Source organism: Actinosynnema sp. ALI-1.44 (assembly GCF_001984155.1).
GTDB lineage: Bacteria > Actinomycetota > Actinomycetes > Mycobacteriales > Pseudonocardiaceae > Kibdelosporangium.
Genome location: NZ_MTQO01000046.1, coordinates 229,278 through 282,724, shown reverse-complemented (window position 1 = coordinate 282,724; position 53,447 = coordinate 229,278). Strand labels below are relative to the sequence as shown.

The window sequence follows — 53,447 nt, the reverse complement described above, 5'->3', positions numbered from 1 at the left end:
GCCGGGGCGACGCCGGACAGAGTCCTTGGTGTAAGAGACAAGGCAGGGCGCCGTGCCCGAACGCCTTGCACGTGGCTCGCCGAGACCGCAGTGGACGCTGACCTGTGGCGAGATCGCTAAGCGCCGTCTCCTGTCGCCCGTCCAGCCATGTTCAGGAGCTGTGTCAACTGGGTGCTGATCGTGTTGTCCTGGGGTAGTTGGTCAACCAGTTCGGCCAGACCGGTCGTGAGTGTGTCCAGGCGTCGTTGGATCTGCTCGGCGCGGGTGGTGTGCTCGGCCAGTCGCTGGGCGAGAGTCGCCTTCTCGGAGTGCAATGGGGCGAGGGTCTGGGCGTAGTCCTGCGCGGCCTGCGCGAGTTGACGGGTCAGGGCGTCGACGCGTGCCTCGGCAGTCCTGCGGATCTGGTCCTCAACGCTGGCATGGTTCTGGTTCTGTTCGGCGAGCTTCTGCTCGTAGTCGGCGAGCAAGGTGCTGCGCAACCGTGCTGCGTCCTCGGTGTGTTCGGCGCGCAGCCGGGCTAGGGAGTCGACAGTGGCGATGCGTTCGCTTTGCAACGTGGTCTGCAGCTCGGTGACCCGCTGCTGCATGTCCGATACCTGTTGCAGTGCCTGCTGCCGTTCTCGTTGCGCGTCGTCGCGCGCGGTCTCAGCGGTCTGTTGCGCCGTGGCCGCCTGGGTGGCGGCGGTTTCCGCGGTCGTGGCTCTGGCGTTGGCCTCGTCGCGTTCGGCACGGTCGGCCTCGGCGGCAGTCCGCGCGGTGCGCGCGTCGGCCTGGGCCTGGTCGCGTTCGGTGTTCGCTGCTGCCATGTGTTGCTCGGCCTGGTGTCGGGCGGTCTGGGCGTCGTCGCGTTCGGCCACGGCGGCGGCGACCTGGCTGGAGACGTAACCCTGGATGGCCGTGAGTTCGGCCAGTAGGGGAGTCACAGCACCTTTGATGTGGCTGAGCCGGTCGTCGAGCACACCGACGTCCATTTGTGTCATGGGCTGGTCGGGGCCGTAGATCTGGACCCAGATCTCGCGATGCTCGTCAAGCATCGCGCAGGTGATGACCTTCGCCCCCCACTGCCCATAGCGCTCCGGGTCGGCGGGGCAGTACGGCGTAGGCCGCCCGCCCCGCGCCGACATCGGCGGCAGTTGACGCCCGCAGTACGCGCAAGGGGCGTCACGCCCTGTCGTCAGCGCCTGCAGGGCTTCGTCTCGGCGTTGATCGCGACTGCCTCGGCGGATCGGAGGCCTCTGCCGTTCTGGGCCGGTCTCCACGGCGTCTCCGGACGTGTCTCGCTCAGTTTTGGCGCTTCCACCAGGCGCTTCAGTCACATCCAGACCCTATCAGTTTTGGTTTAAATACTAAAACCATGGGTTGCTATTAAGAAACTAAAACATCGGCAGACGTCTGACGCGGAGAGATTATATAGATAACTTGGATTATTGATATGAAATGGTCAGAGTTCGTTGCGCCCGGAGCAGCGTCCCTCGGCAGGGGGCGGCACGGCCACCAGGTCGCACCTCGTAGTACGCGGTGAACAAGATGGCGACCTGTCAGGTTCTGGCACCGCAGAGTGGCCGATGTTGTTTTCGTGCACGGGAATCGCACTCGATGGCGGATCGGTGCAGTGCGCCGGGTGGTGCTGCGCTGCCTTCTAGGGTCTGGGGATGAATGCCGACATCGACGTGCGATCGGCCGCCGCCCGGCTCGTCGGCGTCGCGCACCACACGCCCGTGCTCCGATCGAGCACCTTGAACGACCTGGTCGGCGCCGAGGTGTTCCTCAAGTGCGAGAACTTCCAGCGCGGTGGGGCGTTCAAGTTCCGGGGCGCTTTCAACGCGGCATCGCGGTTGCCGCCCGAGAGCGTGAAAAAGGGCCTGCTGACTCACTCCTCGGGCAACCATGGCCAGGCCGTCGCCCTGGCGGCCCGTGAGCTGGGTGTGCCCGCCGTCGTGCTCATGCCGCACGACGCACCCCGTTCCAAGGTGGCTGCGACGGTCGGCTACGGGGCCGAGGTGATCAGATTCGACCGCTACGGCGACGACCGCGAGCTCCTGGCTGCGACGGTGGCCGCGGACCGGGACATGACCCTCATCCCGCCCTACGACCACCCGGACGTGATCGCGGGGCAGGGCACCACCGCCCTCGAACTCTTCGAGGAGGTCGGCGAGCTCGACCTGCTGGTGGTGCCCGTCGGAGGAGGAGGCCTGATAGCGGGTTGTGCACTGGCTGCCGCGGACCGCCAAGTCGGCACGCGCATCGTGGGCGTCGAGCCGGCGGCCGGCGACGACACGAAGCGGTCGCTCGAAGCGGGACACCGCATCGCCATCGAGGTGCCGCGGACGATCGCGGACGGGCAAGCCGCGGCGACGCCCGGTGAGCTCACCTTCTCCATCAACCGGCGTCTCGTCGACGGCGTGGTCGTGGTCACGGAAGACCAGATCCGCGAAGCCATGCGATTCGCCTTCGAACGTCTCAAGCTCGTCCTCGAGCCCAGCGGTGCCAGTGCGCTGGCAGCGCTCATCTCGTCCGCCGTCCACCCGTTGCCCGCGCGCGTCGGACTCGTCATCTCAGGCGGGAACGTCGACGTGAGCCGGTTCACCGAACTCTGTGGATGAGCGGACGGGCCGTTCGCCGCATCTGGATGCGGTACCGTGCACGAATTCTTCCGGAAATGCGTTCTGGTCGCACGAAAGGATGCTTTGTCCGTGAAAGACGCGGAGTTCGACGAACTCGACATCGCGATCGTGGACGCGGTGCGGTCGGTGCCGCGCGTGAGCTGGCGTGACCTGGCGCCCGTCATGGGGGTCAACGCGGCGACGATCAGCAGGCGCTGGTCGCGCATGCAGGCCGCGGGCGTCGTCTGGGTGACCGCTCATCCCGCGGGCAACGCGACTCCGACCTGTGCTTTGGTGGAGATCAACTGCGCTCCCGGCGCGGCGGCCGCCGTCGCCGAAGCGCTCGCCGGTGACGTGGAGGCGGCCACCGTGAAACTGACCTCCGGTGCCCGTGACCTGCAGGTGCTGGTGCAGGTGCCGGGGCTCGCCGCGCTGTCCGGTTACCTGTCCGACCGCATCGGCCGCACACCGGGGGTCGAGAGGGTGCGCGGGTACATCGCGACCCGGTCGGCCTTCGAAGCCAGCAGGTGGCGAGAAGGTGCGCTCGACCCCGAACAGCAGCGCCGGCTCGGCGCATATGGCACTGCCCGCGGCGAGCACGACGGCGTGCTGGAACCGGCGGATCATCGGCTGTTGCGCGCGTTGACCCTCGATGGACGGATGTCACTCGAGCGGCTGAGCGAGCACGTGGGCCTCGGCGCTGTGACCGTCCGGCGCCGCTTGGCGAGGCTGGAAAGCGCCGGACTGGTCATCTTCCGGTGCGACACCTCGCAGCACCTCTCCGGTCGAGCGGTCGCCGTGACCTACTACGGCTCCATCGACGCGCACGAACTGGACGCTGCGGAAGGGCGGCTTCGCGGGCTTCCCGGTGTGCGGGCGTGCAGCATCGTCGCCGGGCCGCACAACGTCGTCATCGACGCGTGGCTCCACTCCACGGCGGAAGTCCACGAGCTGGAAAGCAAGATGAGCCACGCGTTGCCGGCCCTGCGGATCAGGGACCGGTCGATCGTCCTGCGGCTGGTCAAGCTGCTCGGCCGGATCCTCGACGCCGAGGGTCGCTCGGTGCGATCGGTTCCGCTGCTCCACGAAGACGCGGGGTGTTCCCTCGTGAGGTCCGGGCTCCCGGCACCGTCGAATCCGGGATCAGGGCCGTGAAGCCGCGCCGATCGCCGTGACCCACGCCAGGATCCGGTCGTCGTGGCCGGTGAAGTTGCCGCGCCGGACGACACCGTCGACGTCGATGTGCCGAGAGTCGATGAGACCGAACTGGCCGAGCAGTTCGACCAGGAGCGGCCGGACGAGCAACGGCAAGCTCGCGCCACCGCACTCGGCGAGGGAGAACCGCGCTCCGCAGGGGCGCACGGAGCGAACGCGGGTGCCCACCGGGTGAAATCCGTCGGACCCCCGATTCCAGATCTCGTGCGGATAGCTGTTCATCGCAGTGCCTTCTCCAAGGTTCACCTCGATCGACAGTTCTCCACGGCAACCCAGGTGTTCGGCATACGCGGATGCCAACCGCACCGCGGCGACCGAGATCCAGGCGACCGCGCCCTCGCCGACCGCCAGGACGGTTTCGCCGTCGGCTGGATTCCGCCGCAATCCACCCACCGGTAGTCGAAGAACGGACGAGCCGTCCGTGTGTGCCTCCAGCGCGTACCGGATATCGGGTCCGTCCGAGGAGAAAACGAACAGTGCGGGCTCTGTCCGAGGCTCCTCCGCGCCGATCGGAATGGGAGCGGGCCAGGTCGAGACATGATTTCGCACCCATGCTGCGAGTGCTTCACCGGACAGCCGGTGCGGGTCGGTCATCGGTGCCGATGGCGTTGCCTTGACCGTGATCCAGGCCTGGTCGGTGGTCATGGTTTCGATGAACTCCTTGTGGATGGCCGCGCCGTTATAGTGAGCTCGTGTCGAGAGTCATCGCCAGTACGCAGACGCCGGGGCGCAGGCGGCGGTCCGAAGGCAAGAGGGCCGCGATTCTCGACGCGGCGGAGATCCTGTTCGTCGAAGAGGGCTACGACGCCGTCAGCGTGGAGGAGATCGCGGCCCATGCCCAGGTGTCCAAGCGAACTGTGTACGACCACTTCGGGGACAAAGAAGAAATCTTCTCGAGGGTGCTGGAACGCGTGAGTGACGCGTTGACCGATGCCGTGCGTGCGGCAATCGACGAAGAGCTGGCCGGGAGGTCCGGTCTTCGGGATGAACTCGTCAATTTCGGCAGCCGCATCGCCGGTCAGACCCTGAAGTCCTCCCGGTATGCGACGTTCAGGATGCTGGATTCCCGTCGCGGGTCTCGCCCTGGGTTACCGGAGTCCAAGCGCGATCTCGCCGAACGGATGCTCGCGGAACGCTTCGCCGATTTTGTCGAAACAGGGCGGATTCACGCCGCCGATCCGGCAGTCGCCGCTCGCCACTTCACGGCTCTGACGATCGGTCTGGTCCTGGAGGATCTGGTCCGGGGAAGAACGGACTGCTCGTCGCAGCTCCAGAAGGTCGTCGCCGACGGAGTGGACGTCTTCCTGCGGGCCTACGGCTAGGTCGTGTCTCGAAGTCCCCGGTCGATGAGAGTCTGCCCCGGCCGGAGGCTTTGAGACACGGCCAACGGGTCAGAACATCTTCCTGGCCTCGGAGTCGGCGACCAGTTCGGGATTCGGTACGACGGACTTGCTGGCCACATTGGCGAGCATCTGGTGCGCCATGTGGAAGCCGAAGTCCTCGGCAACCGTCTTCTTCCAGTGCCGCGACAGGATGTTGTGGGTGGCCCACCTGGTGTACCGCGGTCGCTTCATGATGAACCGCGCCAGGTCCCAGGCACGACCGAGGAGTTCCGCACGCGGCAGGACGTCGTTGATGATGCCCCACTCGAGCGCCGTGTCGGCCGGAATCGACTTCGCCGCGTAGATGTAGTACGCGGCGCGCTTGGGGCCGATCAACGACTGCAGTGCCATTGCCTGGCCGTCTCCGGGAGGCGATCCCAGCCAGAAGTGGGGGTCCATGAAGTCGGCGTCCGGCGCGGCGAACGTGACGTCGCTCATCGTCGCGAACTCCGTGTGCACACCGGGTCCGTTCACGGCGGCGATCGTGGGGACGTCGATGCTGTTGACGAAACTCTCGATCAGCTTCCAGCCGTCGTACATCCGCTGCTGGATGTGGTCGGGTTCCAGGTCGGAGGCCGGCTTGGGGTTCATGCCGCGGGGATCTCCGGTCATCCACCTGTCGCCGGTGCCGGTGATGATCAGCACCTGGTTCTCGGGGTCGTTGCCGACCTCCTGCCAGAAACGCGGCCACGCGTTGTGGGCGGCGTGCGTGTGGACATACGGGCCGCCGTCGGTGTGCAGCCGGATTTCGAGGATGCCGTCCTCGCGCTTCAACTGGAAGAAATCCGCATAGGTGGCCGAGTACTCCTCAAGGCCGCGGGGTGCCAGGTAGCCGTTCCAGTGATCGGCCGGGTTGAACGTCATGGTCGTGCCTCCGGGTGATCTCGGGGGGAGGCCACCAAAAGTACACGACCCGGTGTGGTTTTCAACTTCGAAGTTCGCAGTGTTGATTTCGTGCACACAGGACCCTCCGCAGTGCCTGATTCATGCATTCCAGTGGTGGTTTCGTGCGGCCGTCTTACGGTCCCGCTGAAGACGAGAAAGCCAGAGAGGGCAAGGTGGGATGGAGTGGAACTCAGCGAGAAGGCGGCTCTTCGCGTGCACGACGTCCGGCTGATCGACGGGGTCAGCGCGGAGGTCGTGGATGACGCCGTGCTGGACGCGGGCGCCGACGGGAAGGTCGTCTACGCCGGACCGGCAGCCGGGGCACCGGCGCCGGGCAGAGATGTGCGGACCGTCGACGGCCGGGGCGGGACGTTGCTGCCCGGCCTCTTCGACTGCCACACGCACTTCGGGTTCGCGTCCACCAGGTCGCTCGTGGAGACCGCGTTCCTCCTCGACCCCGTGGTCGGCATGGTGCAGACGGCGGAACGACTGCGGCTGACGCTGGAGGCCGGCATCACGTCCGCGCGGGACCTCGGCGGACTGCCCGCGGGGTACCGCGACGCGGTGGGTGCGGGGCTCCTGCCCGGTCCGCGGCTGCAGACCTCGGTGGGCATCATCAGCCACACCGGTGGTCACGCCGACGCGACCATGCCCAGCGGCAAGGACCTGGACTTCGACTACTGCGTGCTGGCCGACGACGTCGCCGCGGTGCGCACGGCCGCGAGGCGGATGATGCGCTCGGGCGCGGACGTCATCAAGATCTGCACCAGCGGCGGCATCAGCAGCGCTCACGACGACCCCGACGACGAGGACCTGCTCGACGACGAGATCGCGGCGGTCGTCGACGAAGGCAGGCGCCGGGGTGGACGGCCGGTGGCCGCGCACGCTCAGGGGCGCGCCGGTGTGCTGGCCGCGATCCGCGGTGGCGTGCGGTCGGTCGAGCACGGCTTCGGCATCGACGACGAAGGCTGCGACCTGCTCGGCGAGCGAGGTGCCTTCCTGGTGCCGACGTTGGCGACGGTGTTCCAACCCCTGGACCCGGCGAAATCCGCCCCGTGGCGGTACGAGAAGAAGCTGCGCTGGAACGAACGGGCCAAGGAGAACATCGCCGAGGCGATCAGCCGGAAGGTGGACATCGCGGCGGGAACGGACGCCGGGATCACCCCGCACGCTCAGAACGCGTTCGAGCTCTGGTGCCTCGTCGAGCTCGGGATGTCACCGATGGACGCGATCAAGGCGGCCACGTCGACCAGCGCGCGGCTGCTCGGCGTCGGCGACACGCTCGGATCCCTGCGGCCCGGTTACCAGGCGGATCTCGTGCTCAGCGCTCAAGACCCGGTGCGGGACATCACCTGTCTCACGAACCCGGAGAACATCCTCCTGGTCGCCCAGCAGGGTGTGATCCGCAAGAACATCGTGTCCGCCGACCCTGGGGCTTCCTGATGTCACTACTGCGCGCGTTTCGTGACAAGAAGAACACCCTCTCGAAGGCCGTCAGGCGCAAGCCCGCGGCGGCAGCGGTCTCCGGGACCGGCTCCGCGGTGCAGGTCGAGACCGTTGAGGCCGAGGAGTACCTCCACCACGGGTGGACCCGCCGGGTCGTCGGTTACGTCGCGATCCTGATGATGGTCAACGTCATGGTCGACAGCGTGCTCGCGTCGCCGACCTTCGTCCTCCCGCAGCTCGGCGAAGCGTTCCACACCAACCAGTTCGCCTGGATCGGCTCCAGCGCGATGCTCGCGGGAGCGATGTGGGCGCCCCTGCTCGGCAAGAGCGCCGACATCAACGGCAAGCGCAAGATCCTGGTGATCACGCTGCTCGTCGCGGGCGCGGGTGGCCTGGTGTGCCTGATCGCACCGAACGTCGCGGTCTTCGTGCTCGGTCGTCTCCTGCAAGGCACCGCCGTCGCGGCGACGTTCCTCACGGTGGCGCTCATCCGCGACATCTGCGCACCGAAGTTCGCCATGGTGGTCACCGGGTTCGTGACCTCCGGCTCGGCTGTCTTCGGCATCATCACCCCGTTCATCCTCGAACCTGCCCTGCACGCGTTCGGCTGGCGGATCGTGTTCGTGATCTCGGCCGTCTTCGCCTGCCTGGCGGCGCTTCTGGTCCGGTTGGTCATCCCGGAGAGCCGCAAGACCGCGCCGGGAACGGTCGACGTCAAGGGCGCCATCGTGCTGGGCCTCGGCCTCGCCGGTGTCCTGGTCTACATCAGCCTCGGCCAGGTCTTCGGCTGGCTCAGCCCGATCTCCCTCGTCGTCCTCGTGGCGGGAGCCGTCGCGCTGGCCTACTGGTACCGCGTGCTGAGCCGCAAGCCTCAGCCGGTCGTCGACGTCCGCGGGATCTCGGCGGCCCTCGGCCTGGGGCTGCTGGTCGTCATCATGGGAACCGGTGCCTACCAGAGCATGCTCCAGCTCTTCAGCATCCTCGTCGAGGTCTCGCCCGGCGAAGGCCTGGGGTACGGCATCGCCGCCCCCGCCGCCCTCGGCCTGATGTTCGGCATCCCCTCGCTCGGGATCATGCTCGGCGGCGTGGCGGCCGGCACGATCTCGGCCAGGGTCGGACCGGTCTGGAGCCTGGCGGCCGGTGTGCTGTTCGGTCTGCTCGCGACGTTCGTCATGCTCGTGGCCGGGGCGGGGAGCCTGCCGCTGGCCGTGTTGTCGTCGTTCATGCTGAGCGTGACCGCCGGATCGATGGTCACGTCCGGGTTCAACCTCGCGTCCGTGCTCGCGCCGCCGGAGCGCCAGGGCACCGTCTCCAGCCTGGTCATGGTCATGGTTGCCGTCGGGTCGGTGACGATGAACTTCATCGGATCGGCCGTCCTCGGTGCCACCCGGATCACGCACAACGGCGAGTCGGTCAACTCCTCCCTCGGTGTGCACGGCTACATCGCCGTGGCAGGAGTGGTTTTCGCGCTGGCCACCATTCCCACGTTCTTCCTGGTCCGGCGGATGCGCGGTCATGTCACCGTCAGCGCGCCCGTCAGCCACATCTGACAGGAGTCCCTCATGAGTCAGGTAGCGCCGGCACACCCCGGTCAGGCCAGACACCCCTACAGCCCGGTGCGGGAAACCGAAACCGGTCTCGTCTTCGTCGCGGGACAGCTCGGAATCGCCGACGGCCGGATCGTCGAAGGAGGCATCGCCGCAGAGACCAAGCAGGCTTTCGCCAACCTGCGCGCCAGACTCGGGGCCGTCGGTCTCGATCCTCGGAGCCTCGTGAAGATCACCGTCTACCTCACGTCGATGGCGGACCGCAACGAGATGGACGCCATCTACGAGGACGCGCTCCCGCACCCGTTGCCCGCGCGCACCTGCATCGCGGTCGCCGAGCTTCCCTATGGCGCCCGCATCGAAATCGACGCCATCGGTGTCCGGGACGGCACGTGAAGGACCTGCGGATGACCTACGCGAAAGCCGTCGCCGACGGCATCTGGGCGGCGAACGCGGTGAAGGTCGGGTACATCCCGTCGGTCACCGTCGCCCCCGTCATCAAGGCCCTGGTCGCCACCGACGGCGGAGGAAACGGGGTCTCGTCCCGGGTGACCCCGCTGTCGCGAGAAGAAGAAGCCGTCGGCGTCATGGGCGCCTTCGCGCTCACCGGCGCACTGGGCGCCATAGTCATGCAGGACAACGGTTTCGGCAACGCACTGACCGCTCTGGCGACGTTCCCGACGTCCTACCACCTGCCTCTGTTGATCTTCGCCAACGCACGCGGGGGACTGGGGGAGTACAACTCCATGATCCACTCGATCAGCCAGCCCGTTCCCGCCATACTGCGCGCGGTCGGCGTGCCCGTGTTCGAGCTGGACCGCCGCCACAGCATCGACGCCTGGCGTGACACGGTGTGCGAGGCTGGCGTGCACGCGGTCATGACCCACCGGCCAGTGGTGGTCCTCGGCTCCTTCTGGAACACCGACGGGATGGTGGCGTGATGAAACGCATCGAGGCGCTCGCCGTGCTCGCGGAGCTCTCCCGCCGCCACCCGGTGGTCGTCACGTGCGCGGCCACGAGCCGGGAACTGGCGGCCGTGCGGGACAGCGACAACCACTTCTACCTGCTCGACGCGATGGGGCTGGTCGGCTCCGTCGCGACGGGCCTCGCCCTCGGCCTGAACCCGGACCGGCCGAAGGTCGTCGGCATCGAGGGCGACGGCTCGCTGCTGATGAACCCCAACGTCCTGCCGACCGGTGGCTACCTCGCCCCCGCCAACCTGCTTCTCGTGCTGCTCGACAACGGGATCTACGGCTCGACAGGAGAGCTGCCCACCTACTCCTCGCACATCGACCTCGAAGCCCTCGCGGCGGCGGCGGGCTGGACGACGCGCTCGACGGCCACCGCCGACGGTCTGCGGGCGACGTTCACGGAGCTGCTCGACGTCGAAAAGCCTGCCTTCCTCCACGTCCGGATCGAGCCGGGCAACGCGCCCGACGTGGCGAAGCTCCTGCTCGATCCCGTCTCCCTGCGCGACCGCTTCGCGCGGTGGCTCAGGGACGAGCACCTGGTCACGGCGGTGAAGGCGTGAACAGCGCAGATGGCGTCACCACGGTGAATCCGGCGACCGGGGACCGGCTCGCCTTCCACCCGTACGCATCGCCGGACCGCATCGATCTCGTCCTCGCCACCGCGGCGGCGTCGCGGTGGAGCTCCTCCGAGGTGGAGGAACGGGTCGCCGCCATCACCGAGCTGGGCATCGCCCTGGCACAGCGGCGGGAAGAACTCGCCGGGCTGATCACCCAGGAGATGGGCAAACCGATCCGGCAGGCGCGAGCGGAGATCGACAAGTGCGTCACCACCTGCCGCTACTACGCCGCGGAGCTGCCGGGCATCCTCGAGGTCGAGACCTTCGTCCTCGAGGACGACACCGCGATGGTGCGAGTGCTGCCGTTGGGGGTGGTGTTCGGGATCCTCCCGTGGAACTACCCGTGGTGGCAGGTGATCCGAGCGATGCTGCCGGCCATCGCGGCGGGCAACACCGTCGTGGTGAAACACGCGGACTCGGTCACCGGCAACGCGGTGGCGATCGAGCAAGTCTTCCGGCAGGCCTTCGGCGCGGGTGTTCTGCAGACATTGGTCCTCGACGGTGCGACCGCGTCGAACGTCATCGCGGACCCGCGCGTGGCCGCCGTGACCTTCACCGGCAGCGACCGGGTCGGCGCACTCGTCGCTGCTCGTGCCGGCGCCGCGGTGAAGAAGTGCGTGCTCGAACTGGGCGGGTCCGATCCGTTCATCGTGCTTCAGGACGCGGACATCGCCGATGCCGCCGATGCCGCGGTTCGGTCGCGGTTTCTCAACAACGGCCAGAGTTGTGTCGCCGCCAAGCGGATCCTGGTCCACCGCGCGGTGCGCGACGAGTTCGTCGACGCGCTGATCCCGCACGTCGCCGCGCTGGACGTCGGAGACCCGACCGATGAGCGGTTCTCGATCGGGCCGATCGCCAGGGCGGATCTGCGGGACACGTTGCGTGAGCAGCGTGACCAGGCCTTGGCGGCAGGCGGCAGAGTCCTGGCTGAAGCCCCGGCGCCCGACACTGACCGCGGCGTGTGGTTCGCGCCGTCCATCGTCGAGGTGGACAGCGGTGACTCGACCATCCTCGCCGACGAGACCTTCGGCCCGCTCGGCGCACTGACGGTGTGCGCAGGGGACGACGAACTGATCGCGCTCGCCAACTCGTCCCGGTACGGGTTGAGCAGCAGCGTTTGGAGCGCGGACGGCGAGCGCGCCGCTGCGGTCGCCCGGCGGTTGCAGACAGGCGCCGTGTTCGTGAACATGCTCTCCGCGACCGATCCCCGCCTCCCGACCGGCGGGGTCAAGGCCAGCGGTTACGGTCGCGAGCTCGGCAGGTGGGGCGTGCACGAGCTGGCCAACCTGCAGGCTGTGCGGATCCGGGCCGGCGAAGCCTGACGGCGGAGGTGCCTGCACGAGGAGGTCCTCTCGTCGAGTCCGAACCCGACCGCGAGGTGCAACTCCCGTAGGTGCGTGCCGCCCTGCGAGCCCCGCGCTTGGTGGTCACAGCGGCGCATGACTACATAATAAGGTGATCTAAGTACCCGAGAGTCGCGAGATGTCGGATGGCAACACCCGGATAGAACCACGTTTAAACCGGTATTATCGTGACAAAACGGGCGACAGGTATTGAGCCCCAAGAAATTTTACATAAACTCGTGATATAAATGGGTTATGGATGAGGTGGGGCGCGACCAGGGGCGGGATGACGTCACGGAGGCTTTCGACGACGTTGTTCGCCTGATGATCCGGCATTTGGCCGACCACGGAAGTTTGACGTTCACCGCGATCATGTGCCTTGGCAGGCTCTACCGGGACGGCCCGACGCGGCTGACGGAACTGGCGGCGGTGGAAGGTAGCAGCCAGCCCTCGACGAGCCAGTTGGTGCAGCGCCTGGAGCGGCAGGGGCTGGTAGTGCGAGTCAGGGACCCACAGGACGGGAGGGCGTCGCTCATCGCGCTCAGCGACGCCGGCCGCACCCTGGTGGCCAACCGTCTCCGCGATCGCCGTGACCGCCTGGCGGAGTTGCTGGCAACGCTCTCCCCCGAGGACGACGCCTCGCTTCGGTTGGCGATGAATGTGGCTCGACCGATCATCCAGCGGTTGATCGAGACCGCCCGCCGGTCAGACAAACAGGCCAGGTCCTGACGACTTGGTCACTCGATCCCCTTGGAGGTACACCATGACCACGCCATCCACTACCGCCGTCGCTTCCGCCTCCCCGCGATCTCGTGCGGCCGAGCGTCCGGTCGACTACGACGTGGTGGTCGCCGGGGCCGGCCCCGCGGGGTTGATGTTGGCCGGTGAGTTGCGGGCCGGCGGTGCCTCGGTGATCGTGCTGGAACGGTTGACCGAGGTCAATCCCATCCTCAAGGCAGGAACCCTCAATCGGCCCAACATCGAGGCGTTCTACCGGCGAGGCCTGCTTCCCGCGCTGCGGCAAGCCCAGCAGGAGACGGAGTGGACCGTCTCCTACATTTCCAACCGCCGCTTGGACGGCACGAGCGCGCTGCCCAGGTTCTCCGGACATTTCGCGGCAATCATGCTCAGCGACGAGATGCTGGACGAGTCCGACCCGGACCTGGCTGGGCTCTATCCCCCGGACCTGGTCGACCTGGTCCACCAGAAACAGGTCGAGGCGATCCTCGCCGACCGCGCTGCCGGGCTCGGTGTGGAAGTTCGTCGCGGGGTGGAGGTGACTGGATTCGAGCAGGACGCCGAAGGGGTGGCGGTCACGACCGACAAGGGGCCGATCCAGTGCGGATGGCTCGTCGGCTGCGACGGCGGCCGCAGTACGGTGCGCAAGCTCGCCGGGTTCGACTTTCCCGGCACCGACCCGGAAATCACCGGCTACCACGGGATCGCCGACATCGTCGGCGTGCAGGACCTTGGTGTCGGCTGGCACGCGACCGACACCGGCGTCTACCTCAACGACCCACCGCGCGGGCGAATCACCACGGTCACGTTCGACGGGGCACCGGCCGACCACAACATCCCAGCGACCGCCGAGGACCTACAGGCATCCATCCGCTACGTGACCGGCGCCGATGCCACGGTCACCGGGATCACGAGCCTGACCCGGTTCACCGACAACACCCGTCAGGCCACGACTTACCGGCAGGGGCGAGTGATACTCGCCGGCGACGCGGCCCACGTGCACCCTCCGTTCGGCGGACAGGGGCTCAGCCTGAGTGTGGGCGACGCGATGAACCTCGGTTGGAAGCTCGCCGCCACCGTGCGGGGGACGGCACCGGACGGGCTGCTGGACACCTACACCGCCGAGCGGCATCCCCTCGGCACCTGGGTACTGAACTGGACCCGCGCCCAGATCGCGGTGATGCGCCCGGAGCCCCATGCCCGTGCGCTGCGCGAGGTGGTGGCCAACCTGGCGCGAACTCTGGACGGTGCCACGTACTTCGCGAAGAAGATCTCGGGCATCTGTCAGCGATACGACCTTTCCGGTGACCATCCCCTGGTCGGCGCCAGCGCACCCGACTACGAGTTGGCTGACGGATCCCGGCTCGCCGACCACATGCACGACGGCAGGGCGCTCCTGCTGGACCCCTCCGGTGCGCGGCACGACCTTGTTGCCCCATACCGCGACCGCATGCGGACGATCACCACGGCCCCGCTGACCGACGACGCTCCGGCGGTCATGTTCGTACGACCCGACGGTTACGTCGCCTGGGCCGGCGAACCCGACCGGGACTCGCTGGACAAGGCACTGCAGACCTGGCTCGGCGCCCCACTGGCACATCCGAGCCAGACTCCGCAAGCTCCGGCTCAACGCTAACCGCCGTACCCCTGCTGCATCTGCCGCCAATGGCAACGGATGCGCATCGGCTCCATAGTGGACGGCCACGGCCGCCCTGTACAACGGACCGGGACGGGTCGGGCGGAGTGGCTCGAACACGTCGTGGTCGGTCCGCGGACTACGAGGCCACCCGGCGGCTGCCAGACTTCAGCACGAGATCTCCCAGGTCGACCGTGCTGGTCATTTTCTGGAAGCTCGCGAGGCTTCCAGGCCATTTGGTCACGACCTTGCCCGCCATGCCCAGGCGATACCAGCTGTGGCACGCACCGGCCTCCCAGACGGAGTCCGCCATTGCGCTGTCGACCCAGTTGTTGAAGCTCTGCTGAGCTTTCTGCGACGGCTGGACGGAGACGGCGCCGCTCTCGTCGACGAGCTGAATGTACTGCATGATCATCTTCATCTGCGCCTCGATGACCGCGATGATGGACCCACTCGCCTGGGTGTGCGGACCGGTCACGAGGAAGAGGTTGGGGAACCCCACGACGACGGTGCCCTTGTACGCATGTGGCGCTTCGCGCCACGCATCCGCCTTCAGCGACCGCGCGGATTCACCGTGGAACTCTATCCCGGCGTACATGTCGGTCGCGGTGAAGCCGGTCGCGAGAACGACCACGTCGGCGTCCCATTCGCGCCCCTCGCTGGTCACGACGCCGGTCGCGGTCATAGACGAGATCCCGGCCGACCAGACGGTGGTTCTGCGGTCGGCAAGGGCGGGGTAGAACGTGCTGGAGATGACCGGCCGGCGACAGCCGAACCGGTACGACGGTGTCAGAAGGTTACGCAGGCCGGCATCGACGATTTCCGACTCCATGTAGTCACGCCACTGTCCTTCGACCTTGGCGAGCTGGGCCTCGTCCATGACCGCCTGTGTTTCTGCCTCGACGTTGAACCTGTGTTCGGCGTCGAGGCGGATAGCTTCCATCCGCTCCGGTTCGTCCCGGAACCGTGCCTGCGCCTCGACGTCGTAGAACTGTTCGTCCTTCGGCATCACATAGGGCGGGGTGCGGATCACCGCCAGCACGCTCTCGGCCACGTCGACGGCGTAAGGGAGAACCTGCGCGGCACTGGCGCTCCCACCGACGACCACCACGCGCTGACCTTCCAGGGAGACTCGTTCGTCCCATTCCGCCGTGTGGATCACCTCGCCGCGAAACGTCTCGCGCCCCGGAAGATCAGGAACGCGAGGGGTGCTGAGTGAACCCGTCGCCGTGATCAGGAACCGGCACGACAGCGATGCTCCCTCAGCGGTACGCAGGTTCCACACACCGGCGAGCTCCTCCCAACTCGCCGACGCCAGAGTGGCGTTGAATCGGATGCGGTCCCGGACTCCCAGATCGTCGGCCACTTTGTTGATGTAGGCGAGGATTTCGTCCCACGGCGCGTAGCTGCGCGTCCACGTCGGGTTTGGCGCGAACGAGAGGCTGTAGAAATGTGCCGGGACGTCGCAGGCCGCATTGGGATAGCGGTTGTCCCGCCACACCCCACCCAGTTCTCCAGCACGCTCGAGGATGACGAAGTCGCCCCGGCCCTCCGCCAGGAGGCCGTGTGCGGCGCAGATTCCGCCAAAACCTCCGCCGACAACAACGGTCTCGTGGTACTCAATCATGATTTCACTCCACATCAGTTCTGACACAGCGGTTTTCGTGGATGGCGGGAATCAGTTCACCCCGAGCCCGTCACCCCCGCATCAAGTCGGCAACGTCCGGGTTGCCAGCCCTCAGGGCAATGTGAGCACGATCAATAAGGCCACCCTGGCAACGGCTGTCACAGCGAACGAGGACGCGATCGGCAAACGCGTTATCTCAATCAGCCACGTGGCGATAAAGCTCCGGAAACCCCGAAAAGAGCGGGGGAGGGCACGCTAGCGATGGACACCAACGTTTCCCCGTCGCCCGGTTCGGAACATCCCGGCGATCATCTCGGTCGTCTGTACACACCCTCCACGCTGCCCAGGGGGCACGTCCAAGGCTTGTTTCGCATCCCGTGATGCGTTCCAGGCATCACGGGCCGCGAGTGGGTTACCTTGCGGTGTTGTGGACACAGCCAACGCAAAACCGTCGGCCGAGTTCGACCTTCGACTGGTCCGTTACTTCACGGTGGTCGCCGAGCAGCAGCACTTCGCCCGTGCTGCGGCACTGCTGCACATCACCCAGCCGACCCTGAGCCGCCAGATCCAGACCCTTGAGCAACGTGTCGGAGCCCGGCTGCTCGACCGCGACCGGCAGGGCACCCGCCTGACCCCCGCCGGGGCCGCGTTCCTGCCCCACGCCAGGCAACTGCTGGCAGTCGCCACAATGGCTGCGGCGGACGCCCGTGCGGCCGCAGGGCCAAGCCAGCTCACCGTCGGCCATACGCGCGGGCTGATCATTACTCCGGCGGTACGGCACCTGCGCCACCACCACACCGAGGCCGAGGTGCACACACTGCACCTGGAGTTGGCGGAGGTGCGGACGGCCCTGTTCGGCCACCGTGTGGACGCTGTCGTGACGCGGCTGCCGTTCGCCACCGACGGACTGCGGGTCACCGTCCTGCACCACGAGCCCCGTGTGCTGCTCGTCGCCCGGTTCCACCGGCTGGCTGGCCGGGAATCAGTCACCCTCGACGACATCGCAACTGAGCCGGTGCCGAGGTTGCCCGCTGCCGAGTGGGACTCGTTCTGGCGTGTCGACCCCCGTCCCGATGGCACGCCGGCACCCGACGGGCCGCTGGTCAGTCACCTCGAGGACGCATTCGAACTGATCGCGTCCGGGCAGGTGGTCGCCATCCTGCCCGCCGGGTTGCGCGCCGAGGGCACCCGGCCGGACCTGACCTCGATCCCGCTGCACGGGGTCGAGCCATGTCAAGTGGTGCTCGCCACCCGCGCCGGGGACAGCGCACACCTGGTGGCCGCGTTTCGCCGGTCCGCCCAGGCCCTGCTGACCGAGGCGAGCTACTAAGACCGTGCCCGGCCGCAGGTATTCATCCCGGTGGAGGTGTCCAGTAGCTGCCCCAGCCGGGCAGGTCGGAGTGCTGACTGGACAGGTGTCGCATACCGGGCAAGTTGCCGGGGTTGCCGCCGAACCGCCGCCGACACCTTGTCCGTCACCGAACCCGGCCAGCACGTCGGTCTCGAACTCGGTGATCTCCTCCGGGCTCGCTGGCGTCCGCCGCTCGCGCAGGTCCCGCACCACCGCCAGACTCGACCCGCAGCCCCGCTTTCAGCTTGATCGGCCTGGCCAGGTGCGGGAAGCGCAGCAACACCGGGAACGGCCCGACGAACGCGCCGTTCTCGTCCTGCGTGGTGAACGGCACTCGATACATGGATGGATCTGACAGCCCCGTTCGGTACGTCCTGCCGCACCCCGGCTTGACCGCGACCGGATTCACCGGCGAGTACGACGCCGCCAGTGCCCGGCTGGTAGCCGCCATTCGATCCCGCTGCCGCCGACCGCCTGGCGCAACTCACCGAGGTCCTGCTCCAGCCACGCGGCATCGGCGATTGACAACACGCCCGGATGGCCGAGCCACCCGGGCGACGCGCCGCAACCGGTACTAATCTGCAGTCCGCGACAGGCACCAGGAACAGGGGAGGGTGTGTGAGTATCGAGGTGGCCGGCGGTCGGCCATCGACGAGCAGCGAGGCCCAGCAGCGGTTCGCCGAGTTTCTGCGGATCTACACTTCGCTGAACACCCGCATCGCCTACGCCACCGATCTGGGCATCCCCCGAGACTGGGTGCCTGGTTACACCCCGCCCGATCCGCACCGCCGCCGTGGGCGCGCCCGGCGTGAGCACCCCACCGGGCTGCAATGGCTGCATTGGTGCCTGGCCCAGGACTTCACCTCCTTCGACCAGGTCCAGGTCACCGACGTCGAACGCTGGCTCGCTGACCTGGCCGACGCCGGGTACAGCACCGCCACCCGTGCCCGGATGCTGTCGGCCGTGTCGGCGTTCTACGGCAAATACCTGCGTCGCCACGGCATGGCCAGCCACAATCCGGTCGACCTGGTCGACCGCCGCACCCAGCACCTCAACCGGCCCCGCAACAGCCCGTCCAGCACCAAACGCTGGTCCATGCACGCCTGTCGCGCTCTGCTGATGGCCGCGTACCTGCTGGCAGAGCACCGGCGCGACGGAGCCCGCGATCGTGCCATGGTCGAGATCCTGCTCGGCACCGGAGTGCGTGCCGAGGAACTGGTCGGCGTCAACCGCGACGACTACCACCGGCCCACCCTCCACGGCCCCGCGATCCTGCGCGTGCACGGGAAAGGCGGCAAAGACCGCGATGTCGCGCTGGCACCCCCGGTCGCCGACGCCGTGCAGGCCTACCTCACCCGACGGGTGACCCCGGCCGTACCGGCACTGGCCGGTCAGGTCGGCCTGAGGCCACCTGACCCACTGTTCACCACCAGCACCGGCAGACGCGTCCACGTCTCGCACGTCCAGGCGGTGCTGACCCGGCTGTGCGCCACCTTCGCCCCACCCGCTGACGCCCCGCCGCCGCGAGCGGAGTGGCTGCGGGAACTGCTGGCCACCTCGCAGGCCGCGTTCATCGCCACCCACCTCGCACCGCTACGCGACACCATCCACCCGCACTCCGCGCGGCACACCTACGCCACCGAGGCCATCGAACGCGGGGTACCGCCGCGGCAGGTCCAACGCGACCTCGGGCACGCTGACCTGACCACCACTGAGGGGTACCTGCACGACGACGAGAACGTCCGCAACTCGGCCGCGCACGAGTTGTCGCCCGCGCTGCACCGCGGTTGGCTCACCGCGGTGGATGGCAACAGCTGATCACTTGGACCGGTCAACGGCGCATCCGGTAGCGCAGGTGAAGCACCCGGTTGCCCTGAATCACCACGTCAGGTTCCTCCAACAGGTGCTGCGCGTCGACCGACCCGAAGTAGCGCTTGCCGGACCCGAACACCACAGGTACGACGTCCATGCGCACCTCGTCGACCAGACCTGCGGCAAGCGCCTGGCCACCGACGTCGCCCGCTGCGACCTCGACTATGCGGTCACCGGCAAGCTCCTGCGCCTTGGCCACGGCTTTCTCGACACCGTCGACGAAGTGGAACGGCGCGTCGGGGTCCCAGCCCTCGGGCGCTGGCCGGTGTGTCACGACGACCACATGGTCGATCCCGCCGGGCGGCTTTCCGTCCCAGCCGTCCGTCATGTCGAAGACGTGGCGGCCAGCGATCGTCACCCCGATCTGGTCCCAGTACGCCCGGGTGCAGTCGTAGGAGGTCTGCGACACCTTCAGCGCGCCGCTCTCGTCCAACGGGACGTCACCGTTGGACAACCAGTCGAACAGCGGTCCGGGCTGGTCGTTCTCGTCCGCGACGAAGCCGTCCACCGATACCGAGCTGTACATGACCACCTTGCCCACGGGGCTCTCCTCTGCTGCTTGGGGTGTGCCCATAGTGACGTGTCGTGAGCTGTCGCTCTTGTAAGAAATCAATCGGCAGGCAGCGGCCAGCCGTCCAGCGTGTGGCCGGGGTGTTCGCGCAGGAACCGCCGCCGGACTTCGATGTACCGGGTCGGCGTGAGCCCGGTGAACGCGCGGAACTCGTGGCTGAAGTGGGCCTGGTCGAAGTAGCCCGCGGCACACGCGAGGTCGCCCCAGTCGACCGGCTCGGCGGGGTTGATCGCGAACACGGTGGCGGTGAAGCGGTAGGCGCGGGCCAGCCGCTTCGGTGTGACGCCGACGAGTTCCTTGAACCGCTGTGCCAGATGAGTGCTGCTGACACCGGCGGCCACGCTCAGGTCGCCGATGGCCACCGCTCCGCTGGTCGTCGCGATGGCGTTGCTGGTGTGGCGGACCAGCCCCAGGCCAGCGGTCTCGCGCAGCCGTCGCGTCAACTCCTGCTCGAGCAGCGTCAGCATCTCGTGCGGCCCTTTCGCTGTGGCCAGCCGGTCCCGCAGCCCGGCGGTCGCGGACCGGCCCCAAACCTGCTCGAGCGTCACCGGCCGGTCACACAGCTCGGCCGCCGGCATAGGCAGGAACGGCGCCAGCCCCCACGGCTTGAGGTGTACGCCGACGGACCGGGTCCGAGGTGGGTAGCCGAACTCCCACGCGCGGGTGGGCATGGTGACCACGCAGCCGTCGGCGTACTCGGTTGTCTCGATGTCGGTGCCTGCGCGGATGCGGAACGGCGTCCCGAGGTTGACGATGAGCAGCGCCGACGGGCTCGGCGGCAGCGTCAGCCGGGCGTACGGCGGCGCACCCTCCAGGTAGTAGAGGTCGTCGATCAGCCCGTCCAGCGGCGGTCGCGGAACTTTGGACACGTACTTCACGCGCACAGCATCGCCGACGTGGATCGTCGTCGCCCACATCCATCTCCGGCACCCTCCTTTTCAGGCCAGGATCTGACCTGAAAAGGCCATAGCGTGAGCGGTGTCAGCAGACGAGCGAAGGAGCCGCCACGATGGTTCAGATCGACCGCAATCAACCGCTGGGGACGCCCACCTGGACAGATCTCGCCGTACCGGATCTGGCGGCGGCGAAAGAATTCTACGGTGCCGTGTTCGGCTGGACCTTCGCCGAGGACGAGCGGGGGACCGTGTGCCTGCTTCGTGGCTTGGCGGTCGCCGGGTTGCGTGCGGAAACCCCCGGCTACGGCTGGGAAGTGCACATCGCGACCGACGACTGCGCCGGCACCGTCAAGCGGGCCGCGGCTGCGGGTGGCGTGGTTGTGCGGGAGCCGCACGACGTCGGGCAGCTCGGCCGCGCGGCGATCGTGACGGACCCGACCGGGACCCGGTTCGGGCTCTGGCAGGGCGGGCGGGAGCCGGGGTGTCGTCTGGTGAACGAGCCGGACACGTTGGTGCGCAACGATCTCGTGACCCCGAACCCCGGGCGGGCGCGGGACTTCTACACAGCGGTCTTCGACTTCACCCTGGATGGCAACGAGGAGCAACTGCCCGGCGTCGATTTCACCTTCCTGCGTCGGCCGGACGGGCACGAGATCGGTGGCGTCCTGGGCACCACGGAAAGCGAAGTCTCCTACTGGGAGACCAGCTTCGCCGTCGCGAGCGCCGACGAGACCATGGCGAGGGTGGCGGCCGCCGGTGGCACGGCGGGCAAGCTCGAGGACATGCCCTATGCGCGGATGGGCAAGGCCGTCGACCCGTTCGGCAACGAGTTCCATGTGGGTTCGCAGCCCGCGTGAGTTCCGGCATCACGGGGCGGATGGTCTCGAAAGGCGGACCTGCTGCCCGTTTACGCCACGGCAATGGCGATCTCGCCGGTGGAACCGCCTTCCAGCGGTGTGTGTGCCTGTGCGATGTCGGTCAGCGGTAGCACGGTGCCGATCACCGGACGGAACTTGCCCCTGGTCGACCACCTCGCAGTACCTCGCGATGCTGCGGCAGGCGGGGCTGGTGGTCGCCACCCGCCGGGGCAAGTGGACCTCCTACCGCCGTGACGAGGCGAACGTCGCCCGTCTCCTGGAGACCCTGCGCGACGTGTGCCAAATGCGATGCTCACGCCGCCGTGTGCGTCAGCCAGTGGTCGGCCAGAGCGTGGTCGCCGGTGATCGTGACCTGACTGGCAGGCAGCCTTCTGGTGAGCACCAACAGCAACTGCCCGACGGGGCCGGCCAGTGTGACGTCCGCGGTGCTCGTGGCACGCGCCCACCGCACGCCGTCGGGGGTGCGGGTGATCAGCCAGCCCGGGCCGGTGTCGGGGCGGAGTTGGAGAGTCTGGCCGGTGCCGCGCAGTGCCGAGAACGCCGGTTTCAGTGTCGGCGTGACAGGGTCGGACAGCACCTCCAGCCACTCGCTGATCGCGTCGGCCGCGAGATCCGGCGCCACCTCGAACGCGGTGTCCGTCGCGAGCGCCGCGTCCGCGTGGTGCACGGTCGTGTCGTGCAGCATCCGGCGCAACCAGAATGTCGCCGGTCCCGGGCCGAAGAACGTCCACACCGGACTCCCGGCGGCGCTCAGCACCGCGTCGGTGAGGTCCGCGGCGCCCTCGTGCAGCCAGTCGGGCCACTTGCCGGGCGAGCCGGGGTCCGCGTCGAACGGGTCCGGCACCGGGCTCGGCCCGGTCCGGACGATGTCCGCCGCCCAGCGGTGCGCCTGGCCGATGTGTCCGACCAGTACTCGCATCGGCCACTCCGGACAGGTGGGCACCCGGGCCGCTGGGTCGGCATTGGCCACCGCCTTCGCGAATCCGGCGGTGTGCTCGTGCAGTCCCTGTACAAGTCGTGCGGTGTCCATGGTCGTACCGTAGGAACTCCACTCGACTGGAGGTTCAACCGACAGTGACCGGCGACACACTCGGGATCGGCGACCTGGCGCGGCGGACCGGCGTGTCCGTGCGGACGATCCGGTTCTACTGCGACGAGGGGTTGCTGGCGCCTGTGCGCAGCGCCGGTGGCCACCGCCGGTTCGACCCGTCCGCGGTCAGCCGCCTGACCCTGGTGCGGCGGCTGCGTGGGCTCGGGCTGGGCCTGAAGTCGATCACGGACGTCCTCAGTGGACAGTTCTCGCTCACCGATGCCGTGGCCGCCGAGCGGGCCACGCTCGACCGCGAGGTGGCGACGCTGGCCTGGCGACGCTCGGTGCTCCGCGCGGTCGAGCAGGCGCCGCCCGCCGACCGCACCGCCCGGCTTGAGCTGCTGTCCGCAGTGGCGGACGGGTTCGCCGCGCACGACGTCCTCGTCCGCCTGTGGCGCCCGATGACCACCGGTCCGATCCCGCCGGACACGGCACGCATGTTCCTCGACGTCAGCGCTCCGCGACCGCCGGAACTGCCGACCACGGCACAGGTCGTCGCGTACGCCGAGTTGGTGCTGCTCGCCACCGACCGCGCGCTCGTCACCCGACTGCGCGACAGCACACTGGTCGACCATGATCGCGTCGCCGATCTCGGCGCCCTCCACGCCATCGTCGGCGCGGCCTGCCAGTTGGCGTCCCCGCTGGTGACGGCTGGAGCTCGACCGCAGCCGGGGCCCGCGCTCGACCTGTTCGTGACCGCCCACGCCACCGCGCTCGGCACGGGCGACACCCCGGCGTTCCGGCGGGCGTTGAACCGGCGCACCGCCGCCGACCGGCACCCGCAGTTGCGCCACTACTGGCGCCTCGCCGGTGAGATCACCGGCGAACCCGCACCGCCCGGTGTCGCGCACACCTGGTTGCTCGACGCACTGGACCGCTCGGTCAGCTGAGCGGCTACTGGTCCAACGCCCTGCCGATCGCGCGCCGGGCCCGGCCCGCGGCCGTCTGGTCGTGCTCGAGTTGCATGGCCGCGTTGAGCGCCAACCCGGCGGCGACGATCTCGAACAGCGCCTGGTCGACGTCGAACCCGGTGGGTAGCTCGCCGTTGTCCACCGCCGCGACCAGGTCCGCCCGCAGCTGTTCCCGCCAGCGCGACCACACCTCGGCCACCGCGTCACGAACGCGGCCGGGGCGGCCGTCGTATTCGGTGAGCGCCGCTGTCATCAGGCAGCCGCCGGGCAGCAGTGGCGCTTCCAGGTAGCCCACGGAGTTGTCGCACACCGCGCGCAGTCGCCGTAGACCCGCGGGTTCGGTCAGCGCGGGCTCCACCACCCGGTGCCAGAAGTCGACGAACGCCTTGTCCAATGTGGAGATCTGCAGTGTCTCCTTGGTACCGAAGTGCTTGTGCACCCCGGACTTGCTCATCTCCAGCTCCTCGGCGAGCCGCCCGATGGTGATGCCGTCCAGCCCTTCCGCCGAGGCGATCTCGGCGGCTCGGCCAAGAATCCTGCCCCTGGTGGCCTGTGCTTCGGCCGCTGAGCGTCGCGGTGACATGTGACGAGAATAGCGTACGCGCGTTCGCTATTGATTTGGTGAACGCTCGTACGCTAAATTTCCGTCGACCAACCACCGGGACGAAGGGGTGCGAGATGCGTGTGCGACGACTGGGCTGGGCCGGACTGGAGGTCGAGGCGGGCGGCAGGCGACTGGTGATCGACTACGTGCGAGACATTTCACCGCTGTTCACGGGGTGGCAGGACGGCAAGGGACTGGCGGCGCCGAGTGGCGACGTCACCGCCGCGCTGGTCACCCACCTGCACCGGGACCACACCGACGCGTCCGCGATCGCGGACGTGCTGGCGCCGGGAGCGCCGGTGCTCCGCCCGGCGCCCGGCCACGGCGACGACGTGGACAACGTGACGACACTGCTGTCCGAGCGTGAACTGGTTCAGCACCGGCTGGCCGCCGAGGTCGTGGCTGCCTGGTCCACCCGTGAGATCGGGCCGTTCCAGGTCACCGCGGTCCCCGCCGTCGACGGGCTGGGCGATCCGCAGCTCAACTGGGTGGTACAGGCCGACGGGCAGCGGGTCTTCCACGGCGGCGACACGATGTTCCACGGTTACTGGTGGCTCATCGCGCGCCGGTTCAGCCCGTTCGACGCGGTGTTCCTGCCCGCCAACGGCGCGGTGGTCGACGCGCCGCACCTGCAGCCGCCGAGCCCGCTGCCCGCCGCGATGGACCCGGTGCAGTCCGCCGCGGCCGCGGCGATCCTCGACGCCCGCTACGCCGTGCCGATGCACTACGAGCCGGAGCAACCGGACAAGATCGCGGGCTACGTCGAGATCACCGACCCGGAGACCGAATTCCGCACGCACGCCGGAAAGCGCGCACGCGTGCTGACGGTGGGGGAATGGCTGGACCTGGCCGCGTGACCGGCCGGCGAGAAAATCTGCACAGACGTGTCGGATCGGGTCGGTGGTGTTCGTAGCAAGGGTGAGAACCCCACCGGTTGACACCACAGGAGATGATCTCCAGATGCAGTATCTGGTTTCCGTGATCGACGACAAGAGCAATCCCGGCAGCACGGACAGGCAGCCCGCCATCAGCGCGTTCAACGAACGGCTGATCGCCGAGGGCTACTGGGTTTTCGCGGGCGGACTCGCCGACACCGACGCGGCCACGGTCATCGACAACCGGGGCGAGCAGGTGATCGTCAGCGACGGGCCTTTCGTGGAGTCGAAGGAGTACCTCGCGGGCGTCTGGGTGTGGGAGGCCCCCGACCTGGACGTGGCGCTCAGGCTCGCCACCGAGGCGTCGAAGGTCTGCGACCGCAAGATCGAGGTGCGGCCGTTCCTGGCCGGATGAGCGTGATCGACGTTCGTGAGGCGGTCACCCGGGCCCACCGCGAGGAGTGGGCCCGGGTGGTGGCCGCCCTGGCCCGGCGGTTCGGTGACCTCGACATCGCCGAGGACGCGGCAGCCGAGGCGTTCGCGACCGCCGTCGAACGGTGGCCGACCGACGGCGTACCGCCCAACCCGGGCGCGTGGCTGACCACCACCGCCAACCACAAGGCCATCGACCGGATCCGCCGCGAGAACAAACGCGACGACAAGCACAAGGAGGCTCAGATGGTGTACGACGACGACCCGCCGGAGCCTCTCGGCGCCATCGACGACGACCGGCTCCGGCTGCTCTTCACGTGCTGTCACCCGGCGCTGGCGATGGAAGCCCGCGTGGCGTTGACGCTGCGCATGGTCGGCGGCCTGACCGTGCCCGAGATCGCCCGTGCCTTCCTGGCGACCGAAAGCGCCATCGGGCAGCGGATCACCCGCGCGAAGGCCAAGATCAAAGCCACTCGCATCCCCTACCGGATGCCGTCCACAGAGGACCTCCCGGTCCGGGTCACCGGCGTGCTCGCCGTCCTGTTCCTCGTGTTCAACGAGGGCTACCTGGCCACCGGCCCCGACACCGATCCCGTTCGCCACGACCTGACCGCCGAGGCGATCCGGCTCACGCGCCTGATCCGCGCCCTGCTGCCCGACGACGGCGAGGTGACCGGCCTGCTGGCGCTGATGCTCCTCATCGACGCCCGCCGCCCCGCCCGGGTGTCAGCCGGCGGCGAACTCGTCGCCCTCGACGAACAAGACCGAGGCGTCTGGAACACCGAACTGATCGCCGAAGGACACCGGCTCGTCCGCGAACGCCTCGCCGCCGGGGTCGCCCCGGGCCGCTACCAGATCCTCGCCGCGATCAACGCCGTGCACACCTCCGCCCGCGACATCCGCGACACCGACTGGTCCCAGATTCTCGCCCTCTACAACCAACTCGTTCGCATCGACCCCTCACCCGTCGTCGCCCTCAACCGCGCCGTCGCCGTCGCCGAACTCGACGGCCCGGAGGTGGCGCTGGCGGCCGTCGACCGTCTTGAGGGGGCGTTGGCCGGGTATCACGCCTACCACGCCACCCGCGCCGACCTGTTGCGCCGGTTGCGCCGAAGCCAGGACTCACGCGCGGCCTACGACAAAGCCATCGAACTGGCGGGCAACACAGCCGAGACCGCCTCCCTGACACGCCGCCGCAACCAACTCGGATAGGTGATCCAACAGAGCACCATCTCACGACTCGGATCAGCCGCCGGGTCGGCCGAACCAGCGAGTCAGGTGGGCGTCCAGGTCGTGCTGATCGTCGCCGATCCAGGCGACGTGGCCGTCGGGACGTAGCAGGACGCACGGAACATCCAGTGCCGCAGTGGGATCCGCGAGGTAGTCGACCCGGTCCGACCAGCCGCCGGTGGTCAGGCGTTCGGTGCGGTCCAGCAGCAGGCCGCGGCCGCGGTGCAGCAGGTCGTAGAGGCGGCCCTGTTTCACGTCGATGTCACGCAGGCGGCGGCCGAGCAGGTCGGGGCCCGCGCCGAAGTCGTAGCGGATGCCGATCGCCGTGATCTTCTCGATGAGGTAGCGGTTCACCTCGTCGAAGTCCATCAGGTCGGTGAGCAGCCGGCGCACGGCCTGCGGGCCCGGTCCGGTCGACGACAGCTCCATCTGGGCGCGGGTGTTGTCCAGCACCTCCTCGGCGACCGGGTGACGTTCGGCCTGGTAGGTGTCCAGCAGTGTGTCCGGTGCCCAGCCGCGGACCTGTGCGGCCAGTTTCCAGCCGAGGTTGAACGCGTCCTGAACGCCCAGGTTGAGGCCCTGTCCGCCGGCGGGTGGATGGATGTGCGCCGCATCGCCCGCCAGCAGCACCCGCCCCACCCGGTAGCGTTCGGCCAGCCGGGTGGCGTCGCCGAAGCGGGACAACCAGCGCGGGGAGTGCACGCCGAAGTCGGTTCCGGCGATGGCGCGCAACTGCTGTTTGAAGTCGTCCAGGGTGGGCGGGGCCTCGCTGACTCCGGCGGCGGGGACGACGACGCGGTACACGCCGTTGCCGAAGGGCCCGAGGCTGAAAGTCCTGTGGGTCTTCTGGATCTCGGCCACCGCGGCGGCGATCTCCTCCTGCGGCGCGCTCATTTCCAGCTCGCCCATCAGGGTCGCGGTCCGCGACGGTACGCCGGGGAAGCCGACGCCGAGCAGTTTGCGGACGGTACTGCGTGCGCCGTCGCAGCCGACGAGGTAACGCGAACGCAGTTGTCGGCCGTCGGCCAGTCCGACGGTCACGCCCTCGTCGTCCTGCTCGAAACCGGCCACCGCGCACCCCCGTCGGACCTGGGCGCCCAGGTCGATCGCGTGGTTCTCGAGCAGGTCGACGACGACCGGCTGCGGGATGCCCAGCAGGTAGGCGTGCGCGGAGTCCAAGCCCTCGGGCGCGGGTTTGGGGATGGCGGCGAAGAACCCGCCTGCCGGACGCTGCCTTCCTTGTGCGAGAACGCGATCCAGCAGACCGCGCATCGCAAGCAGTTCGATGCTGCGAATGTGCAGACCGACGATGCGGACATACGACACGGGCTCGGTGTCCTGCTCCAGAACCAGTACCCGAACGCCGTGCAGCCGCAGTTCGGCGGCCAGCACCGCGCCGGTCGGCCCGCATCCGGCGATGATCACGTCAACCGTGGCGGGCGTGTGTGAAGAGTGCATAGGTGGTGCCTTTCGGGAGTGCCTGGGTGGCTCCCGGCGACACCTACGTCAATCGCCCGACCGTGACCGGCAGGGGAGCACCCACGTCGATACTGCGTTCATGGGTCTCACCTCCTCGGGCGGTGTCACGGTCGGCTGCAGGCTACCAGCCCGATGCGGCCCCGCCCACCGGTTTTCCGGCTCAGCCCGGCAGCGTGAGCGCCGAGTGGGCGCCTCAGGAGGCATTGGGGCAACGTTTCGCCGCCCTCGCCGGTGCTGGGCTGCTCGACGTCGCCGACGCGCGTCTCGCCGCCGACCACTTCCTCGCGCCGACCTTCGGGGTCACCATCAGCAGGCTCGGATCCGCGAACGCCGCCGAGGACAGTCGTGTCCGGCCGCTCATCGTCGCGGGCGTGCGGGCGTTTCTGCGGGCCTACCGGGCCGGATGACGCCGTGGTCCGACTCGGTGAACCGCTCACTAAACGCGTCCCAGCCCCGTGAGGCACGGGGCATACGTCGTTTGGATCGAACAGTGTTGTGAGCCCGAGGCTTCCTGGACGCATACGCTGGGATGGCACACCTGCACCCCACGGACGGGCCAACGCATCCTCGGGAGTGTCTGAAGTGAGAAGCACGAAGATTGTGCTGTACGCCCTCGTCGCCCTGCTCGTCAGCGTCTCACCCGTCGCCGCGTCGACCAGCCGGAACGCGTTCTCGTTGTCCAGTACCGCGTTCGCCAACGGCGGTGTCATCCCCAAGGTGCACGAGTGCACCAGCGGGGGCGGCGGTGATCCCGCCAAGAAGAACGAGTCACCGCCTCTGGCCTGGTCGGGCGCTCCGGCCGCGGCCAAGAGCTACGCGATCGTCATGCGCGATCTCGACAACGCCAACCTCATCCACTGGGTCATCTACGACATCCCGGTGAGCGCGACCTCGTTGCCCCAGAACGTCCAGCACGTCTACAAGCCCGCGGTTCCCGCCGGGGCCAGGCAGGTCTACTACCGGGGCAGCGCCAGCCTCTACGGCTACCAGGGTCCGTGCTCGCCGTCGACGGTGAACACCTACGAGTTCGTGGTGCACGCGCTCAACCAGGCGTCGCTGACCAGTCTGAGCTCCAGTTCGTCGACCCAGACGGCCGCGCGGGCGATCGCCGCGGCGTCGATCGGCTCGGCCAGGATCAGCGGCGAGTCGTAGACCGCATCCGGTCCGCTGTGGCTGCCGTCGTCGGGGGCTACAGCGGACCCGGGCCTGCTGGCGGGCGCCAGCCGCGGGTGAGGATGTCGAACATCTCCTCGGTGGCCTGCCGGGGGTCGTGCTGGCCGCGGGTGAGCGCCGGTATTTCCAGGACGAAACGGGCGAGGGCGCGGCACGTGGGGTTGTCGTGGGCCACTCCGACGTCGTCGGCGATGGCCGCGCTGAGGGCCGTGGTGTGCCGTGTCCACAGGCGTTCGGAGTACTCGAGGAGCGCCCGGGTGGATTCGATGAGCTCGTTGAACTCCGGCATGCGGGGGTCGGCCGCGTCCTGGATCCAGCCCGCGAGGACGTGCTCGCGCAGCGCGTCGACGATGCTCTGACCGGCGGGGCGTTCGCGTACGGCGGCGAGCAGCCGCGCTTCGCGGCCGTCCTCCTGGTCGAAGACCAGCGCTTCCTTGCCGGGGAAGTGCTTGAACAGGGTCGTGGTGGCCACGTCGGCCGCGTCGGCGATCGCCTGCCGGGTGGCCGCCTTCTTGCGTTCGCGACGGCCGACCTGCGGTGCCTTGTCCATCCGCACACCGTACCCACAGTGAACTCATTGCACCTTTGCATCGAGTCTGCTTTGGGGGTCACGACCCCAGTCGGGCCGTAGTCCATTTTGGACAACCGAATCCCGTGGTGTGAGAACAGATCTGCCGGACACGCACAAGACTGAACATCAGCGCACCGGTCGTGTACTCCTGGAGATGGTCCCGAAAGGAGTGCACACCCATGCGCCCGAACACGTCCGCTGACACCGAATGGTCGGTCGATGACCGGTGCACGAACTGCGACGTCGCACGACAGCTCGCGCCCGGCCTGATCGGCGAGGCCGACGGCAAGTCAGTGATCCTGCACCAGCCTCGCAACGCGGCCGAGGACCTGTTGCTGCACGCCGCCGCGTACGCCTGCCACACCCGGTCGATCCGACGCGCCGACGCGCCGTTGGAACCGGCGCTCGACCCGTACCCGATGCGCATCGAGGGCCCGGTGTTCCTGTGTGGACACAACTCGTCGCAGACCGCGGGCGCCAACTCGTACCTGCTGGTCCGTCCGGGCGGGAACATGATGATCGACACGCCGCGCTGGAGTGAGCCGCTCGCGGCCCGGTACGAGCGGCTCGGCGCGGTGACCGACGTCCTGCTGACACACCGGGACCACGCCGCGCACGGCAGGCGTTACGCCGATCGGTTCGGCGCCCGGTTGTGGATCCACGAAGGCGACCTCGACGCGTCACCCGACGCCGACCAGGTGATCCGCGGCGTCGAACCGGTCACCGTCGCCGACGGCGTGATCGCCTACCCGTTGCCCGGGCACACCCAGGGCAGCGTGCTGTTCCTCGTGGACGAGCGGTACTGCTTCACAGGCGACAGCGTGTACTGGTCGCGGGAGCTCGGCGATCTGGAGGTCGCCGAGACGGTCACCTGGTACTCCGTGGAGGTCCTCGCCGAGTCACTGGCCGCCTCGGTGGGCCGGTTGCGGTTCGAATGGCTGTTGCCCGGTCACGGCGACCGGATGCGGCTCGACGCCGCGGACATGGACCAGCGGTGGCGGCGCCTGGCCGCCCGTGTCGCCACCCTGCGGCCCCGGCCGATCGACTTCACCGCTGTTCGATGGTGAAGGTGACTACATTCGGCGCATGGTCGACATCCAGCAGGCGGTGATCCGCGCCCACCACCGGATCTACGAGCGCACCGACGGGCGGCTGGGGCACAAGCTCCTGGGCACACCGACCCTGCTGCTGCGCACGGTCGGTCGCCGCACCGGTCAGCAGCGCACCAGCGCGCTCGTCTACGCCCGCGACGGCGAGGCGTATCTCGTGGTGGCGTCCAACGGCGGCGGACCCAAGGCTCCGGCGTGGCTGCACAACATCCGCGCCAACGCCGACTGTGAGATCCAGGTGGGGCGTGACCGGCGAGCGGTCCACGCGGAGGTGGTCGGCCCGGGCGATTCCCGCTATGCGGCACTGTTCGCCCGCTGCGACAGCAACAACCGGGGCCGCTACTCGACCTACCAGCAGCGCACGACCCGGCCCATCCCCATCGTCGTGCTCACCCCCGCCTGACATTTCGACACTCCCGCAATCCGGGCGCGCAGGCTATCGACGTTCCGGGCGCGGGGTTGTCGGTTCTCGGTGTCGCTGTCGCGCCAGCGGATCCCGACCGGCGATCGTAGTGCTACTCTGGAACGTGAGAGTCAAAGATAGCGCTATCGTTTCCCCGGTAGAACTGCTTCCGAACACCCGGTTCGGGCCGCGTGCCGCCGTCGCCGTGACTATCGCGTTGGTGATGTTCGCGTGTGCGTTTGTCGCGATCCGGGTCGCGTTGCCGGGGTTCAGCGTCAGCGGCTTGTCGCTGGGACGGTTGATGGTGGCGTCCACGCTGATGGCGATCGCCGCGCCGTTCCTGGGCGTGCGGATACCGTCACGGGCGCACCTCGTGCGGATCGTGGGGTGTGGCCTGGCGGGGATGGCCGGATACCAGGTGCTGTTGAACGCGGGAGAACGCACGGTGCCCGCCGGGACGGCGAGCATGCTCGTCAACACGGGCCCGATTTTCGCCGCGGTGCTGGCTTTCGTGCTGTTGTCGGAGCGGATCGGCCGCCGCGGGTGGATCGGCATCGCGCTCGGGTTCGTCGGCGCGGTCACGATCACGTTCGCGCAGGGCGCGAGCCTGCGGCCGAGCGCGGACGCGTTGCTGGTACTGGCGGCGGCGTTGGCGCAGTCGACGTACTTCGTGGTGCAGAAACCGCTACTGGCCCACTACAGCGGGTTCGAGGTGACGTGTTACGCGACCTGGGTGGGCGCGCTGGTGATGGCGCCGACCCTGCCCGGCCTGCTCGCCGATCTGCCTGCCGCGTCCGGCGGTTCCATCGCGGCCGTGGTCTTCCTGGGGATCGGGCCGAGCGCGGTCGGCTACGCCACATGGGCGTACGCGCAGGCCAGGCTGCCGGTCGCCACCGTGACCAACACGCTGTTCCTGGTGCCGTTCCTGTCGATCGGCATCGGCTGGGTCGTGCTCGACGAGAGCATCCACCTGGTGGCGCTGGCCGGCGGCCTGATCGCGCTCGGTGGCGTGGCGCTGAGCCGTCGCGGCGGGCGGTCTCGTCGATGATGGTCTACGTCACGCAGAAATTTTTCGACACCGTGCAGATTTTTCTCTGCGGTGTGTCAGGGTGGTGGGGTGGCAGCGAAGCGTCGTGCGGCACCGAGCAAGGGCGACCAGCGGGAACAGGCGATCCTGGACGCCGCGGAGGCGTTGCTGGAACGGGAACGCGCCGAGCCGATGACCGTCGAGTCGATCGCCAAGGGCGCGGGTATCTCGCGTGGCTCGCTGTACTTCTACTTCGGGTCCAAGCAGGAAGTGCTCGCGGCACTGGTGGCGCGCACCGTCGCCCAGTTGCACATGGACGAACAGGCCACCGGGCTCGACTCGCCGGGGCGCGACATCGTCCGCCGGGCCGTGCTGAACACGGCCCGCGCGTGGCGCGAACACGGGACCGTGATGCGGGCGGCTGTCGAGTTCGGTCCCGAGGTGCCCGAGATCGCCGCCTTGTGGCACGCCACGATCGCCAACAACACCACGGTCATGGCTCGCGTCCTTGCCGCGGCCGGACTGCCCGATGTGGACGGTCCCACCGGCGCGGCCGCGCTCGCCGAGGCCCTGTGCTGGATGACCGAACGCGCCTTCTACCGCGCGTCGACCCGACCCGGCGGCCTGGAGCAGACGACCGAGACCCTGGTCGAGATCTGGTGCCGCGTCCTGTCTGGAGAGTAGCCATGCTTTTTCTGATCACCGGTGTCAGCAGCGGTCTTGGCCGGGCGTTCGCCCGCGGCGCGCTCGACGCCGGGCACACCGTGGTCGGCACGGTCCGCCGGACCGACGACCTCGCCGCGTTCGAAGCGCTCGCGCCGGGACGTGCGCACGCGCGGCAGTTGGATGTCACCGACGACAACGCGGTGTTCTCCGTCGTGGCCGACATCGAGGCGAACGTCGGGCCGATCGACGTGCTCATCGCCAACGCCGGTTACGGCCACGAGGGCGTGTTCGAGGAGTCACCGCTGTCGGAGTTGCGCGCGCAGTTCGCCGTCAACGTGTTCGCGGTGGCCGCGACCGTGCAGGCGGTTCTGCCGTACATGCGTGAGCGCCGCGCGGGACACGTGTTCGCGGTCAGTTCCATGGGTGGGCTGATGACAGTGCCCGGGTTGGCCTATTACTGCGGCAGCAAATACGCCGTGGAGGGCATCCTCGAGACCGTCGCGAAGGAGGTCGCCTCCTTCGGCGTGCACGTCACGATCATCGAGCCCGGCTCGTTCCGCACGGACTGGGCGGGCCGGTCGATGGTCCGCACGGACCGCTCGATCCAGGATTACGACGCCTTGTTCGAGCCGATCCGTGCGGCCAGGCAAGCGGCCAGCGGCAACCAGTTGGGCGACCCGGCCAAAGCAGCCGAGGCCGTGCTGAAGGTCGTCGGGGCGGACAAGCCGCCGGTGCATCTGGTGCTGGGTTCGGACGCGCTCCGGCTGGTCGCGGCGGGCCGCTCGGCGGTCGAGCAGGATCTGCGCGACTGGGCGGAGCTGTCGCGCTCCACCGACCACCCCGACGGTCACCAGATCGCGTCGAACTGACCGCTCAGTGGCCGCCGTGCCGGCCCAGGGTCAGCTCGGCGGTCACGCCGGGGCGGGTCCACTGCGGGACGGGACGGCTGGTGGGTCCCCAGTGGGAGTTGCCGTCCGCGTCGGTGCGCCAGTACCAGCAGGCGTGGTTGCCCGCGGGCCAGCCGTCGGGCTTGTCCTCCCATGCCTCGCCGCGGCCGTACAGGGTCATGTCGAGCAGGGCGAAGGATCCGGCGACCGCTTCGTTGCCGCGGCCCGTGGTGGAGTACGTGAGGAACACGCGGTCACCTTCGCGCAGGTAGCAGGTGACGTACCCCATGTCCCCGCCCGCGGGGCCGTCCACGTCGCGTACCGAGTACCAGGGCTGGGTGTAGCCCATGAACTCGACGTACGCGGCCACTTCGTCCCACCGGCCCGTGGTCAGGATGGCCAGCGACACGCCGCGGGCGTTGAGGTAGGCGGCGTCCTGGAGGTGCCAGGCGACGGTGGTGCACCCCTCGCACTGTCCTTGGTGCGGGGCGCCGTCGTGCCACATGTGCTTGTAGACCACGAGTTCGTCGCGGCCTTGGAACAGGTCCAGGAACGCGACCGGGCCGTCGGGACCGACCACCTCCGCTTTCCCGTCGAACTCCACCATCGGCAGTCGTCGGCGGGCGGCGGCGATCGCGTCGCCCTCGCGGGTGTGGGCTTTCTCGCGGACCAGCAGGTCGTCGCGGGCGGCCTGCCAGGTGGCCAGGTCGACGACGGGCGGGTGGGCGGATGAGGTGGTCGTCATGTGTCCTCCGTCAAGGGCGCGGTCGTCCGGGACGTCCCCGGGTCGACACAGAACAGACGGCTGGACCGGTCGAAACTCATCGCCGGACACCGGGGAGTCAGGGGCGGGTGCCGAGCCGGTCGTGGGCCTGGCGCACGAGGCCGGTGACCCCGACCACGACTTTGGCACCGCTGGGTCATGCCAGGTGGTAGCCGTCAACCTGTTCTCAACCGAGTAACTCTTTACCGTGTAAAGTGTCAGTATCGCTTTACACGGTAAAGAGTCATGGGAGGTCAGCTGTGGTTCAGGCGACGCTGCACGACGGTCGGCGCATCGACGTGGAGGTCCGCGGGGACGGACCGACGGTGCTGCTGGCGGTCAACCCGGTGCCCGCGAGCGGTGAGCGCGCGCGGGAGCTGCGCGACTGGGGCATGGATCCGGCGCTGGGCCGGTCGCTCATCGAGGGATTGAACGACCGGTTCCGGGTGGTCGCCTTCGACTACGAGGGTGACGTGCTGGCGCATCCGAAACCGGACACGTTGACGCCGGACACCATCGCGGCGGATGTCCTGGCGGTGGCGGACGCGGTCGGCGCCGACCGGTTCGCCTACTACGGCTATTCGTGGCTGGCGCTGACGGGCCTGCAACTGGCGATCCGCACCGACCGGCTGACCGGGCTGGCCATGGGCGGGTACCCGCCGGTGGACGGCCCGTACGAGCAGATGCTCGCGGTCACCACGGCCACGCACGCGATGGCGACCGGCGCCCCGAGCACACCGCCGTCCCAGGGCGCACCGGAGGGCGAGTTCGACTGGTCGAGCGCGGAGATGACCATGAGCGAACCGCAGACCCGGCAGTTCATGACCCTGTACCAGGCGCTGCGGGACTTCGACGACCGCGCCGCGCAGGCGCGGCTGAGCTGTCCGCGACTGTGTTTCGCCGGGACGAAGGACACCATCGTCTACGACGAGCGGTGGGGCGGGGTGACTGTGGACATCGCCGGGCCGCTCGCCGTCAACCGTGCCGAACTGACGGCCGCCGGATGGGACGTGCACCTGCTGGACGGACTGGACCACACCACGGCGATGCAGCCGTCGGCCGTGCTGCCCATCCTGCGGCCGTGGCTGGTCAGTTCATCTGGCTGATCATGATCAGGTTGCCGCAGGTGTCGTCGAACACGGCGGAGGTGACCGGTCCCGTGCTGGTCGGGGCCTGGGTGAAAGTCACGCCCAGCCCCGTCAGCCGGTCGTGCTCGGCCTGGATGTCGTCGGTGCCGAACATGGTCGCCGGGATCCCGGCCTCGCGCAGGCGGGTCTGGTAGTCCTTGGCGATGTCCGTGCCGTTGGGTTCCAGGAGCAGTTCGACACCGTTGGAGTCGCCGGGCGAGGTCACGGTCAGCCAGCGGGCCGCGCCCGCGGGCTCGTCGGTCTTCTTCTCGAAGCCGAGCACGTCGGTGTAGAAGGCCAGGGCTTTGTACTGGTCTTCGACGAACACACTGGTGACTACAATTTTCATGGCGCCAGTATGCACTTATATAAGCTGAACCTAAAGTACTGGGGTGGGTGAATCGGCCCCGGATGTGTCGACCCAGTGACGCCCGCGCGGGTTGCGCCAGTGGCGGCCGCGGCCGGGACGGCCGGTGAGCGGGGGTGCGGTGAAGGTGTCGGCGGTGACGCTCATCTCGACCATGAACGTGAACGTGCCGGGGGTCAGGTCGGGGTCGAGCACCCGGCCGCGCTCGCGGAATCCGAGGCCCGCGTGCAGGGTCAGCGAGGCGAAGTTGCTGCCGTGGATGCCGACGTCGCAGGCCAGGTACGCGCGCTGGCCGAACATGAACGCCAGCAGGACGGCGATGGCGTCGGCGGCGTACCCGCATCGCCGGTGCCGCGGCCCGATCCCGATGCCGTAGCCGAAGCGGGCGCCCGCCGGATCGGCCTGGACGGTCATGGAGCCGACCAGCACCCCGCCGCGCAGGGTCTCGATCGCGAACTGGAGGTCGTCGCGGGAGTCCGCGGTGCGGTGGGCGGCCCAGTGCCGGTAGTGCGCGTCGCGCGGGTGCCCTGCCCGGTCGGCTGTGCCGGTGATGTCACGGTCGAAGCCGATCAGGGTGCGCCGGTCGCCCGCGCCGACCTCCCGCAGGCGGACTTTCCGGCCGGTCAGGCCGGTGAACAGCGGGGCGGGACGCGCGCGCGTGATCATCAAGCGTGACCATACCGGGTGTGATCGGCTCGCGGTGTCGCAGAATCAGGGAATGGCGGAGTCGAGCGTGGACATCAACGGGGTGCGGATCTGCTACGAGACCATCGGCGACGCGGGCGCGCGGCCGTTGCTGTTGGTGATGGGCCTGGGCGGGCCGATGATCTGGTGGGACGACGAGCTCTGCGCGTTGCTGGCCGACCGCGGTTTCCGGGTGATCCGGTTCGACAACCGCGACTGCGGCCGGTCGCAGTCGATGACCGGCCGGGTGTCGCTGGTGGGGTCGTTGCTGCGGCAGCCACCGCCGTACACGATCGCCGACATGGCCGACGACGCCGCCGGGTTGCTGGACCACCTGGGTATTTCCGCCGCGCATGTGACGGGGGTGTCGCTGGGCGGGATGATCGCGCAGACGCTGGCGATCCGGCATCCGGCACGGGTCCTGTCGCTGGTGTCGGTGATGTCCACGACCGGCGGCAAGCTGGTCGGCTGGCCGCATCCGAGGGTGCTGCCGTCGTTGCTGGGCAAGGCGCCGCGGGACCGTGAGGGCTATGTGCGCGCGGTGCTGGCGACGTTCAAACTGATCGGCTCGCCGGGATTCGACCTGGACGAGGAGCGCATGCGGGTGCGTGCCCGCCGCACCTACGACCGGGGCCTCAACCGGGCCGGGACGCTGCGGCAACTGGCCGCGATCACCGCGGCGGCCGACCGGGCGCCGCAGTTGCGCGCGGTGCGCTGCCCGGCGCTGGTCATCCACGGCAAGGCTGATCCGCTGGTGCACGTGTCGGGTGGTACGGCGACCGCACGGGCGATCCCGGATGCCGAGTTGGTCCTGGTGCCGGGGATGGGGCACGACCTGCCGCGCGGGGTGTGGCCGACGCTGGTGGACGGCGTCGACCGCACCGCGAAACGCGCGGTCAGCAGGTGCACGTGACGGCGTGCGGCGGGGCGGTGAGCGGGATCGTGTCTCTGGTGCGGTTGCGGTACCCGACCGGCGACTACAGGCCGTTCCACGAGTTGCTGGCCAGTACGCCGGAGATCATCGAGGCGCACCACGTGACCGGCGACGACTGTTTCGTGCTGAAGGTGATCGCCCGGTCGATGCGGGACCTGGAGCAGACGGCCGGGCGGATCAGCGGCCTGGGACCGGTGACCACAAGCGTGGCGTACTCCAGCCCGCTGGCCCGCCGTGATCTCAGTGCGGATCTCAGTGCGGATCTCGGCGGACAGCGAGGTAAGCCGCCCACGGGCCGAGGCTGAAACCACCGCTGTCGTGCCGGACCTCCACGGCGCCTGTGCCGTGAAGGCCCGCCCTGCTAGGGCGCGGGTCGGGTGGGGTGGCGGGGCATCGGCGGGTCGGGCGCGAGGGTGCCGTCCGGGGCGATGTGTTCGAAGATCTGCTCGACCAGGGTCAGCACGTGTGGGTCTTCCACGGCGTAGATCTGGCGGCGGCCTTCGCGGCGGGCGGCGACGAGACCGGCGAGGCGGAGTTTGGCCAGGTGCTGGCTGACCGCGGCGACGGTGGTGCCGATGCGTTCGGCCAGCGTGCCGACGTCGTACTCGTGGCGGGCGAGCAGCCAGACCACGTGCAGCCGGGTCGGGGCGGACAGCAGTGCGAACGTGCCCGCCGCGGACTGCAACTGCGGCCGAGTCGGCTCGTCGGTCGGTGTGGGTTCACTCATCTCAAGGGAGATTGTTCCGGAAGGAGGCCCGCGCCACAGTCTGACGCTTGCGCAATTGATTGACAATCGGGGTCGCGTCGGGCAGGGTTGTCCTCGAACGAAGGGGAGTAGCCCCCAACGCCTTGGTCGACATACTGGCTCTCACGGGCCCGGCCGGGCGGCCTTCCCGTGCCGGGAGGCGGGCGAGACCTTCGACCCATGACGGACGCATGACTTGGATGCGCGCCGGGGGTCGAGGTCGCCGGGGTGCGCTTTTTCCGGGGAGGTCGTCCCGCGGCGCGGGAGGATCCCGTGATTCACTTCGTGTTGCTGATCGCGTGTGCGGTCGCGATCTACCTGTCTTGTGAGTGGTTCGTCAACGCGGTCGAGTGGCTCGGTCGTCGGATGAAGGTCGGCACGGTCGCGGTCGGCACCGTGCTGGCGGCGGTGGGTACCGCCCTGCCGGAGAGCGTCGTGACGTTCGTTGCCGTGGCGTTCGGTGACACGCCCGAGCAGCGCGACATCGGTGTCGGCGCGGCGATGGGCGGCCCGCTGGCGTTGGCCACGGTCGCCTACGGGGTGATCGGCTGGAGCCTGCTGGCCAGCCGCCGCGCCCGGCAGCCCGGTGGCACCCAGGACTGGGGTGACTTGGACAAGCTCGCCAAGGACCAGACCTGGTTCGTCGCGGTGTTCGTGGTGAAGGTCGCGCTCGGGCTGGTGGCGTTCGCGATCAAGCCGTGGCTGGGGTTGCTGTTCTTCGCCGTGTACGCGGTGTACGCCGTGCGCGAGATGCGCCAGAAGGACGCCGACGACGCCGAGGACGAACTGGAGCCGTTGAAGCTGCAGCGCCGCCGTGCGACTCCGGCGACGTGGGCGGTGGTGGCGCAGACGCTGGGCGCGTTGGCGGTGATCTTCGCGGCGTCGAAGCTGTTCGTGGTGCAGCTGGACACGGTCGGCCCGATGCTGGGGCTGTCGGCGACGTTGACGGCGTTGCTGCTGGCGCCGATCGCGACCGAGTTGCCGGAGATCATGAACGCGGTGATCTGGGTGCGGCAGGGCAAGACGAAGCTGGCGCTGGCGAACGTGTCGGGGTCGATGATGATCCAGGCGACGGTGCCCAGCGGGTTCGGTCTGTTGTTCACGCCGTGGCGGCTGGACGCGCCGCTGTTGATCGCGGGCGGGGTGACGTTGCTGGCGGTGGTGTACCTGCTGGTCACGTTGCGGTCCGGGCGGTTGAGTGTGCGCCGGTTGTCGGTGGCCGCCGCGTTCTACGCGTTGTTCGCGGTGGCGTTGGTACCGGTGTTCACCTGAGTCGTGTCGTGAGCAGAGCGGCGGGTACGTGTTTGACGCGTCAGCCGCGCCAACCGGCGACGCCGGTGATGATCGCCTGTAGGCCGCGGGTGTAGCCGCGGTCGAAGTCGCCGAACAGGACGGGGCTCGCGGCGGCGGCGAGGGGCGCGTTCTGCTGGGCCACACGTTCGGTGCGGCGGTCGATGTCGTAGCGCTCGTCGCGTTGGCCGGGGCGTGGGTAGACGGCTTGTTCCTCGATGACGAAGCCGATCGTGTAGCTGTAGATGGTCCAGAAGGCGTGCCCGGCGTCCTCCAGGCTGAACCCGGCGCCGGTGAGCAGCCGCAGCGCGTCGTCCTGGTGGCGGTAGGCGCCGGGGTCGGTGAGGTGGGTGCCGGCGAACATCTTCGCGCCGTCGCGGTAGCGCAGCAGCATCCGCCGCAGGCCTTCGCCGAAGGTGAGCGCGAACTGCTCCCACCCGATGTCCTCGCCGACGGGCTGGGCGAAGTCGGTCAGCAGGGTGCTGGCCATCTCGTCGATCAGGTCCTGCTTGCTCTTGAAGTGCCAGTACAGGGCGGGTGGCTGGACGCTGAGTTCGGAAGCGATCTTGCGCAGGGTGAGTGCCTCCAGGCCGACGTCGTCGAGGACGCGCAGGCCGGTGCGGACGATCACAGCGCGGTCAAGGGCCACGGGTTGACACTTTAACAGCATTAAGCCATCCTTAATTACGTTAAATTGAACGGTATTAAGGAGAGTGGTCGTGGCGGACGTCCTGATCGTCGGCGCGGGTCCGACGGGGTTGACGCTGGCGGTGGACCTGGCCCGGCGCGGGGTCACCTACCGGATCGTGGACAAGGAGCCGCGGTTCGCGGCGGGGTCGCGTGGCCGCGGGGTGCAGCCGCGAACCCTGGAGGTGTTCGACGACCTCGGCCTGGTCGACGCGGTGTTCGCGCACGGTTCGGACTATCCCCCGATGCGCGCCTACCAGGGTGGCGAGATCGTGTGGCAGGGCGCGTTGGGCGAACGGGCCGACCCGGCACCGGACGTGCCGTATCCCAACGCGTGGATGATCCCGCAGTGGCGGACGGCGGCGTTGCTGCGCGACCGGCTCGCGCAGTTCGGCGGTCGGGTGGAGCTGGGCACGGAACTGGTCGGCCTGGAGCAGGACGCCGACGGGGTGACCGTGACGCTGAGCCAGGGCGGGCGGAGCGGGCGGGCGCGGTTCGCGTACGTGGTGGGCGCGGACGGCGGCAAGGGCCCGACGCGGCGGCTGCTGGGTGTGCCGTTCGAGGGCGTGACCCGCGACGACGTCCGGGTGCTGGTCGCCGACGTGCACGTGACGGGCCTGGACCGGGACCACTGGCACCTGTGGCGGGAGCCGATGATCGGGTTGTGCCCGCTGGGCGGGACGGACTCGTTCCAGCTGACGATCGCCGACCCGGACCGGGAACTGGCGACGCTCGAGGATCTGGTGGTGTACGTCGGGGAGAAGACCGGCCGGACGGATTTCCGGCTGGACGGCCTGACCTGGTTGACCGAGTGGCGGCCGAACATCCGGATGGCGACGAGGTTCCAGGTCGGCCGGGTGGTGCTGGCCGGGGACGCCGCGCACGTGCACCCGCCCACCGGTGGCCAGGGCCTGAACACCGGTGTGCAGGACGCCTACAACCTGGGGTGGAAGCTGGCGGCGGTGCTGGGTGGTGCGCCGGTGTCGCTGCTGGAGACCTATGAGCGGGAGCGGCTGCCGATCGCGGCGCACGTGCTGGGGCTCAGTGAGCGGCTGCTCGACGAGCGCACGATGGCCCGCGGCCACGAGGAGCGGCAGTTGGGGCTGACCTACCGGCAGGGCCCGCTGGCGGTGGACGACCGGCCGCGCCCGGGGTCGTTGCGGGCCGGGGACCGGGCACCGGACGGCCCGTGGGCGGGCAAGACGCTGTTCGACCTGTTCCGCGGCCCGCACTGGACCCTGCTGGAGTTCACCGGACCCGTGGGGGCCTACGACGTCCGGCCGGGCACGTGGGTGCTGGTCCGGCCGGACGGTTACCTCGGTGTGGTGACGCGGGACCGGGCGACGGTGGACGCCTACCTCGGGAACATCGGGTGTGCCCGGGGTGAGGTCGTCCCCGCCGTCGTGACCGCCGCGGTGTGAAGCTCCGCTTGAGGGTGACCCTCTACTTGACCTTGAAGGCGGGGTTGAGCGCCAGCTGGGCGAGTTGGTCGGCGGTCAGCGGCGGCTGGCTCATCGAGCCGGTCGACTGGCTGGAGGAGGCGTCCTTGGACTGGGCGACCCAGACCACGGTGCCGTCCTCGTAGCGGTAGGCGGCGACGTTGTCGAGGCTGGCCCTCTCACCCTTGGTGGTCACCCCGACGGTTTTGCCCTGCACGACACGGGTTTGGCACGGGCCTTCGCTGCTCCAGAAGGCGCTGGCGAGCGTGCACACGTCGGTGCTGGAGGAGCCCTCGTTGCCGGGCGGGTTCACCTGGACGATCACGTGTCCGTGGCCGCCGTTGGGCGCTGCCGCCCGGGTGAGCGAGACGACGGCCGCGTACTCCCAGGCCTGCTGCTGGTTGCCTGGTCCGTAGTAGTTCGCGAACTGGGCCTGGGACATCGTGACCTTGTTGCCGCTGCCCTGGTGGGTGAGGTTCTCGTCGACCTTGAGGGTGTCTGGCAACGCCGCCTTGAGGGTGGCCAGCACACCGGCGGCCTTGTCGGCCTGGGGTCCGTTGTGTTGCGTGCGGTCGGGCTGGTTGTTGGGCCACGTCGTCTTGGTGGTGTCGACGGGGCCGTTGCCGTGGGTGGGAACGCCGCCGGTGGCGGCGTCGATCGGCAGTGACTCGCCGCTGGGGGTGAGGGCGAACACGGTGCCCGCGGCGAGCGCGACGACGGTGGCGCCCGCGCCGAGACCGGCCCAGGTGGCGCGGCGGCGTTTGTGGGCGCGTTTGGCGGTGTCGAGCGCCTCGGTGGGGTTCATGGAGGGCGGTGGGCTGCTGGCCGCCATCGTGTCCCGCAGGCCGTCGCGCAGTTCCTGCTCGTTCATCTACCTGGTCCTCTTTCGGTCAAAGGTCGGGGTCATCTGGTCGGTGAGCAGGTCGCGCAGCGTCTGCAGCCCCCGCGCGGCCTGGCTTTTCACCGTCCCTGTCGAGCATTTGAGGACCTGTGCGGTCTGGTCGACCGACATGTCCTCCCAGTACCGCAGCACGAGGACGGCCCGCTGGCCGGGTGGTACCCGCTTGAGCGCTTCTTGCAGGACCATCCGGTCTTCGGGGCCGTGCCCGGGGATCGCGGTGTTGAGCACGGTGTCGGCGTGTTCGCCTGCCACGTTCTCCTTGCGGAACCAGCCGAGGCGTCGTTCGGACAGGAACGTCCGCACGAGTGTCTGGCGTGCGTAGGCGTCCATCGCCTCGCGTTGCGCGATCCGCTTCCACGCGAGGTACAGCTTGGTGAACGCCACCTGCACCAGGTCTTCGGCGCGGTGCCAGTCCCCGCACAGCAGGTATGCCGTGCGGCGCATGGCATCCGACCGCGCCGCGAAGTAGTCCGCGAACGCGGTGTCCCGATCGGTCATCGATCCCCCGGGGGTGGTCATGTCGTGTGCCGTGGTTACTGCACTAGTCACGCTCGTGGGAACGCGTCGGGTTGCACGCTCCGCCGGGGATCGTCGGGCCGTGTGGGTTCGCCGCGGTAGCGGGCGGTGACGAACGCGCTGGCCGCGGTGTGTTTCTCGGGCAGTTCGTAGGCACCGAGGACTTCGAAGCCGTGGTTGTCGAGGTAGTACTCGAGTTCTTTGGGGTGCAGCAGCCGCAGGTGGGCCAGGTCGTGCACGAGTCCGTGGGCGCGGCGCCAGGTGCGGTGTTGTTCGAGCAGTTGCTGGGCGTGGTGGTGGCGGTATTCGGTGATGGCGTCGGCGCGCAGGTCGGGGATGTCGATGGTGAGGTTGCGGGGCAGTTCGTGGGTGCGCAGCGGGTCGATGACTTCGAGGATGAGCAGGGTGCCGCGTTGGCTGTGCGCGGCGTAGGTGGCCATCACGCGGTCGATGTCGCGGTTGGCGTGGATGTCGGCCAGCGCGTACCCGAAGCTGGTGATGACCTCGAAGGTGCGCTCCAGCCGGAGGGTGCGCATGTCGCCGAGGCGGAAGTCGATGTCGGGGCGGCGGTGGCGGGCGTAGTCGAGCATGGCCTGCTGGTGGTCGACGCCGACGACGTCGGGGATGAGGGAAGCGAGGTACTCCAGGTCACGGCCGGTGCCGCAGCCGAGGTCGAGCAGGCTGGCCGGCGGGTGGCCGAGTTCGTCGCGCATGATCGTTTCGGCCAGTCTGGCCACGGCGTGGTTGGCTCCGTCGTAGACCACTTCGTAGAGCTCGGGGTGGCGGTAGAGCAGGTTGCTGGCGCCGGAGTCGGTCTGCCTGTCCATCCGATCGATGGTCCGCACCCGATCGATCGACATCCAGCGGGGCGGGGCAAGTTCACTCGGTCGTGAGTATCCTCGCAGCTGTGCCCGATTTCGGGCACAGAAGTTGAGTTCGGGGGTGGCTGGTGTCAGGCTCGGACGCCATGACGCAGACGGAGCTGGTGCGGCACGTGGTCGCCACGACCGGTCTGGCTCCGGAGACGGCGGCACGGGTGATCGCGGACGTGGTCGCGTACTACGCGGAGACCACCGAGCAGTTCGTCCGGCGCAGGCACGCGGAACTGCGGCGGCGGCACTACGGCAACGCCGGCATCTGGCCGGTGATCGCGGCGGAGCTGACCGAGCGGCGGGTCGCGGCCCCGGAGCTGTCCGAGCGTCAGCTGCGACGGATCGTCTACGGCTGAAAGGGACCTTTATCCATGTGCGGGATCGTCGGCTATGTGGGTCATCGGGACGCGGCTCCCATGCTGCTGGAGGGGTTGCAGCGGCTGGAGTACCGCGGGTACGACTCGGCGGGCCTGGCGCTGGTGCACCGGGGCCGGTTGAAGACGCACAAGGCCGCGGTGCGGGTCCGTGAGCTCAAGGAGCAGGTCGGCAAGGCACCGGGCGTGGTGGGCATCGCGCACACCCGGTGGGCCACGCACGGTGAGGTCACCGACGTCAACGCCCACCCGCACACCGACACCACGGGCCGGTTCGCGGTGGTGCACAACGGGATCGTGGAGAACTCCGACGAGTTGCGGGCGAAGCTGTCGGCGCAGGGCGTGCCGCTGGTGTCGGAGACCGACACGGAGGCGCTGGCGCACCTGATCGCCGCCGCGGCCGAGCAGCACGAGTCGCTGGAGGAGGCGGTGCGGGCGGCGCTGCGCGGCGTGGAGGGCACCTACGGCCTGGTGGTGCTGGACGCGCGGCGCCCGGCCGAGCTGGTGGTGGCCCGCAACGGCAGCCCGATCGTGCTGGGTGTCGGCGAGGGCGAGATGTTCATCGCCTCGGACGTGGCGGCGCTGGTGCGCCACACCCAGCGGGTGGTGTACCTGGAGGACGGTGAGATCGCGACCGTGCGCGCCGGGGACTTCGAGACCAGCGGCCGCGCGGAGACCGTCGACCTGGCCGACGAGGACTACCAGCTGGGTGAGTTCGCGGACTTCATGCGCAAGGAGATGGCCGAGCAGCCCGAGGCGGTGCGCCGGGCGCTGCGGGGCCGTCTGGACACGCGGTTCGCCACGGCGCGCCTGGGCGGGCTGCGGCTGGACCCGCGGGATCTGCGGGCGGTGCGGCGGGTGAAGTTCCTGGGCTGCGGCACGGCGTACTACGCGGGGCAGATCGGCGCGAACCTGGTGGAGGAGCTGGCGCGGATCCCGGCGGACGCGGAACCGGCGTCGGAGTTCCGGTACCGCAACCCGGTGGTGGACCCGGACACGCTGTACGTGGCGATCTCGCAGTCCGGCGAGACCCTCGACACCCTTGCCGCGGTGCAGGAGCTCAAACGCAAGGGCGGCAACGTGATCGGCGCGGTGAACGTGGTCGGTTCGGCGGTGGCGCGGGAGTGCGGCAGCGGGGTGTTCCTGCACGCGGGCCCGGAGGTGTCGGTGGCGTCGACGAAGGCGTTCACCAACATGGCGGTGTCGTTCGGGATGCTGGCGTTGTGGCTGGGCCGGGTGCGGGACCTGTCGGCGGCGCACGGCACGCGGCTGGTGACGGCGTTGCAGCAGTTGCCGGACCAGATCGCGTCGATACTGGAGACCGACTACGAGGTCGCGGCGGTGGCCCGCAAGTACGCGCAGGCCAGTCACATGTTCTTCATCGGGCGGGTGCGGGGCTGGCCGGTGGCGCGGGAGGGCGCGCAGAAGCTGAAGGAGATCTCGTACGTGCACGCCGAGGCCTACCAGGCCGCGGAGCTCAAGCACGGCCCGTTGGCGTTGATCGACGCGCAGATGCCGAGTGTGGTCGTGGTGCCGCAGGACGAGTTGCTGGCCAAGAACATCGGCACGATCGAGCAGATCAAGGCGCGCGGCGGGCCGGTGATCGCGGTGACGAACGCGGACCTGCCGGACGGTCTGGCGGACGCGGTGCTGCGGGTGCCGCGCAACGAGCCGGAGCTGGACCCGATCCTGCTGACGATCCCGTTGCAGATGCTGGCCTACCACGTGGCGTCGGCGCTGGGCCGGGACATCGACAAGCCGCGCAACCTGGCCAAGAGCGTCACGGTGGAGTAGCGGCCGGGTCCGTTTCGTTCAAGCTTGGCTTGATGTCGTGCCCGTAGGGTTCGGCCCATGACTGTTCGACTGAACGCGTTTTCGATCGTCACCGCGGACATGGGCCGTTCCCTGGCGTTCTACCGGCTGCTGGGCCTGGACATCCCGGCGTCGGCGGACTCCGAGGGGCATGTGGAGGTGACGTTGCCGGGTGGGTTGCGCCTGTTGTGGGACTCCGAGGAGACCATCCGCTCGTTCCACCCGGACTGGTCGCGGCGCGGCAGCGACGGCATGGCGATGGCGTTCGAGGCGGACAGCCCGGCCGACGTGGACAAGGTGTACGCGCAGTTGGTCGACGCGGGGTACCACGGCGAGTTGGAGCCGTGGGACGCGTTCTGGGGTCAGCGGTACGCGATGGTGCTGGACCCGGACGGCAACGGCGTGGACCTGTTCGCCGCGTTGTAGGTCGAGTGACACGTTCGGGCTCCGTTTGCCGTGATCTGGTTGTGTGGCGAGCCACCTCGCGCCGGGTGCCGTGAGGTCACGCCACCGGCCCGGCGAACGATTACCTGCATGAGGGGGTTTCATGCAGGTAAGGGTTCTTGGGTCGGTCGACGTCGTGGTCGACGGCGTACCGCGGGAGGTTCGTGGTCTCCGCCGCAAAACGGTGCTCGCTGTCCTGGCGTTGCACGCGGCCGAGATCGTGAGTGCTGGTCGGCTCATCGACGTCGTGTGGGGTGACCGTCCGCCCACCACTGCGGCGAACACGCTGCAGCGTCACGTGTCGTACCTGCGTGGGGTGCTCGGTGACCGAGCCGCGATCAAGGCACGTCCGCCCGGGTACGTGCTCGATATCGGTACCGAGGCCACGGATCTGCGGGTGGCCCAACGCCTCATCCAGCAGGGCAAGCAGTCGGCGGACCCTGCTGTGAGCGCATCGTGCCTGCGGGCGGCGCTCATGCTCTGGCGCGATCAGCCGCTGGCCGATGTCACCGGGCTGGGCGGGCAGGCCGAACGCCTGGCGATGATCCGGCTGGAAGCGGTGGAGGCGCTCACCGAGGCGCGCCTGGCGCTCGGCGAGCACGCGCAGCTGGTGATGGAACTGGAGCAGTTGAGCGAGCAACACCCGTTCCGCGAGCACATTCACCGGCAACTGATGCTCGCGTTGTACCGCACAGGCCGCCAGGTGGACGCGTTGGCTGTGTATCAGCGGATGCGGCAGTCACTCGGTGACGGACTGGGCATGGACCCGAGCCCGGCGCTGCGTGACCTCGAAGCGGCCGTGTTGCGTCAGGACCCCGAGCTGGATCCGCCTGGCCAGGTGGTGGCCGCGGTTGACCTCTCCAGCCGGACGGGGCGGGGAGTGCGGTTCGTCGAGACGCCCGCGGGCCGCGTGGCGTACACGGTGGTGGGGGACGGGCCGCCGCTGCTGTGCCTGCTCGGGTGGGTCTCACATCTGGGCCTGCTGTGGGACCACGGGGACCCTCGCCGGTTCGTCGAACTGCTGGCGCGGGAGCACACCGTCATCCTGTACGACAAGATCGGCTGTGGCCTGTCCGACCGCGCCCGCACGGACTTCACCATCGAGTTCGAACTGGGAGTGCTGGACGCCCTGGTGGAGCACGTCGGGCTCGACCGGTTCGCGTTGTTCGGCACATGTGAGAGCGGGCAGGTCGCTGCGGCGTACGCCGCCACCCGCCCGGACGCGCTGTCGTCGTTGATCGTGTACGGCACGTGCGCCCGCGGTCGCGATCTTGCCCGCGACGAGGTCCAGCAGTCTGTGCTGGCCTTGGTCCGAGCACATTGGGGGCTTGGTTCACGCGTGCTCGCGGACATCTGGCTTCCCGGCGCGCCGGCGGACCTGGTCGAGGTATTCGCCAGGACGCAGCGGGCCTCGGCGACCGTCGAGGTGGCGGCGTCCCTGCTGGAGATGTTCTACCGCTCCGACGTCACCGATCTGCTTCCCGCGATTCAGGTGCCCACGCTCGTGGTGAACCGCCGGGACAGCCGAGCTGTCCGGTTCGAGCTTGGCCGGGAGTTGGCGGCGTTGATCCCCGACGCCCAACTCGTCACGCTCGCAGGTCGCATGCAGCCGATCTACGTCGGGAACGTGGACCACGCGGCATCCGTGCTCACATCGTTCCTCGGCACTTACCGGCCGGGTTGATCGATGACCCTGGTCGGCGACATCCCGGGCCGCGGGTGCCCGGCTGGAGTTCTCCAGCCGGGCACCTGTGTGGTTTGTGTCAGTAGCTCAGAAGCGTGACGTCACCTGCTCGACGCGGACAGATGAGTCCGCGGCGACCAGTTGCCCGGCGGGCAGAGCGTGGTCGTGCCGGCATTGGATGTTGATCCTTTCCGGGCTGGTGAGCGTCACCAGCCCGGGCACGGAGAGGCTGGCGACACCGAACGTGCCGGGGACGCCCTCGACCCCTCCGTTGATCGGCGCGCCCGAGCCGGTGAACAGGCCGCAGCGGAAGTTGTCCTGCTGGCCGGTGTTGTTCCCCACGGTGACGATCATGGTGGCCTCCCAGATTCCGGCTGGGAGCACCGGTCCGACGAGCACGATGGTCTCCTGGTTCGCGTCGTGGGACAGGTTGACGTGGTTGCCCTGGAAGTACTGGGTTGCTGCGCCGCCGCGGCCTGGCCAGCGGACCGCGCGTTCGTCGGTGGCGCAGTTGACGCCGGCTTGGGCGTCGACTATGCGGACAGCGCCACCCTGGTTCTTGACGCAGCCGGTGATCTCGCCGGTGACGGAGTTGGGGATCGAGGCGGACACCGAGACCCCCGACAGGGCGGCCACGGCCAGCAGTGCGGTGACAGCGACAATTCGTTTCTTCATGGCCCGCACTGTGGATCCGGCACCTGATACCGCCCTGAAACGGCTCTGAAACAACAGCTCCTGGCCGTACTCTAGGTTGGAGTGGTGATCACGCATTCGGTACTGGCCACACTGGATCCGGACGGCCCGCTGGACGACCTGGAACCGCTGGCCGACATCGTCGGCGACGCGCGGGTGGTCGCGGTGGGTGAGGGCGCGCATTTTGTCGCCGAGTTCACGTTGGCGCGGGCGCGGGTGACGCGGTTTCTGGCTGAGCGGTGCGGGTTCCGGGTGCTGGCGATGGAGTTCGGGTTCGGCGACGGGTTCGGGATGGACGAGTGGCTGCGCGGCGCGCCGGGCGAGCTGGCCGACCACTGTGGACTGCTCGGGGTGGGTGTGGCCGGCGAGTACCTGCGCTGGCTGCGCCGGTACAACACGGGGTCCGCGGCGCTGCGGTTCGCCGGGGTGGACATCCCGACCAGTACCGAGGTGCACCGCGATCTCGAACCGGTCGCGCGGCTGCTGCGGCAGGTCGATCCGGAGGCGCTGCCGTGGGTGACGGCCGCGCAGGAGGTCGGCCGCCGGTTCACGGGCGGGTCGGTGGCGGTGTCGGCGCAACGGTGGGCGCGGCTGCCGCGGGCCGAGCAGGACACGTTGACCACGGCGTTGTCGCGGCTGGAGTTGCGGATGCGCGCGTTGGAGTCGCTGTATGCCGAGCGGTCGGATCAGGCCGCGGTGCAGCGGGTGTCGTGGACGTTGCGCGGTGTGCGGCACATGGATCACATGTTCCAGGCGTTGCACGGCCTGTTCACCGGCACGGGCCTGCCCGGGGACACGTCGGTGCGGGACCGGTTCATGGCGGACTCGCTGCGCTGGCACCTGGAGCGCGCGGCGCCGCACGAGCGGTTCGTGCTGGTGGCGCACAACAGTCACATCCAGAAGGCGCCGGTCAGCTACGACGGCACGGTCGCGGCGCTGCCGATGGGGTTCTTCGCGGGGCGTGAACTGGGCGCGGACTACCGTGCGGTCGCCGTGACGCACACCGCGGCCCGGGTGCCGGAGATGCACTACCCGGACGCGTCGTCCCCGGTCGGGTTCACGGTGTCCATGGTGGACCTGCCGGAGCCGTCGCCGGGCAGTGTGGAGCGGCTGCTGGTCGACGCCGGTCTGGCTGACCGGGTCACGCTGACCGACCTGCGTGGCGTGTCCGGTGTGGACAGTATGTGGGCGCAGAGCGCGCGGACGGTGCTGCCGGTGGCGGAGGCGTTCGACGCGGTGCTGTCCACGCCGACCGCGACGCAGGACGCCACGATCCCGTTCTGAGCGTCGGCGTGTCCCCCGGGACGGACCCGTGGGTGGGTACCTGCCGCGCCACGACCCCCGTCTCTGGACCGATCCCGCGGTCCCTACATTTCGTTCGGCCGGGTGATCGCGTCCAGCAGGGCGGGGCCGTCGAGCAGGACGCGGTCGTTGTGGTCGGCACCGGGGATCTCCACGACCCGCGCGTGGCCCGCGGCGGCGACTTGACGGCTCTGCTCGGGCGGGATGACGGTGTCGGCGGTGCCGAGCACGACGGTGACGGGGGCGCGGACGCGCGGGATGGTCTCGGCGACGGGGAACCGGTCGCGCAGCAGCAGCCGTACGGGCAGGAACGGGTAGTGCTCGTGGCCCGCGGCGGCGAGGTCGGTGAACGGCGAGCGCAGCACGAGCGCGGCGGGCGGGTGGTCGGCGGCCAGGTCGGTGACCACGGCGCTGCCGAGGCTTTCGCCGTAGTAGATCAGCTGGTGCGGTGGGACGCCGAGGTCGTCGGTGAGGAACCGGTGGGCGGCGCGGATGTCGCGGGCGAGGCCTTCTTCGCTGGGGCTGCCGGGGTTGCCGCCGTAGCCGCGGTAGTCCACGAGCAGGACCGCCATGCCGCGCGCGGACAACGCGGCCGCCAGGGGCACGCGGCCGGCGCGGTTGCCGGCGTTGCCGGGGGCGACGAGCACGACGGCGTAGGGCCCGGGTTGGGCGGGCGGGACGAGCCACGCACCCAGCTCCAGCCCGTCGCTGGTGCGCAGCCGCACGTCGAGCGCGCCGGGCAGCGCGTCGGCGGCGGGCGGGACGGGGTCGCTGTCGGGCAGGTAGATCAGCTCGCGTTGCAGCAGCCAGACCAGTGCGAGCAGCACCACGACCACGGCCACGATCGCGATCAGCACACGGACCAGCCTGGCACGGGTCATCGGGCGCTCGTCTCAGGCACGGATGACCTGGACGCCCGCGTCGGCGAACTCGGCGACCACGCCGGTGGCGGCGCCGGAGTCGGTGATGAGCACGTCGACCTGGCGGATCTCGCAGATGCGGGCGAAGGCGTGCCTGCCGAGTTTGGACGAGTCGGCGACCACGACGACCTGGCGGGCGCGGGCGACCATGAGTTTGTTGATGCTGGCCTCGCCCTCGTTGTACGCGGTGGCCCCGGCGGTGGCGCTGATGGCGTCGACGCCGAGGAAGAGGTGGTCGAGGGTGAGTTGTTCCAGCACGAGGGTGCCCAGCGGGCCGGTCAGCTCATAGGACTGGGGCCGCACGACGCCGCCGGTGACGACGATCTTGACGTGCTGGCGGACGGTGAGTTCGTTGGCGATGTTGAGCGCGTTGGTGACCACGGTGAGCGCCGCTTCGCCGCCCGCGGCGTGCAGGTCCGCGCGGGTGGCCAGGGAGCGGGCGACCTCGGTGGTGGTCGTGCCGCCGTTGAGGCCGACGACGCCGCCGGGGCGGATGAGCGCGGACGCCGCGCGGGCGATGCGGTCCTTCTCGGTGGCGTTCCGCGCGGTCTTGTAGCGCAGCGGCAGGTCGTAGGAGACGTTGTTGGCGGTGGCGCCGCCGCGGGTGCGGGTGACCATCTGCTGTTGGGCGAGCCGGTCGAGGTCGCGGCGGATGGTCGCGGTGGACACGTCCAGTTCCTGCGCGGCCGCGTCGACTTCCAGGCGCCCGTCGCGAGCGATGATCTCCAGCAGGGCGTTCCATCGCTCGTGCGACGCCATCGTTCCTCCACTTTCTGGACCCGAATCGGTGCAGATCGTCACAGTAAACAGCGCTGAACGCCAACAACCACGCCCAGTGTTGCGTAAAACTGCATGCTCTGACCTACTATGAAGCAGAAACGCTCATCATTGGTCATCGCTACGGGTATCGAGGTCTCATGAGTCACGCGTCGGAGGAGATCGCCAGCCAGCCCGCGTGCTGGCGCACGGCCATCGAGGTGGCCGCGGGCAAACCCGCGGGCCTGCCCCAGCCGGGCGAACGGATCGCCGTGATCGGCTGCGGCACATCGTGGTTCGTCGCCCAGTCCTATGCGGTGCTGCGGGAAAGCGCAGGCCAGGGCGAAACCGACGCGTTCACCGCGTCCGAGTTCCCGCTCACCCGCCGCTACGACCGGGTCCTGGCGATCTCCCGCTCCGGCACGACCACTGAGATCCTGCGCGCCCTGTCGCAGATCGGCCGCGTCTCGGCGACCTCGGCCATCACCGCGGTGCCCGGCAGCCCGCTGCGCGATCTGGCCGACGACGTGATCACCCTCGAGTTCGCCGATGAGCAGTCGGTTGTCCAAACCCGGTTCCCGACGACATTGCTCACGCTGCTTCGCGCACACCTCGGCGAGGACGTGTCCGCGCTGCCCGCACACGCCGAACGCGCGCTGACGGTGCCGCTGCCCGACGACATCGACGGATTCCGCCAGTTCACGTTCCTCGGCGCGGGCTGGACCGTCGGCCTGGCCAACGAGGCCGCGCTGAAAGTCCGCGAAGCCGCCCAGGCGTGGTCGGAGTCCTACTCCGGCATGGAGTACCGGCACGGCCCGATCGCCATCGCCGACATCGCCTCCCTGGTGTGGGTGTTCGGCGACGCCCCGCACGGCCTGCTCGACGAGGTCCGCGCCACCGGCGCGCACGTGGAGGTGTCCCTGCTGGACCCGCTCGCCGAACTCGTGCGCGCCCACCGGCTGGCACTGGACCTGGCCGCGCGCCGCGGCCTGGACATCGACACGCCCCGCAACCTGACCCGCTCGGTCATCCTCACGTGAGTGTCGTCGCGCTGGACGTCGGCGGCACCCTGATGAAAGGCGCTGTCGTCGACCGCGACGGC

At 69.1% G+C, this 53,447-nt stretch carries 60 protein-coding genes (1 of these 60 only partly in view); 37 read left to right on the top strand and 23 right to left on the bottom strand.

Annotation, left to right across the window (positions count from 1 at the left end; all coding sequences use genetic code 11):
* Nucleotides 1-116 precede the first annotated feature (116 nt).
* A complete protein-coding gene (locus ALI144C_RS24140) occupies nt 117-1,034 on the bottom strand; it encodes a hypothetical protein (protein WP_076989402.1) in 918 nt (305 codons plus the stop codon).
* Between the two features lie 618 nt (nt 1,035-1,652).
* Here ALI144C_RS24140 and ALI144C_RS24135 point away from each other — a divergent pair.
* Entirely contained in the window at nt 1,653-2,603 is a 951-nt protein-coding gene (locus ALI144C_RS24135) for a pyridoxal-phosphate dependent enzyme (protein ID WP_076989401.1), read from the top strand.
* A gap of 90 nt (nt 2,604-2,693) precedes the next feature.
* Complete coding sequence (locus ALI144C_RS24130) at nt 2,694-3,758, top strand: Lrp/AsnC family transcriptional regulator (RefSeq protein ID WP_083753330.1); 1,065 nt, start codon at nt 2,694-2,696, stop codon at nt 3,756-3,758.
* Here the strand turns inward: ALI144C_RS24130 and ALI144C_RS24125 are convergent.
* Nucleotides 3,747-4,463: a hypothetical protein gene (locus ALI144C_RS24125; protein ID WP_076989399.1), complete on the bottom strand. Its 717-nt coding sequence runs from the start codon at nt 4,461-4,463 to the stop codon at nt 3,747-3,749. The genes ALI144C_RS24130 and ALI144C_RS24125 overlap by 12 nt on opposite strands.
* 47 nt (nt 4,464-4,510) lie before the next feature.
* Between ALI144C_RS24125 and ALI144C_RS24120 the strand changes: the two genes are divergently transcribed.
* Nucleotides 4,511-5,140, top strand: coding sequence for a TetR/AcrR family transcriptional regulator (locus tag ALI144C_RS24120; protein ID WP_083753329.1), 630 nt, complete (start codon nt 4,511-4,513; stop codon nt 5,138-5,140).
* Between the two features lie 69 nt (nt 5,141-5,209).
* On the opposite strand, the gene ALI144C_RS24115 is transcribed toward ALI144C_RS24120, so the two are convergent.
* Nucleotides 5,210-6,064 (bottom strand): enoyl-CoA hydratase/isomerase family protein, encoded by an 855-nt coding sequence (locus tag ALI144C_RS24115; RefSeq protein WP_076989398.1) that lies wholly within the window; start codon nt 6,062-6,064, stop codon nt 5,210-5,212.
* A 204-nt stretch (nt 6,065-6,268) separates the two neighbouring features.
* Between ALI144C_RS24115 and ALI144C_RS24110 the strand changes: the two genes are divergently transcribed.
* The 8 genes from ALI144C_RS24110 to ALI144C_RS24075 all read left to right on the top strand — a co-directional run bounded on the left by ALI144C_RS24110 (nt 6,269) and on the right by ALI144C_RS24075 (nt 14,383).
* Nucleotides 6,269-7,528: a metal-dependent hydrolase family protein gene (locus tag ALI144C_RS24110; RefSeq protein WP_076989397.1), complete on the top strand. Its 1,260-nt coding sequence runs from the start codon at nt 6,269-6,271 to the stop codon at nt 7,526-7,528.
* Nucleotides 7,528-9,081: an MFS transporter gene (locus tag ALI144C_RS24105; RefSeq protein WP_143230825.1), complete on the top strand. Its 1,554-nt coding sequence runs from the start codon at nt 7,528-7,530 to the stop codon at nt 9,079-9,081. The genes ALI144C_RS24110 and ALI144C_RS24105 overlap by 1 nt, the downstream gene beginning before the upstream one ends.
* 12 nt (nt 9,082-9,093) lie before the next feature.
* Nucleotides 9,094-9,474, top strand: coding sequence for a RidA family protein (locus ALI144C_RS24100; RefSeq protein WP_076989396.1), 381 nt, complete (start codon nt 9,094-9,096; stop codon nt 9,472-9,474).
* Between the two features lie 11 nt (nt 9,475-9,485).
* Entirely contained in the window at nt 9,486-10,019 is a 534-nt protein-coding gene (locus ALI144C_RS24095; protein ID WP_076989610.1) for a thiamine pyrophosphate-binding protein, read from the top strand.
* Nucleotides 10,019-10,609, top strand: a complete 591-nt coding sequence (locus tag ALI144C_RS24090) for a thiamine pyrophosphate-dependent enzyme (protein ID WP_076989395.1) — start codon at nt 10,019-10,021, stop codon at nt 10,607-10,609. Before ALI144C_RS24095 ends, ALI144C_RS24090 begins: the two co-directional genes overlap by 1 nt.
* Nucleotides 10,606-11,988: an aldehyde dehydrogenase family protein gene (locus ALI144C_RS24085; protein ID WP_076989394.1), complete on the top strand. Its 1,383-nt coding sequence runs from the start codon at nt 10,606-10,608 to the stop codon at nt 11,986-11,988. Before ALI144C_RS24090 ends, ALI144C_RS24085 begins: the two co-directional genes overlap by 4 nt.
* Before the next feature lie 276 nt (nt 11,989-12,264).
* A complete protein-coding gene (locus ALI144C_RS24080) occupies nt 12,265-12,738 on the top strand; it encodes a MarR family winged helix-turn-helix transcriptional regulator (protein ID WP_076989393.1) in 474 nt (157 codons plus the stop codon).
* 34 nt (nt 12,739-12,772) lie between these two features.
* Nucleotides 12,773-14,383, top strand: a complete 1,611-nt coding sequence (locus ALI144C_RS24075; protein ID WP_083753328.1) for an FAD-dependent monooxygenase — start codon at nt 12,773-12,775, stop codon at nt 14,381-14,383.
* 139 nt (nt 14,384-14,522) lie between these two features.
* On the opposite strand, the gene ALI144C_RS24070 is transcribed toward ALI144C_RS24075, so the two are convergent.
* Nucleotides 14,523-16,037, bottom strand: a complete 1,515-nt coding sequence (locus ALI144C_RS24070; protein ID WP_083753327.1) for a flavin-containing monooxygenase — start codon at nt 16,035-16,037, stop codon at nt 14,523-14,525.
* Nucleotides 16,038-16,437: 400 nt separating this feature from the next.
* Here ALI144C_RS24070 and ALI144C_RS24065 point away from each other — a divergent pair, with 400 nt between their 5' ends.
* Nucleotides 16,438-17,340 (top strand): LysR family transcriptional regulator, encoded by a 903-nt coding sequence (locus tag ALI144C_RS24065; protein ID WP_076989391.1) that lies wholly within the window; start codon nt 16,438-16,440, stop codon nt 17,338-17,340.
* A 145-nt stretch (nt 17,341-17,485) separates the two neighbouring features.
* On the opposite strand, the gene ALI144C_RS24060 is transcribed toward ALI144C_RS24065, so the two are convergent.
* A complete protein-coding gene (locus tag ALI144C_RS24060) occupies nt 17,486-17,704 on the bottom strand; it encodes a hypothetical protein (protein WP_143230824.1) in 219 nt (72 codons plus the stop codon).
* Between the two features lie 62 nt (nt 17,705-17,766).
* Entirely contained in the window at nt 17,767-17,892 is a 126-nt protein-coding gene (locus tag ALI144C_RS58480; protein WP_269086697.1) for a hypothetical protein, read from the bottom strand.
* A gap of 87 nt (nt 17,893-17,979) precedes the next feature.
* Between ALI144C_RS58480 and ALI144C_RS24055 the strand changes: the two genes are divergently transcribed.
* Nucleotides 17,980-19,179 carry a tyrosine-type recombinase/integrase gene (locus ALI144C_RS24055; RefSeq protein WP_076989389.1) on the top strand — a complete coding sequence of 400 codons (1,200 nt, stop codon included), beginning with the start codon at nt 17,980-17,982 and terminating at the stop codon, nt 19,177-19,179.
* A gap of 13 nt (nt 19,180-19,192) precedes the next feature.
* Here the strand turns inward: ALI144C_RS24055 and ALI144C_RS24050 are convergent, their stop codons facing one another.
* Complete coding sequence (locus ALI144C_RS24050; RefSeq protein WP_076989388.1) at nt 19,193-19,774, bottom strand: dihydrofolate reductase family protein; 582 nt, start codon at nt 19,772-19,774, stop codon at nt 19,193-19,195.
* 68 nt (nt 19,775-19,842) lie between these two features.
* Entirely contained in the window at nt 19,843-20,721 is an 879-nt protein-coding gene (locus ALI144C_RS24045; protein ID WP_076989387.1) for a helix-turn-helix domain-containing protein, read from the bottom strand.
* A gap of 92 nt (nt 20,722-20,813) precedes the next feature.
* On the opposite strand from ALI144C_RS24045, the gene ALI144C_RS24040 reads away from it, so the two are divergent.
* Nucleotides 20,814-21,557, top strand: coding sequence for a VOC family protein (locus ALI144C_RS24040; RefSeq protein ID WP_076989386.1), 744 nt, complete (start codon nt 20,814-20,816; stop codon nt 21,555-21,557).
* Between the two features lie 313 nt (nt 21,558-21,870).
* Here the strand turns inward: ALI144C_RS24040 and ALI144C_RS24030 are convergent, their stop codons facing one another.
* Nucleotides 21,871-22,608, bottom strand: a complete 738-nt coding sequence (locus tag ALI144C_RS24030; protein WP_076989385.1) for a maleylpyruvate isomerase family mycothiol-dependent enzyme — start codon at nt 22,606-22,608, stop codon at nt 21,871-21,873.
* A gap of 44 nt (nt 22,609-22,652) precedes the next feature.
* On the opposite strand from ALI144C_RS24030, the gene ALI144C_RS24025 reads away from it, so the two are divergent.
* On the top strand, nt 22,653-23,558 hold the full coding sequence (locus ALI144C_RS24025; protein ID WP_076989384.1) for a MerR family transcriptional regulator: 906 nt from the start codon (nt 22,653-22,655) through the stop codon (nt 23,556-23,558).
* Between the two features lie 4 nt (nt 23,559-23,562).
* Here ALI144C_RS24025 and ALI144C_RS24020 read toward each other — a convergent pair whose 3' ends face one another.
* Entirely contained in the window at nt 23,563-24,162 is a 600-nt protein-coding gene (locus ALI144C_RS24020) for a TetR/AcrR family transcriptional regulator (RefSeq protein WP_076989383.1), read from the bottom strand.
* A gap of 95 nt (nt 24,163-24,257) precedes the next feature.
* Here ALI144C_RS24020 and ALI144C_RS24015 point away from each other — a divergent pair, with 95 nt between their 5' ends.
* From ALI144C_RS24015 to ALI144C_RS24005, 3 genes are all read left to right on the top strand, one after another.
* Nucleotides 24,258-25,040, top strand: a complete 783-nt coding sequence (locus ALI144C_RS24015) for an MBL fold metallo-hydrolase (protein ID WP_076989382.1) — start codon at nt 24,258-24,260, stop codon at nt 25,038-25,040.
* 103 nt (nt 25,041-25,143) lie between these two features.
* Nucleotides 25,144-25,473 carry a YciI family protein gene (locus ALI144C_RS24010; protein ID WP_076989381.1) on the top strand — a complete coding sequence of 110 codons (330 nt, stop codon included), beginning with the start codon at nt 25,144-25,146 and terminating at the stop codon, nt 25,471-25,473.
* 2 nt (nt 25,474-25,475) lie between these two features.
* Entirely contained in the window at nt 25,476-26,702 is a 1,227-nt protein-coding gene (locus ALI144C_RS24005) for an RNA polymerase sigma factor (RefSeq protein WP_076989608.1), read from the top strand.
* 33 nt (nt 26,703-26,735) lie between these two features.
* Here ALI144C_RS24005 and rox read toward each other — a convergent pair whose 3' ends face one another.
* Nucleotides 26,736-28,178, bottom strand: a complete 1,443-nt coding sequence (gene rox, locus ALI144C_RS24000) for a rifampin monooxygenase (protein ID WP_076989380.1) — start codon at nt 28,176-28,178, stop codon at nt 26,736-26,738.
* A 194-nt stretch (nt 28,179-28,372) separates the two neighbouring features.
* On the opposite strand from rox, the gene ALI144C_RS56820 reads away from it, so the two are divergent.
* Complete coding sequence (locus tag ALI144C_RS56820; RefSeq protein ID WP_202819046.1) at nt 28,373-28,606, top strand: TetR/AcrR family transcriptional regulator C-terminal domain-containing protein; 234 nt, start codon at nt 28,373-28,375, stop codon at nt 28,604-28,606.
* A 175-nt stretch (nt 28,607-28,781) separates the two neighbouring features.
* The gene (locus tag ALI144C_RS23990) at nt 28,782-29,351 is read left to right on the top strand and encodes a YbhB/YbcL family Raf kinase inhibitor-like protein (RefSeq protein WP_076989379.1); all 570 of its coding nucleotides are present in this window, start codon (nt 28,782-28,784) and stop codon (nt 29,349-29,351) included.
* A 37-nt stretch (nt 29,352-29,388) separates the two neighbouring features.
* On the opposite strand, the gene ALI144C_RS23985 is transcribed toward ALI144C_RS23990, so the two are convergent.
* Nucleotides 29,389-29,922 (bottom strand): TetR/AcrR family transcriptional regulator, encoded by a 534-nt coding sequence (locus ALI144C_RS23985; RefSeq protein WP_076989378.1) that lies wholly within the window; start codon nt 29,920-29,922, stop codon nt 29,389-29,391.
* Between the two features lie 200 nt (nt 29,923-30,122).
* Here ALI144C_RS23985 and ALI144C_RS23980 point away from each other — a divergent pair, with 200 nt between their 5' ends.
* From ALI144C_RS23980 to ALI144C_RS23960, 5 genes are all read left to right on the top strand, one after another.
* Entirely contained in the window at nt 30,123-31,010 is an 888-nt protein-coding gene (locus ALI144C_RS23980; RefSeq protein WP_076989377.1) for an MBL fold metallo-hydrolase, read from the top strand.
* Nucleotides 31,011-31,029: 19 nt separating this feature from the next.
* Nucleotides 31,030-31,455 carry a nitroreductase family deazaflavin-dependent oxidoreductase gene (locus ALI144C_RS23975; RefSeq protein ID WP_076989376.1) on the top strand — a complete coding sequence of 142 codons (426 nt, stop codon included), beginning with the start codon at nt 31,030-31,032 and terminating at the stop codon, nt 31,453-31,455.
* Between the two features lie 205 nt (nt 31,456-31,660).
* Nucleotides 31,661-32,503, top strand: a complete 843-nt coding sequence (locus tag ALI144C_RS23970; RefSeq protein ID WP_168211331.1) for a DMT family transporter — start codon at nt 31,661-31,663, stop codon at nt 32,501-32,503.
* 69 nt (nt 32,504-32,572) lie between these two features.
* Nucleotides 32,573-33,166 carry a TetR/AcrR family transcriptional regulator gene (locus tag ALI144C_RS23965; RefSeq protein WP_076989375.1) on the top strand — a complete coding sequence of 198 codons (594 nt, stop codon included), beginning with the start codon at nt 32,573-32,575 and terminating at the stop codon, nt 33,164-33,166.
* A 2-nt stretch (nt 33,167-33,168) separates the two neighbouring features.
* On the top strand, nt 33,169-34,017 hold the full coding sequence (locus tag ALI144C_RS23960) for an oxidoreductase (RefSeq protein WP_076989374.1): 849 nt from the start codon (nt 33,169-33,171) through the stop codon (nt 34,015-34,017).
* Between the two features lie 4 nt (nt 34,018-34,021).
* Here the strand turns inward: ALI144C_RS23960 and ALI144C_RS23955 are convergent, their stop codons facing one another.
* Nucleotides 34,022-34,780, bottom strand: a complete 759-nt coding sequence (locus ALI144C_RS23955; RefSeq protein WP_076989373.1) for a DUF899 family protein — start codon at nt 34,778-34,780, stop codon at nt 34,022-34,024.
* Between the two features lie 278 nt (nt 34,781-35,058).
* On the opposite strand from ALI144C_RS23955, the gene ALI144C_RS23950 reads away from it, so the two are divergent.
* Nucleotides 35,059-35,904, top strand: coding sequence for an alpha/beta fold hydrolase (locus ALI144C_RS23950; protein WP_076989372.1), 846 nt, complete (start codon nt 35,059-35,061; stop codon nt 35,902-35,904).
* Here ALI144C_RS23950 and ALI144C_RS23945 read toward each other — a convergent pair.
* The gene (locus ALI144C_RS23945) at nt 35,888-36,274 is read right to left on the bottom strand and encodes a VOC family protein (RefSeq protein ID WP_076989371.1); all 387 of its coding nucleotides are present in this window, start codon (nt 36,272-36,274) and stop codon (nt 35,888-35,890) included. The genes ALI144C_RS23950 and ALI144C_RS23945 overlap by 17 nt on opposite strands.
* Before the next feature lie 30 nt (nt 36,275-36,304).
* A complete protein-coding gene (locus ALI144C_RS23940) occupies nt 36,305-36,958 on the bottom strand; it encodes a GNAT family N-acetyltransferase (protein ID WP_076989370.1) in 654 nt (217 codons plus the stop codon).
* 52 nt (nt 36,959-37,010) lie between these two features.
* Here ALI144C_RS23940 and ALI144C_RS23935 point away from each other — a divergent pair, with 52 nt between their 5' ends.
* Nucleotides 37,011-37,889: an alpha/beta hydrolase gene (locus ALI144C_RS23935; RefSeq protein WP_076989369.1), complete on the top strand. Its 879-nt coding sequence runs from the start codon at nt 37,011-37,013 to the stop codon at nt 37,887-37,889.
* A gap of 29 nt (nt 37,890-37,918) precedes the next feature.
* Nucleotides 37,919-38,215, top strand: coding sequence for an Lrp/AsnC ligand binding domain-containing protein (locus tag ALI144C_RS23930; protein ID WP_237774284.1), 297 nt, complete (start codon nt 37,919-37,921; stop codon nt 38,213-38,215).
* A 56-nt stretch (nt 38,216-38,271) separates the two neighbouring features.
* On the opposite strand, the gene ALI144C_RS23925 is transcribed toward ALI144C_RS23930, so the two are convergent.
* Entirely contained in the window at nt 38,272-38,637 is a 366-nt protein-coding gene (locus ALI144C_RS23925) for an ArsR/SmtB family transcription factor (RefSeq protein ID WP_076989368.1), read from the bottom strand.
* A gap of 291 nt (nt 38,638-38,928) precedes the next feature.
* Here ALI144C_RS23925 and ALI144C_RS23920 point away from each other — a divergent pair, with 291 nt between their 5' ends.
* Complete coding sequence (locus ALI144C_RS23920; protein ID WP_076989367.1) at nt 38,929-39,927, top strand: sodium:calcium antiporter; 999 nt, start codon at nt 38,929-38,931, stop codon at nt 39,925-39,927.
* 40 nt (nt 39,928-39,967) lie between these two features.
* Here ALI144C_RS23920 and ALI144C_RS23915 read toward each other — a convergent pair whose 3' ends face one another.
* Nucleotides 39,968-40,594 carry a TetR/AcrR family transcriptional regulator C-terminal domain-containing protein gene (locus tag ALI144C_RS23915; protein WP_202819045.1) on the bottom strand — a complete coding sequence of 209 codons (627 nt, stop codon included), beginning with the start codon at nt 40,592-40,594 and terminating at the stop codon, nt 39,968-39,970.
* Between the two features lie 70 nt (nt 40,595-40,664).
* Between ALI144C_RS23915 and ALI144C_RS23910 the strand changes: the two genes are divergently transcribed.
* The gene (locus ALI144C_RS23910; protein ID WP_202819044.1) at nt 40,665-42,053 is read left to right on the top strand and encodes an FAD-dependent oxidoreductase; all 1,389 of its coding nucleotides are present in this window, start codon (nt 40,665-40,667) and stop codon (nt 42,051-42,053) included.
* 22 nt (nt 42,054-42,075) lie between these two features.
* Here ALI144C_RS23910 and ALI144C_RS23905 read toward each other — a convergent pair whose 3' ends face one another.
* Genes ALI144C_RS23905 through ALI144C_RS23895 form a run of 3 tightly spaced genes read right to left on the bottom strand, consistent with a single transcriptional unit; the run spans nt 42,076 to nt 44,315 of the window.
* Entirely contained in the window at nt 42,076-42,942 is an 867-nt protein-coding gene (locus tag ALI144C_RS23905) for a hypothetical protein (RefSeq protein WP_076989364.1), read from the bottom strand.
* A complete protein-coding gene (locus ALI144C_RS23900) occupies nt 42,943-43,470 on the bottom strand; it encodes a SigE family RNA polymerase sigma factor (RefSeq protein WP_076989606.1) in 528 nt (175 codons plus the stop codon). It abuts the gene before it with no gap.
* A 47-nt stretch (nt 43,471-43,517) separates the two neighbouring features.
* Nucleotides 43,518-44,315: a class I SAM-dependent methyltransferase gene (locus ALI144C_RS23895; RefSeq protein WP_168211330.1), complete on the bottom strand. Its 798-nt coding sequence runs from the start codon at nt 44,313-44,315 to the stop codon at nt 43,518-43,520.
* 140 nt (nt 44,316-44,455) lie between these two features.
* On the opposite strand from ALI144C_RS23895, the gene ALI144C_RS23890 reads away from it, so the two are divergent.
* From ALI144C_RS23890 to ALI144C_RS23875, 4 genes are all read left to right on the top strand, one after another.
* Nucleotides 44,456-44,716 (top strand): hypothetical protein, encoded by a 261-nt coding sequence (locus ALI144C_RS23890; protein WP_076989362.1) that lies wholly within the window; start codon nt 44,456-44,458, stop codon nt 44,714-44,716.
* Nucleotides 44,717-44,731: 15 nt separating this feature from the next.
* Nucleotides 44,732-46,528 (top strand): glutamine--fructose-6-phosphate transaminase (isomerizing), encoded by a 1,797-nt coding sequence (gene glmS / locus ALI144C_RS23885; RefSeq protein ID WP_076989361.1) that lies wholly within the window; start codon nt 44,732-44,734, stop codon nt 46,526-46,528.
* Between the two features lie 57 nt (nt 46,529-46,585).
* Complete coding sequence (locus ALI144C_RS23880) at nt 46,586-46,972, top strand: VOC family protein (protein WP_076989360.1); 387 nt, start codon at nt 46,586-46,588, stop codon at nt 46,970-46,972.
* A 121-nt stretch (nt 46,973-47,093) separates the two neighbouring features.
* Nucleotides 47,094-48,674 carry an alpha/beta fold hydrolase gene (locus ALI144C_RS23875; protein WP_083753323.1) on the top strand — a complete coding sequence of 527 codons (1,581 nt, stop codon included), beginning with the start codon at nt 47,094-47,096 and terminating at the stop codon, nt 48,672-48,674.
* Nucleotides 48,675-48,761: 87 nt separating this feature from the next.
* Here the strand turns inward: ALI144C_RS23875 and ALI144C_RS23870 are convergent, their stop codons facing one another.
* Nucleotides 48,762-49,349, bottom strand: coding sequence for a hypothetical protein (locus ALI144C_RS23870; RefSeq protein WP_076989358.1), 588 nt, complete (start codon nt 49,347-49,349; stop codon nt 48,762-48,764).
* An 84-nt stretch (nt 49,350-49,433) separates the two neighbouring features.
* Between ALI144C_RS23870 and ALI144C_RS23865 the strand changes: the two genes are divergently transcribed.
* A complete protein-coding gene (locus ALI144C_RS23865; RefSeq protein ID WP_237774283.1) occupies nt 49,434-50,651 on the top strand; it encodes an erythromycin esterase family protein in 1,218 nt (405 codons plus the stop codon).
* A gap of 83 nt (nt 50,652-50,734) precedes the next feature.
* Here ALI144C_RS23865 and ALI144C_RS23860 read toward each other — a convergent pair whose 3' ends face one another.
* Nucleotides 50,735-51,550 carry an alpha/beta hydrolase gene (locus ALI144C_RS23860; RefSeq protein ID WP_193441220.1) on the bottom strand — a complete coding sequence of 272 codons (816 nt, stop codon included), beginning with the start codon at nt 51,548-51,550 and terminating at the stop codon, nt 50,735-50,737.
* A gap of 12 nt (nt 51,551-51,562) precedes the next feature.
* Complete coding sequence (locus tag ALI144C_RS23855) at nt 51,563-52,348, bottom strand: DeoR/GlpR family DNA-binding transcription regulator (RefSeq protein ID WP_076989357.1); 786 nt, start codon at nt 52,346-52,348, stop codon at nt 51,563-51,565.
* A 158-nt stretch (nt 52,349-52,506) separates the two neighbouring features.
* On the opposite strand from ALI144C_RS23855, the gene ALI144C_RS23850 reads away from it, so the two are divergent.
* Nucleotides 52,507-53,385, top strand: a complete 879-nt coding sequence (locus tag ALI144C_RS23850; protein WP_076989356.1) for an SIS domain-containing protein — start codon at nt 52,507-52,509, stop codon at nt 53,383-53,385.
* Nucleotides 53,382-53,447: the 5' end (the start) of an ROK family protein gene (locus ALI144C_RS23845; RefSeq protein ID WP_076989355.1), read on the top strand. The gene runs 819 nt beyond the window's last position; the window shows 66 of its 885 coding nt (coding positions 1-66); it begins with the start codon at nt 53,382-53,384; its stop codon lies off the right edge, out of view. The genes ALI144C_RS23850 and ALI144C_RS23845 overlap by 4 nt, the downstream gene beginning before the upstream one ends.

Excerpts from the sequence above, each read along its gene's own strand:
- ALI144C_RS23875 (WP_083753323.1), top strand. The coding sequence starts at position 47,094 with ATGCAGGTAAGGGTTCTTGGGTCGGTCGACGTCGTGGTCGACGGCGTA.
- ALI144C_RS24015 (WP_076989382.1), top strand. The coding sequence starts at position 24,258 with ATGCGTGTGCGACGACTGGGCTGGGCCGGACTGGAGGTCGAGGCGGGC.
- ALI144C_RS23855 (WP_076989357.1), bottom strand. The coding sequence starts at position 52,348 with ATGGCGTCGCACGAGCGATGGAACGCCCTGCTGGAGATCATCGCTCGC.
- ALI144C_RS24095 (WP_076989610.1), top strand. The coding sequence starts at position 9,486 with ATGACCTACGCGAAAGCCGTCGCCGACGGCATCTGGGCGGCGAACGCG.
- glmS (WP_076989361.1), top strand. The coding sequence starts at position 44,732 with ATGTGCGGGATCGTCGGCTATGTGGGTCATCGGGACGCGGCTCCCATG.
- ALI144C_RS24090 (WP_076989395.1), top strand. The coding sequence starts at position 10,019 with ATGAAACGCATCGAGGCGCTCGCCGTGCTCGCGGAGCTCTCCCGCCGC.
- ALI144C_RS24105 (WP_143230825.1), top strand. The coding sequence starts at position 7,528 with ATGTCACTACTGCGCGCGTTTCGTGACAAGAAGAACACCCTCTCGAAG.
- ALI144C_RS23890 (WP_076989362.1), top strand. The coding sequence starts at position 44,456 with ATGACGCAGACGGAGCTGGTGCGGCACGTGGTCGCCACGACCGGTCTG.
- ALI144C_RS24020 (WP_076989383.1), bottom strand. The coding sequence starts at position 24,162 with ATGTCACCGCGACGCTCAGCGGCCGAAGCACAGGCCACCAGGGGCAGG.
- ALI144C_RS23860 (WP_193441220.1), bottom strand. The coding sequence starts at position 51,550 with ATGACCCGTGCCAGGCTGGTCCGTGTGCTGATCGCGATCGTGGCCGTG.
- ALI144C_RS23895 (WP_168211330.1), bottom strand. The coding sequence starts at position 44,315 with ATGGACAGGCAGACCGACTCCGGCGCCAGCAACCTGCTCTACCGCCAC.
- ALI144C_RS23925 (WP_076989368.1), bottom strand. The coding sequence starts at position 38,637 with ATGAGTGAACCCACACCGACCGACGAGCCGACTCGGCCGCAGTTGCAG.
- ALI144C_RS23985 (WP_076989378.1), bottom strand. The coding sequence starts at position 29,922 with ATGGACAAGGCACCGCAGGTCGGCCGTCGCGAACGCAAGAAGGCGGCC.
- ALI144C_RS24045 (WP_076989387.1), bottom strand. The coding sequence starts at position 20,721 with ATGTGGGCGACGACGATCCACGTCGGCGATGCTGTGCGCGTGAAGTAC.
- ALI144C_RS23900 (WP_076989606.1), bottom strand. The coding sequence starts at position 43,470 with ATGACCGATCGGGACACCGCGTTCGCGGACTACTTCGCGGCGCGGTCG.
- ALI144C_RS23975 (WP_076989376.1), top strand. The coding sequence starts at position 31,030 with ATGGTCGACATCCAGCAGGCGGTGATCCGCGCCCACCACCGGATCTAC.
- ALI144C_RS23940 (WP_076989370.1), bottom strand. The coding sequence starts at position 36,958 with ATGATCACGCGCGCGCGTCCCGCCCCGCTGTTCACCGGCCTGACCGGC.
- ALI144C_RS23955 (WP_076989373.1), bottom strand. The coding sequence starts at position 34,780 with ATGACGACCACCTCATCCGCCCACCCGCCCGTCGTCGACCTGGCCACC.
- ALI144C_RS23980 (WP_076989377.1), top strand. The coding sequence starts at position 30,123 with ATGCGCCCGAACACGTCCGCTGACACCGAATGGTCGGTCGATGACCGG.
- ALI144C_RS24080 (WP_076989393.1), top strand. The coding sequence starts at position 12,265 with ATGGATGAGGTGGGGCGCGACCAGGGGCGGGATGACGTCACGGAGGCT.
- ALI144C_RS23960 (WP_076989374.1), top strand. The coding sequence starts at position 33,169 with ATGCTTTTTCTGATCACCGGTGTCAGCAGCGGTCTTGGCCGGGCGTTC.
- ALI144C_RS23905 (WP_076989364.1), bottom strand. The coding sequence starts at position 42,942 with ATGAACGAGCAGGAACTGCGCGACGGCCTGCGGGACACGATGGCGGCC.
- ALI144C_RS24040 (WP_076989386.1), top strand. The coding sequence starts at position 20,814 with ATGGTTCAGATCGACCGCAATCAACCGCTGGGGACGCCCACCTGGACA.
- ALI144C_RS24060 (WP_143230824.1), bottom strand. The coding sequence starts at position 17,704 with ATGTATCGAGTGCCGTTCACCACGCAGGACGAGAACGGCGCGTTCGTC.
- ALI144C_RS24075 (WP_083753328.1), top strand. The coding sequence starts at position 12,773 with ATGACCACGCCATCCACTACCGCCGTCGCTTCCGCCTCCCCGCGATCT.
- ALI144C_RS24100 (WP_076989396.1), top strand. The coding sequence starts at position 9,094 with ATGAGTCAGGTAGCGCCGGCACACCCCGGTCAGGCCAGACACCCCTAC.
- ALI144C_RS24030 (WP_076989385.1), bottom strand. The coding sequence starts at position 22,608 with ATGGACACCGCACGACTTGTACAGGGACTGCACGAGCACACCGCCGGA.
- ALI144C_RS24135 (WP_076989401.1), top strand. The coding sequence starts at position 1,653 with ATGAATGCCGACATCGACGTGCGATCGGCCGCCGCCCGGCTCGTCGGC.
- ALI144C_RS24140 (WP_076989402.1), bottom strand. The coding sequence starts at position 1,034 with ATGCTTGACGAGCATCGCGAGATCTGGGTCCAGATCTACGGCCCCGAC.
- rox (WP_076989380.1), bottom strand. The coding sequence starts at position 28,178 with ATGCACTCTTCACACACGCCCGCCACGGTTGACGTGATCATCGCCGGA.
- ALI144C_RS24125 (WP_076989399.1), bottom strand. The coding sequence starts at position 4,463 with ATGACCACCGACCAGGCCTGGATCACGGTCAAGGCAACGCCATCGGCA.
- ALI144C_RS23880 (WP_076989360.1), top strand. The coding sequence starts at position 46,586 with ATGACTGTTCGACTGAACGCGTTTTCGATCGTCACCGCGGACATGGGC.
- ALI144C_RS23935 (WP_076989369.1), top strand. The coding sequence starts at position 37,011 with ATGGCGGAGTCGAGCGTGGACATCAACGGGGTGCGGATCTGCTACGAG.
- ALI144C_RS23850 (WP_076989356.1), top strand. The coding sequence starts at position 52,507 with ATGAGTCACGCGTCGGAGGAGATCGCCAGCCAGCCCGCGTGCTGGCGC.
- ALI144C_RS23870 (WP_076989358.1), bottom strand. The coding sequence starts at position 49,349 with ATGAAGAAACGAATTGTCGCTGTCACCGCACTGCTGGCCGTGGCCGCC.
- ALI144C_RS23945 (WP_076989371.1), bottom strand. The coding sequence starts at position 36,274 with ATGAAAATTGTAGTCACCAGTGTGTTCGTCGAAGACCAGTACAAAGCC.
- ALI144C_RS24115 (WP_076989398.1), bottom strand. The coding sequence starts at position 6,064 with ATGACGTTCAACCCGGCCGATCACTGGAACGGCTACCTGGCACCCCGC.
- ALI144C_RS24010 (WP_076989381.1), top strand. The coding sequence starts at position 25,144 with ATGCAGTATCTGGTTTCCGTGATCGACGACAAGAGCAATCCCGGCAGC.